This window comes from Xylophilus sp. ASV27, assembly GCF_016428875.1.
GTDB lineage: Bacteria > Pseudomonadota > Gammaproteobacteria > Burkholderiales > Burkholderiaceae_C > Xylophilus.
Genome location: NZ_JAELTO010000016.1, coordinates 1 through 54,715, shown reverse-complemented (window position 1 = coordinate 54,715; position 54,715 = coordinate 1). Strand labels below are relative to the sequence as shown.

Annotated in this window: 47 protein-coding genes, 1 tRNA gene and 1 pseudogene; 23 read left to right on the top strand and 26 right to left on the bottom strand. The window is 69.7% G+C overall.

The window, feature by feature from the left end; genetic code table 11:
- Positions 1-90: 90 nt before the first annotated feature.
- From folK to JHD63_RS05645, 10 genes and pseudogenes are all read left to right on the top strand, one after another.
- Positions 91-582: a 2-amino-4-hydroxy-6-hydroxymethyldihydropteridine diphosphokinase gene (gene folK / locus JHD63_RS05690; RefSeq protein ID WP_198969776.1), complete on the top strand. Its 492-nt coding sequence runs from the start codon at positions 91-93 to the stop codon at positions 580-582.
- A 215-nt stretch (positions 583-797) separates the two neighbouring features.
- Positions 798-2,759, top strand: a complete 1,962-nt coding sequence (gene glgB, locus JHD63_RS05685; protein WP_198969775.1) for a 1,4-alpha-glucan branching protein GlgB — start codon at positions 798-800, stop codon at positions 2,757-2,759.
- A pseudogene (locus tag JHD63_RS05680) lies at positions 2,746-3,984 on the top strand (glucose-1-phosphate adenylyltransferase); the annotation flags it as partial. The gene glgB and the pseudogene JHD63_RS05680, both read left to right, overlap by 14 nt.
- A 125-nt stretch (positions 3,985-4,109) precedes the next feature.
- Positions 4,110-6,305: a glycogen debranching protein GlgX gene (gene glgX, locus JHD63_RS05675; protein ID WP_198969773.1), complete on the top strand. Its 2,196-nt coding sequence runs from the start codon at positions 4,110-4,112 to the stop codon at positions 6,303-6,305.
- Positions 6,306-6,368: 63 nt separating this feature from the next.
- A complete protein-coding gene (gene malQ / locus JHD63_RS05670; protein WP_198969772.1) occupies positions 6,369-8,573 on the top strand; it encodes a 4-alpha-glucanotransferase in 2,205 nt (734 codons plus the stop codon).
- A complete protein-coding gene (gene glgA / locus JHD63_RS05665) occupies positions 8,570-10,018 on the top strand; it encodes a glycogen synthase GlgA (RefSeq protein ID WP_198969771.1) in 1,449 nt (482 codons plus the stop codon). Before malQ ends, glgA begins: the two co-directional genes overlap by 4 nt.
- A 98-nt stretch (positions 10,019-10,116) precedes the next feature.
- Entirely contained in the window at positions 10,117-11,172 is a 1,056-nt protein-coding gene (locus tag JHD63_RS05660) for an acyl-CoA dehydrogenase family protein (protein ID WP_198969770.1), read from the top strand.
- Positions 11,160-11,855, top strand: a complete 696-nt coding sequence (locus JHD63_RS05655; RefSeq protein ID WP_198969769.1) for a PIG-L deacetylase family protein — start codon at positions 11,160-11,162, stop codon at positions 11,853-11,855. Before JHD63_RS05660 ends, JHD63_RS05655 begins: the two co-directional genes overlap by 13 nt.
- Entirely contained in the window at positions 11,852-12,493 is a 642-nt protein-coding gene (locus JHD63_RS05650; RefSeq protein WP_198969768.1) for a methyltransferase, read from the top strand. Before JHD63_RS05655 ends, JHD63_RS05650 begins: the two co-directional genes overlap by 4 nt.
- Positions 12,490-13,143, top strand: a complete 654-nt coding sequence (locus tag JHD63_RS05645) for a glycosyltransferase (RefSeq protein WP_198969767.1) — start codon at positions 12,490-12,492, stop codon at positions 13,141-13,143. Before JHD63_RS05650 ends, JHD63_RS05645 begins: the two co-directional genes overlap by 4 nt.
- A 22-nt stretch (positions 13,144-13,165) precedes the next feature.
- Here JHD63_RS05645 and JHD63_RS05640 read toward each other — a convergent pair whose 3' ends face one another.
- Complete coding sequence (locus JHD63_RS05640; RefSeq protein WP_198969766.1) at positions 13,166-14,134, bottom strand: Bug family tripartite tricarboxylate transporter substrate binding protein; 969 nt, start codon at positions 14,132-14,134, stop codon at positions 13,166-13,168.
- A 143-nt stretch (positions 14,135-14,277) separates the two neighbouring features.
- Here JHD63_RS05640 and JHD63_RS05635 point away from each other — a divergent pair, with 143 nt between their 5' ends.
- Positions 14,278-14,490 carry a hypothetical protein gene (locus tag JHD63_RS05635; protein ID WP_198969765.1) on the top strand — a complete coding sequence of 71 codons (213 nt, stop codon included), beginning with the start codon at positions 14,278-14,280 and terminating at the stop codon, positions 14,488-14,490.
- A gap of 94 nt (positions 14,491-14,584) precedes the next feature.
- Here JHD63_RS05635 and JHD63_RS05630 read toward each other — a convergent pair whose 3' ends face one another.
- A complete protein-coding gene (locus tag JHD63_RS05630; RefSeq protein WP_198969764.1) occupies positions 14,585-15,625 on the bottom strand; it encodes a CDP-6-deoxy-delta-3,4-glucoseen reductase in 1,041 nt (346 codons plus the stop codon).
- Positions 15,626-15,671: 46 nt separating this feature from the next.
- On the opposite strand from JHD63_RS05630, the gene JHD63_RS05625 reads away from it, so the two are divergent.
- A complete protein-coding gene (locus JHD63_RS05625; RefSeq protein WP_198969763.1) occupies positions 15,672-16,616 on the top strand; it encodes an NAD-dependent epimerase/dehydratase family protein in 945 nt (314 codons plus the stop codon).
- A gap of 56 nt (positions 16,617-16,672) precedes the next feature.
- On the opposite strand, the gene JHD63_RS05620 is transcribed toward JHD63_RS05625, so the two are convergent.
- Positions 16,673-17,917 (bottom strand): CaiB/BaiF CoA transferase family protein, encoded by a 1,245-nt coding sequence (locus JHD63_RS05620; protein ID WP_198969762.1) that lies wholly within the window; start codon positions 17,915-17,917, stop codon positions 16,673-16,675.
- A gap of 111 nt (positions 17,918-18,028) precedes the next feature.
- A complete protein-coding gene (locus JHD63_RS05615) occupies positions 18,029-19,234 on the bottom strand; it encodes an acyl-CoA dehydrogenase (protein ID WP_198969761.1) in 1,206 nt (401 codons plus the stop codon).
- 167 nt (positions 19,235-19,401) lie between these two features.
- Between JHD63_RS05615 and JHD63_RS05610 the strand changes: the two genes are divergently transcribed.
- Entirely contained in the window at positions 19,402-20,307 is a 906-nt protein-coding gene (locus tag JHD63_RS05610; RefSeq protein ID WP_198969760.1) for a LysR substrate-binding domain-containing protein, read from the top strand.
- 46 nt (positions 20,308-20,353) lie between these two features.
- Positions 20,354-20,770: a DUF2177 family protein gene (locus JHD63_RS05605; protein WP_198969759.1), complete on the top strand. Its 417-nt coding sequence runs from the start codon at positions 20,354-20,356 to the stop codon at positions 20,768-20,770.
- Here JHD63_RS05605 and JHD63_RS05600 read toward each other — a convergent pair.
- From JHD63_RS05600 to JHD63_RS05585, 4 genes are all read right to left on the bottom strand, one after another.
- Entirely contained in the window at positions 20,767-21,813 is a 1,047-nt protein-coding gene (locus tag JHD63_RS05600) for a YihY/virulence factor BrkB family protein (RefSeq protein WP_198969758.1), read from the bottom strand. The two genes, JHD63_RS05605 and JHD63_RS05600, sit on opposite strands and share 4 nt — an antisense overlap.
- 72 nt (positions 21,814-21,885) lie before the next feature.
- A complete protein-coding gene (locus tag JHD63_RS05595) occupies positions 21,886-22,521 on the bottom strand; it encodes a hypothetical protein (RefSeq protein ID WP_198969757.1) in 636 nt (211 codons plus the stop codon).
- A 124-nt stretch (positions 22,522-22,645) separates the two neighbouring features.
- Positions 22,646-23,404, bottom strand: coding sequence for a 3-hydroxyacyl-CoA dehydrogenase (locus JHD63_RS05590; protein ID WP_198969756.1), 759 nt, complete (start codon positions 23,402-23,404; stop codon positions 22,646-22,648).
- Positions 23,405-23,685: 281 nt separating this feature from the next.
- A tRNA-Leu gene (locus JHD63_RS05585) sits at positions 23,686-23,770 on the bottom strand.
- A gap of 38 nt (positions 23,771-23,808) precedes the next feature.
- On the opposite strand from JHD63_RS05585, the gene cysM reads away from it, so the two are divergent.
- The 3 genes from cysM to JHD63_RS05570 all read left to right on the top strand — a co-directional run bounded on the left by cysM (position 23,809) and on the right by JHD63_RS05570 (position 25,565).
- Positions 23,809-24,711 (top strand): cysteine synthase CysM, encoded by a 903-nt coding sequence (cysM, locus tag JHD63_RS05580; protein ID WP_198969755.1) that lies wholly within the window; start codon positions 23,809-23,811, stop codon positions 24,709-24,711.
- Positions 24,712-24,775: 64 nt separating this feature from the next.
- Positions 24,776-25,324 carry an NUDIX hydrolase gene (locus JHD63_RS05575; protein WP_198969754.1) on the top strand — a complete coding sequence of 183 codons (549 nt, stop codon included), beginning with the start codon at positions 24,776-24,778 and terminating at the stop codon, positions 25,322-25,324.
- Positions 25,325-25,337: 13 nt separating this feature from the next.
- A complete protein-coding gene (locus tag JHD63_RS05570; RefSeq protein ID WP_198969753.1) occupies positions 25,338-25,565 on the top strand; it encodes a sulfurtransferase TusA family protein in 228 nt (75 codons plus the stop codon).
- Between the two features lie 33 nt (positions 25,566-25,598).
- Here JHD63_RS05570 and galU read toward each other — a convergent pair whose 3' ends face one another.
- The 7 genes from galU to hemC all read right to left on the bottom strand — a co-directional run bounded on the left by galU (position 25,599) and on the right by hemC (position 35,043).
- Positions 25,599-26,480, bottom strand: a complete 882-nt coding sequence (gene galU, locus JHD63_RS05565) for a UTP--glucose-1-phosphate uridylyltransferase GalU (RefSeq protein WP_198969752.1) — start codon at positions 26,478-26,480, stop codon at positions 25,599-25,601.
- Between the two features lie 488 nt (positions 26,481-26,968).
- Entirely contained in the window at positions 26,969-29,863 is a 2,895-nt protein-coding gene (locus JHD63_RS05560) for a valine--tRNA ligase (protein WP_198969751.1), read from the bottom strand.
- A 205-nt stretch (positions 29,864-30,068) separates the two neighbouring features.
- A complete protein-coding gene (locus JHD63_RS05555) occupies positions 30,069-30,713 on the bottom strand; it encodes a VOC family protein (RefSeq protein ID WP_198969750.1) in 645 nt (214 codons plus the stop codon).
- A gap of 161 nt (positions 30,714-30,874) precedes the next feature.
- Positions 30,875-32,152: a heme biosynthesis protein HemY gene (locus JHD63_RS05550; RefSeq protein WP_198969749.1), complete on the bottom strand. Its 1,278-nt coding sequence runs from the start codon at positions 32,150-32,152 to the stop codon at positions 30,875-30,877.
- 4 nt (positions 32,153-32,156) lie between these two features.
- The gene (locus JHD63_RS05545) at positions 32,157-33,260 is read right to left on the bottom strand and encodes a uroporphyrinogen-III C-methyltransferase (RefSeq protein ID WP_198969748.1); all 1,104 of its coding nucleotides are present in this window, start codon (positions 33,258-33,260) and stop codon (positions 32,157-32,159) included.
- A gap of 52 nt (positions 33,261-33,312) precedes the next feature.
- Positions 33,313-34,101, bottom strand: coding sequence for a uroporphyrinogen-III synthase (locus JHD63_RS05540; RefSeq protein ID WP_198969747.1), 789 nt, complete (start codon positions 34,099-34,101; stop codon positions 33,313-33,315).
- A 27-nt stretch (positions 34,102-34,128) separates the two neighbouring features.
- Positions 34,129-35,043 carry a hydroxymethylbilane synthase gene (hemC, locus tag JHD63_RS05535; protein ID WP_198969746.1) on the bottom strand — a complete coding sequence of 305 codons (915 nt, stop codon included), beginning with the start codon at positions 35,041-35,043 and terminating at the stop codon, positions 34,129-34,131.
- An 89-nt stretch (positions 35,044-35,132) separates the two neighbouring features.
- Here hemC and ppc point away from each other — a divergent pair, with 89 nt between their 5' ends.
- Entirely contained in the window at positions 35,133-37,979 is a 2,847-nt protein-coding gene (ppc, locus tag JHD63_RS05530; protein ID WP_198969745.1) for a phosphoenolpyruvate carboxylase, read from the top strand.
- A gap of 113 nt (positions 37,980-38,092) precedes the next feature.
- On the opposite strand, the gene fghA is transcribed toward ppc, so the two are convergent.
- The 10 genes from fghA to JHD63_RS05480 all read right to left on the bottom strand — a co-directional run bounded on the left by fghA (position 38,093) and on the right by JHD63_RS05480 (position 47,299).
- Positions 38,093-38,953, bottom strand: coding sequence for an S-formylglutathione hydrolase (gene fghA, locus JHD63_RS05525; RefSeq protein ID WP_198969744.1), 861 nt, complete (start codon positions 38,951-38,953; stop codon positions 38,093-38,095).
- Between the two features lie 7 nt (positions 38,954-38,960).
- Positions 38,961-39,875: an alpha/beta fold hydrolase gene (locus tag JHD63_RS05520; RefSeq protein ID WP_198969743.1), complete on the bottom strand. Its 915-nt coding sequence runs from the start codon at positions 39,873-39,875 to the stop codon at positions 38,961-38,963.
- 119 nt (positions 39,876-39,994) lie between these two features.
- On the bottom strand, positions 39,995-41,101 hold the full coding sequence (locus JHD63_RS05515) for an S-(hydroxymethyl)glutathione dehydrogenase/class III alcohol dehydrogenase (RefSeq protein ID WP_198969742.1): 1,107 nt from the start codon (positions 41,099-41,101) through the stop codon (positions 39,995-39,997).
- A 222-nt stretch (positions 41,102-41,323) separates the two neighbouring features.
- Positions 41,324-42,634: a citrate synthase gene (locus JHD63_RS05510; RefSeq protein WP_198969741.1), complete on the bottom strand. Its 1,311-nt coding sequence runs from the start codon at positions 42,632-42,634 to the stop codon at positions 41,324-41,326.
- A 78-nt stretch (positions 42,635-42,712) separates the two neighbouring features.
- The gene (locus JHD63_RS05505; protein ID WP_370590400.1) at positions 42,713-42,991 is read right to left on the bottom strand and encodes an FAD assembly factor SdhE; all 279 of its coding nucleotides are present in this window, start codon (positions 42,989-42,991) and stop codon (positions 42,713-42,715) included.
- Entirely contained in the window at positions 42,991-43,695 is a 705-nt protein-coding gene (locus JHD63_RS05500; RefSeq protein WP_198969739.1) for a succinate dehydrogenase iron-sulfur subunit, read from the bottom strand. Before JHD63_RS05500 ends, JHD63_RS05505 begins: the two co-directional genes overlap by 1 nt.
- Before the next feature lie 34 nt (positions 43,696-43,729).
- The gene (gene sdhA, locus JHD63_RS05495; protein WP_198969738.1) at positions 43,730-45,538 is read right to left on the bottom strand and encodes a succinate dehydrogenase flavoprotein subunit; all 1,809 of its coding nucleotides are present in this window, start codon (positions 45,536-45,538) and stop codon (positions 43,730-43,732) included.
- A 5-nt stretch (positions 45,539-45,543) separates the two neighbouring features.
- A complete protein-coding gene (gene sdhD / locus JHD63_RS05490) occupies positions 45,544-45,909 on the bottom strand; it encodes a succinate dehydrogenase, hydrophobic membrane anchor protein (RefSeq protein ID WP_198969737.1) in 366 nt (121 codons plus the stop codon).
- Between the two features lie 19 nt (positions 45,910-45,928).
- Complete coding sequence (sdhC, locus tag JHD63_RS05485) at positions 45,929-46,363, bottom strand: succinate dehydrogenase, cytochrome b556 subunit (protein WP_198969736.1); 435 nt, start codon at positions 46,361-46,363, stop codon at positions 45,929-45,931.
- Positions 46,364-46,510: 147 nt separating this feature from the next.
- Positions 46,511-47,299, bottom strand: coding sequence for a GntR family transcriptional regulator (locus JHD63_RS05480; protein ID WP_233167674.1), 789 nt, complete (start codon positions 47,297-47,299; stop codon positions 46,511-46,513).
- A gap of 232 nt (positions 47,300-47,531) precedes the next feature.
- Here JHD63_RS05480 and JHD63_RS05475 point away from each other — a divergent pair, with 232 nt between their 5' ends.
- The 5 genes from JHD63_RS05475 (at position 47,532) to acnB (ending at position 53,664) form a co-directional block, all read left to right on the top strand.
- Positions 47,532-48,518 carry a malate dehydrogenase gene (locus tag JHD63_RS05475; protein ID WP_198969734.1) on the top strand — a complete coding sequence of 329 codons (987 nt, stop codon included), beginning with the start codon at positions 47,532-47,534 and terminating at the stop codon, positions 48,516-48,518.
- Positions 48,519-48,531: 13 nt separating this feature from the next.
- Positions 48,532-49,308 (top strand): trans-aconitate 2-methyltransferase, encoded by a 777-nt coding sequence (tam, locus tag JHD63_RS05470; protein WP_198969733.1) that lies wholly within the window; start codon positions 48,532-48,534, stop codon positions 49,306-49,308.
- Positions 49,305-50,363, top strand: a complete 1,059-nt coding sequence (locus JHD63_RS05465) for an HpcH/HpaI aldolase/citrate lyase family protein (protein WP_198969732.1) — start codon at positions 49,305-49,307, stop codon at positions 50,361-50,363. Before tam ends, JHD63_RS05465 begins: the two co-directional genes overlap by 4 nt.
- Positions 50,360-50,980, top strand: a complete 621-nt coding sequence (locus JHD63_RS05460; protein ID WP_198969731.1) for a hypothetical protein — start codon at positions 50,360-50,362, stop codon at positions 50,978-50,980. The genes JHD63_RS05465 and JHD63_RS05460 overlap by 4 nt, the downstream gene beginning before the upstream one ends.
- A 98-nt stretch (positions 50,981-51,078) precedes the next feature.
- Positions 51,079-53,664, top strand: coding sequence for a bifunctional aconitate hydratase 2/2-methylisocitrate dehydratase (gene acnB, locus JHD63_RS05455; RefSeq protein ID WP_198969730.1), 2,586 nt, complete (start codon positions 51,079-51,081; stop codon positions 53,662-53,664).
- A gap of 193 nt (positions 53,665-53,857) precedes the next feature.
- On the opposite strand, the gene tolA is transcribed toward acnB, so the two are convergent.
- On the bottom strand, positions 53,858-54,658 hold the full coding sequence (tolA, locus tag JHD63_RS05450; RefSeq protein ID WP_198969729.1) for a cell envelope integrity protein TolA: 801 nt from the start codon (positions 54,656-54,658) through the stop codon (positions 53,858-53,860).
- Positions 54,659-54,715: the final 57 nt, after the last annotated feature.

Genomic DNA, 54,715 nt, shown 5'->3' with positions numbered 1-54,715 from the left:
CCCCCCCCCCCCCCCCCCCCCCCCCCCCCCCCCCCCCCCCCCCCCCCCCCCCTTTTAGATGTGTATAAGAGACAGGCACAAGACTAGGGCGTGACGGTCCCGGTCACCGCTTTCATCGCCCTGGGCGCCAACCTGGGCGACGCCGCCGCCACCGTGCGCGGGGCCTTCGCCGCGCTGGCCGCGCTGCCGCAGACCCGGCTGCTGCGGCATTCCTCGCTCTACCGCAGCGCGCCGGTCGACTCCAGCGGCCCGGACTACCTCAACGCCGTCGCCGCGATCGCCACCAGCCTGCCGCCGCTGGCCCTGCTGCAGGCGCTGCAATCCATCGAACAGGCCGCCGGCCGCGAGCGTCCCTACCGCAACGCGCCGCGCACGCTGGACCTGGATCTGCTGTTGTACGGCGAGAGCCGCATCGACCTGCCCGGACTCACCGTGCCGCACCCGCGCATGGAGCAGCGCGCCTTCGTGCTCGTGCCCCTGGCCGAGATCGCGCCCGAGCGCGTGCCGGCCTCCCTGCTGGCGGCCGTGGCCGGGCAGGCGATCGCGCGCCTGACGGACGGCGCGGCGCCCGATTCTCAGTAAAAAGTGCATGTAGCCCAGGTAGATGCTGGGATTTATGCTATCTTTTTGATAGTTTTTGGCGTGTGGAACGTCGGTTGGCACGCTAGTTGCGGAACTGTCGGCGCCCACCTACACCTGCTGGATATGACGTCCGTCGCCTTTTTGCCGCCGCGCCCGGGACACTGGGCCGCGGCCGATTCTCCGGCCGTTTCTTTCCTCAAGGTTTGGGAATGCCCATGACGTCCCGCTCCACCACGCCACAGCGCCTTGCCACCAGGGGCGCGTCCGGGCCGGCCTCCGCCCCGCAGCCGGCGCTCCATGCGGCACCCCATCATCTGGCCTTCGGTACCCTGGGCGCGCATGCCGACGCGCGCGGCACCCGCTTTGCGGTCTGGGCGCCGAATGCGCGCGGCGTGGCGGTGATCGGCGACTTCAACGGCTGGCACCCGCAGGCGCTGGAGCCCGCGGCCGACGGCAGCGGGCGCTGGCACGGCTTCGTCGAGGGCGCGGTGCCGGGCCAGTACTACAAATACCGCATCCAGCCCCAGGAGGGCCCGTCCTTCGACAAGGCCGACCCCTATGCCTTTCGCGCCGAGTGCCCGCCGCGCACCGCCTCGCAGATCGCCACGCTGGACTACGCCTGGGGCGACGGCGCCTGGATGGCGCAGCGCGGCACGCGCCAGGCGCTGGATGCGCCGATGTCGATCTACGAGGTGCACCTGGGCTCCTGGCAGCGCGCAGACGACGGCAGCTACCTCAACTACGCCGAACTCGGCCGCCGCCTGGCCGCGCACTGCGAGACCATGGGCTTCACCCACGTCGAACTGATGCCGGTGGCCGAACACCCGTTCTATGGCTCCTGGGGCTACCAGATCACCAGCTACTTCGCGCCCAGCGCGCGCTACGGCAGCCCGCAGGACCTGATGGCGCTGGTCGACACCCTGCACCAGCACGGCATCGGCGTGCTGCTGGACTGGGTGCCCTCGCACTTCCCGAGCGACGCCCACGGCCTGGGCCGCTTCGACGGCACCTGCCTGTACGAGCACGAAGACCCGCGGCGCGGCTTCCATCCGCAGTGGAACAGCCTGATCTTCAACTACGGCCGCTTCGAGGTGCGCGACTTCCTCATCGGCAATGCGCTGTTCTGGCTGCAGCACTACCACTTCGACGGACTGCGCGTGGATGCGGTGGCCTCGCTGCTGTACCTGGATTTCGGGCGCGAGCCGGGCCAGTCGGCCACCAACGAGGATGGCGGCAACCAGAACCTGCAGGCGGTGGAATTCCTGCGCCAGCTCAACATCGCCGTCTATGCCGCCTTCCCGGACGTGCACATGGTGGCCGAGGAATCCTCCAGTTGGTGCGGCGTGTCGCGGCCGGTGGAGCACGCCGGCCTGGGCTTCGGCATGAAGTGGAACATGGGCTGGATGAACGACACGCTGCGCTATGCCAAGCGGCCGCACTTCTACCGCGAGTACCACCGCGACGAACTGTGCTTCTCGTTCGTGTACGCCTTCAACGAGAACTTCGTGCTGCCGCTCTCGCACGACGAGGTGGTCTACGGCAAGGGCAGCCTGTGGGGACGCCAGCCGGGCGACGACTGGCAGCGCGCGGCCGGGCTGCGCGCGCTCTATGGCTTCATGTGGGGCCACCCGGGCAAGAAACTGCTGTTCATGGGCGGCGAGTTCGGCCAGACCGAGGAGTGGCACCACGAGCGCACGCTGGACTGGCACGAATGGGCCGTGCCGCGCCATGCCGGCGTGGCGCGCTGGGTGGCGGACCTGAACCGCCTGTACCGCGCCTGGCCTGCACTGCACCGGCGCGACTTCGACGCCGAAGGCTTCTCCTGGGCGCCGACCGAGGCCGAGCCCGCCACCGCGCTGGCCTTCTTCCGCCACGCCGGGCCGGGCGCGCAGGGCGACGTGCTGGTGCTCTGCAACTTCACGCCCGCGCCGGTGCCGGGCCTGCGCGTGGGCGTGCCGCGCGCGGGCCGTTGGCGCGAACTGCTCAACGGCGACGCACTGGTCTACGGCGGCAGCGGCTGCGGCAACCTGGGCGGCGTCCTGGCCGAGGCCCGGCCCTGCGGCCACCATGCGCACAGCCTGCAACTGGTGCTGCCGCCGCTGTCGGTGATGTTCTTCTCGGACGGCGCCGATGCGGCCGCGCCGTCCTCCTCAGGAGCCGGCCATGTCCATCCGTAACCGCAAGGTTCTGGCCTTCGTCATGGCCGGCGGAGAAGGCTCGCGCCTGCATCCGCTCACCAGCGACCGCTGCAAGCCGGCCGTGCCCTTCAACGGCAAGCACCGGGTGGTCGACTTCGTGCTGTCGAACCTGATCAACTCCGAGATCTTCTCGATCTACCTGCTGGTGCAGTACAAGTCGCAATCGCTGATCGAGCACGTGCGCACCGCCTGGACCATGCCGCGCTTCGGCCCCGACCATTTCGTGACCGTGGTGCCGCCGCAGATGCGCAACGGCCCGGAGTGGTTCCAGGGCACGGCCGATGCGGTCTACCAGAACATCCACCTGATCGAGAGCTTCCAGCCCGACATCGTGGCGGTGTTCGGCGCCGATCACATCTACCGCATGGACGTGCGCCAGATGATCGACTTCCACCGCCGCACCGGCGCCGACGTGAGCGTGGCCACGCTGCCGGTGCGGCTGGAGCACTGCGACCAGTTCGGCGTGGTGGAGGTGGACGCCGATCTGCGCGTCACCGACTTCAAGGAAAAGCCGCGCAGCACGCCCTCCATGCCCGGGCGCGAGGGTTTCGCGCTGGCCTCCATGGGCAACTACATCTTCAACGCCGAGGTGCTGCTGGAGGCGCTCAACCGCGCCCACGCCACCGGCGAGAGCGACTTCGGCAAGCACATCCTGCCGCAGATGGTGGGCAGCCACCGGCTGCTCGCCTACGACTTCGCCACCAACGTGATCCCCGGCATCGCGCCCTACGAGGAGCCCGGCTACTGGCGCGACGTCGGCACCATAGACGCCTATTTCGATGCCCACTTCGACACGCTGGGCACGACCCCGAAGTTCCGCATGACCAACCGCCAGTGGCCGATCTATGCGAGCCACGACCCCTCGGAGTCGGCACAGATCGAGAACGGCGTCATCCACCGCTCGGTCGTCGGCTCGGGCTGCATCGTCGATGGCGCGCGGCTCGACCATGCCATGCTGCGCCGCGCCGTCACGGTGCACCGCGACGTGCACCTGCAGCATTGCATCGTCATGGAGCGCTCGGTGCTCGGCCGCGGCGCCATGGTGCGCCGCGCCATCATCGACACCGACAACGACATTCCGCCAGGCGAGCGCATCGGCTTCGATCCGGAAACCGACCGCAGGCGCTTCCACGTCACGGCCAGCGGCATCGTGGTGGTGCCTAGCGGCTATTTCTCGCGCCAGCGCGCGCCGGCCTTCGCGCCACTGGGCAAGCAACCGGGCGGCGTGCTCGAAGGACTGGAGCTCGCGCCCGCCCTGCCTGCCGCGCCGCTGCGCACGCCGCCCGCGGCGCCGCCGGCCAAGACCTACCTGACGAAAGGCATGAGCACATGAGTGACCCGCAGCAGAGTCCGGCCGCCCCGGCGGCATCGCCCTTGTCCGTTCAGCGCGGCTCCCCGCTGCGCCTGGGGGCGCATTGGGATGGCGCCGGCACCCATTTCGCTCTGCATTCCGTGCCCGCGGAGCGCGTGGAGCTGTGCCTCTACGCGGAGGACGGCAGCACCGAGACCGCGCGCTTCGACATGGCCGACCGCACCGGCGACATCTGGCACATCTACCTGCGCGGCTGCGCGCCCGGAACGCGCTACGGCTACCGTGTGCACGGCCCGTATCAGCCCGAGGAGGGCCTGCGCTTCAACCCGAACAAGCTGCTGCTCGACCCCTATGCGCGCGCCATCGACCGGCGCGTGCTCGGCGCGTCCGAGCAGTGCGGCTACATCCCGGGCACGGAGGAGGAGGATTTCGCCTTCGACGACACCGACAATGCCGCGGCGGCGCCCAAGTCGCTCGTGGTGGACACCGCCTTCGACTGGGGCGCGGACGCACCGCCGGCGCGGCCCTGGAGCGAGACGGTGTTCTACGAGGTCCACGTCAAGGGCTTCACGCAGCAGCACCCGGACGTGCCGCAGGCGCTGCGCGGCAGCTACGCCGGACTGGGGTCGGAAGCGGCCATCGCCCACCTGCAGCGCCTGGGCGTGACCGCGGTCGAGCTGCTGCCGGTGCACGCCTTCATCGACGACGAGCGGCTGGTGCAGGCCGGGCTGGCCAACTACTGGGGCTACAACAGCCTGGGCTTCTTCGCGCCCGAGCCGCGCTACAGCGCCAGCGGCGATGCGGTGGCCGAATTCAAGCAGATGGTGCGCGCGCTGCATGCCGCCGGCATCGAGGTGATCCTGGACGTGGTCTACAACCATACGGCCGAGGGCAACCACCTGGGGCCCACGCTCAGCTTCAAGGGCATAGACCACGCCGGCTACTACCGCCTGCAGCCGGAGGACCGGCGCTTCTGCACCGACTTCACCGGCACCGGCAACACCCTGGACAGCAGCAGTCCGCTGGTGCTGCGCCTGGTGATGGACAGCCTGCGCTACTGGGTGCAGGAGATGCATGTGGACGGCTTCCGCTTCGATCTGGCCACCACGCTCGGGCGCTCGGCCGTCGACTTCGACCAGCGCTCGGCCTTCCTGTGCGCGGTGCAGCAGGACCCGGTGCTCGCCGGCGTCAAGCTGATCGCCGAGCCCTGGGACCTCGGGCCCGGCGGCTACCAGGTCGGCGGCTTTCCCGCGCCCTGGGCCGAGTGGAACGGCCGCTATCGCGATGCGGTGCGCGACTTCTGGCGCGGCGAGGATGGTGTGCTGCAGGAATTCGCGGCGCGCTTGTGCGGGTCGGCCGACATCTACGGCGGTTCGCGCCGCGGCCCGCAGGCCAGCGTCAACATCGTCACCGTGCACGATGGCTTCACGCTGCAGGATCTGGTGAGCTACGACGAGAAGCACAACGACGCCAACGGCGAGGACAACCGCGACGGCGAGAACCACAACCGCAGCTGGAACTGCGGCGCCGAAGGCCCGAGCGAGGACGCCGCCATCCTGGCGCTGCGCGAGCGGCAGAAGCGCAACCTGCTCACCACGCTGTTCATGTCGCAGGGCGTGCCGCTGCTGCTCGGCGGCGACGAAATGGGCCGCACCCAGGGCGGCAACAACAACGGCTACTGCCAGGACAACGCCATCAGCTGGTTCGACTGGTCGCCGCCGCGGCGCGACGATCCGCTGCAGGCCTGCGTGCGCCGCCTGGTGGCCCTGCGCAAGAGCCTGCCGGTGCTGCAGCGCACCCGCTTCTTCAGCGGCGAGGCCGACGCCGACGGCCGCAAGGACCTGGCCTGGTACAGCGTCTGGGGCCAGGAGATGACCCAGGCGGAATGGGCCCAGCCCGACGTGCGCTGTGTGGCCGCGCTGCTCGACGGCGCCCGCACCGCGCTGGTGGGCGAGGATGGCGGCAGGCTCGACGGCGACTCGCTGCTGCTGCTGATCAATGCCTCGTCCGAGGAAGCCAGCTTCACCGTGCCCGAGGCCGCCGCCGCGCCCGGAGGCTGGACGCCGCGCATCGACACCGCCACCCCCGACGGCCAGCCCCTGGCCGCCCCCGAGGCCGGCGGCGTGGCCGACATCACGCCCTGGCATGCGGGTGAGCAGCACCTGCTGCCGGCGCATTCGATGGTGGTGCTGACCCAGCCCTGCGTTGCCTGAGCTGGCTTGCGGCACGCGGCTTGCTGCGCCGTGGTGGATACTGCCCGCTTCAAGGATGCCGCCGTGACCGATACCGCCACCGACGCCGAAGGCGCACGCCCCAGCATGGACGACCGCGCCGCGCTGCAGAACCTCGCGCAGCAACTGGGCCTGGCCGTGCGCTGGCACGACTTCTACGGCCATGAGCGCGAGGTACCCGACGACGCCCTGCGCAGCGCCCTGCACGCCATGGGCGTGCCCGCGGCCGACGACGGCCAGGTGCATGCCGCGCTGGCCGCCCACGCGGCGGCGGGCTTCCAGCAGACCCTGCCGCCGGTCATCGTGCTGGGCGAAGGCCCCGATGCCTACGGCGTGGGGCTGGCGCCCGGTACCCAGGACGGCAGCCTGTGGCACCTGACGCTCGAAGGCGGCCTGCGCCAGCCGCTGTACAGCCACCAGGGCGGCAATGGCCGCCAGTACGTGGTGCTGCCGGGCGGCATGCCCACCGGCTACCACCGCCTGGACGGCGCCACCGAGCGCGACGGCTACACCACCGTCATCGTCACCCCGCGGCGCTGCTGGACCGCCCCTGCGTTGCAGGCGGGGGCGCGCTGGTGGGGGCCCTGCGTGCAGCTCTATGCCCTGCGTTCGGCACGCAACTGGGGCATGGGCGATTTCACCGATCTGCGCGGGCTCGCCGCAGGCATGGCCGGGCTCGGCGCGTCCTTCGTCGGGCTCAATCCGCTGCATGCGCTGTTCCCGGACCGGCCCGAGGCGGCCAGCCCCTACAGCCCGTCGAGCCGCAACATGCTCCACCCGCTCTACCTGGACGTGGAGGCGGTGCCCGAATTCCAGGAATGCGCCGAGGCGCAGCGCCTGGTCGCCGCTGACGACTTTCAGCGCCGCCTGGCTCAGCTGCGGGCGACCGAATTGGTGGACTACGCCGGGGTGGCACAGGCCAAGTACGCCGTGCTGGAGCTGCTGTGGGCGCATTTCCGCGAGCAGCACCTTGCTCCGGCCAGCGCGCATGCGGCGCGGTTCCAGGCGTTCCTGCACCGCGGCGGCGAGGCCCTGCGCGCCCATGCGCTGTTCGAGGCCCTGCAGGAGCACCTGTGCGCCGCCGATCCGTCCATCTGGGGCTGGCCGGCCTGGCCCGAGGCCTACCGTTCGCCGCGCGGCGAGGCGGTGACCGCCTTCGCCTGCGCTTACGAACCGCGCGTGGGCTTTCGCGCCTGGCTGCAGTGGCAGGCCGAACTGCAACTGCAGGCGGCGCAGTCGCAGGCCCGCGCCGCGGGCATGGCGCTGGGCCTGTACCGCGACCTCGCGGTCGGCGTCAACGAGGGCGGCTCCGAAACCTGGACCGAGCCCGACGTCTATGCGCTGGGCATGCACGTGGGCGCGCCCCCCGACCCGCTCAACGCCCTGGGCCAGAACTGGGGGCTGCCGCCGTTCAACCCGCGGCGGCTTCTGGCCGGACGCTACCAGCCGTTCATCGACACCCTGCGCGCCAACATGCGCCACGCCGGGGCGCTGCGGCTGGACCATGTGATGGGCCTGATGCGCCTGTTCTGGATCTCGCCCACCGGCGCCTCCTACGTCGCCTATCCGCTGGAGGACCTGCTCGGCATCCTGGCCCTGGAGAGCCACCGCCACCAGTGCATGGTGATAGGGGAAGACCTGGGCAACGTCGCGCCCCGCATGCGCGAGGCCATGCACGAGCATGCGCTGCTGTCCTACCGGCCGCTGTTCTTCGAGCGCACCCACGGCGGCGGCTTCCGCTCGCCACACGACTGGCCGGAGCAGGCGCTGGCCGTGGTCAGCACGCACGACCTGCCCACGCTCCAGGGCTTCTGGAGCGGCGAGGACCTGGAGCTGCAGGCGCGCCTGCAGCTCTACCCCGACGAGCACATGCGCCACCAGGCGGTGCTCGACCGCGTGCAGGATCGGGTGCAGTTGCTCATCGCGCTCGAGCGCGAGGGCCTGCTGCCGCCGGGCGCCACCGCCGACCCCAGCTCGCTGCCCGAGTGCACCACCGCCCTGGTGGACGCGGTGCACGTGTACCTGGCGCGCACGCCGGCGCTGCTGATGGGCGTGCAGTTGGAAGACGTGACCCAGCAGCGGCTGCAGGTCAACGTGCCGGGCACGAGCGAGGCCGTGTTCCCCAACTGGCGCCGCAAGCTCGCGGTGGCGGTGGAGGCGCTGGTGGAGGAGCCGCGCATGCTGTCCCTGGCGACCGCGCTGCGCGCGCAGCGCCGCGGTGCCGCAGCCCCGGAATTGGCGGCCGCATGAGGGTCCTGTTCGTCACGCCCGAATGCGCGCCCTGGGTCAAGACCGGCGGCTTGGGCGACGTCAGCGGCGCGCTGCCGCCAGCGCTGGCGGCCCTGGGCCATGACGTGCGGGTGCTGATCCCGGCCTACAGCGCCTTTGCCAGCCTGCCCGGGCGCCGCAGCGTCCTGCACTTGACCGCGCGCGAGGGCTGGCCGGCCGCGCGCATCGACAGCGTGGCCCAGTCCTCGGGCGTGACCCTGCTGCTGCTCGACTGCCCGGAACTGTTCGTGCACCCCGGCGGGCCCTATGCCGACGCGGGCGGCGCCGACCACGCGCAGAACGCGCGGCGCTTCGGCTTCCTGGCGCGCGTGGCGGCCTGGCTCGCCAGCGCCGACACTCCCTGGCCGGCGTGGCAGCCCGATGTGCTGCACGGCCACGACTGGACCTGCGGCCTCGCGCCCTTCTACCTGTACCTGGCGCGCCTGCGCGGCCAGGCCACGGCCGCCAGCGTCACGACGGTCCACAACCTGGCCTTCCAGGGGCGCTTCTGGATGGCCGACGCCGACATGCTGGGCATTGCGCCGGCCTGGCGCGGCATCGACGGCGTGGAGTTCTGGGGCGATCTCTCCATGCTCAAGGCCGGCCTGCAGTTCAGCGATGCCATCACCACCGTGAGCCCGACCTATGCGCGCGAGATCCAGACCGAGGCGCTCGGCGTGGGCCTGCACGGTGTGCTGCGGGCGCGCGCGGACCGGCTGGTGGGCATTCTCAATGGCGTAGACACCCGGGTCTGGAATCCGCGCACCGACGCCTACCTGGCGCAGCGCTACGACGCGCGGGACATGCGCGGCAAGGCCGCCTGCAAGGCCGCGCTGCAGCGCGAGTGCGGCTTGCGGGAAGACCCGGCCGCGCTGCTGTTCGGCCTGGTCGGCCGCCTCACCGAGCAGAAGGGTATCGACCTGGTGGTGCAGGCGCTGCCCTGGCTGCTGGCGCAGGGCGCGCAACTCGCGGTGCTGGGGCAGGGCGAGCCGGTACTGCAGGAAGCACTGCGCGCCGCCGCGGCCGCGCACCCCCGCCAGGTCAGCGCACTCATAGGCTTTGACGAGGCACGGGCGCACCGCACCGAGGCCGGCGCCGACGTGTTCCTGATGCCCTCGCGCTACGAGCCCTGCGGCCTGAACCAGATGTACAGCCAGCTCTACGGCACGCCGCCCCTGGTGCATGCCACCGGCGGGCTGGCGGATTCCGTGGTGGACCTGGACGCCGGCGCCGATGCCGCTACCGGCATCGTCATCCCGGAGGCCACGCCGGGCGCGCTGCTGCAAGGCCTGCGGCGGGCGCAGGACGCCTTCGCCGATCCGCCGCTGTGGCGCGCCGTGCAGCGCAACGGCATGCGCCAGCGCTTCGGCTGGGAGGACAGCGCGCGGCAGTACGACGCGCTGTACCGTCGCTTGCGCGCCGCCTGAAGAAGGGGATGCGGCTTTCCTCCGACAGGGGCCGGAGGCCGCGGCTGACATGGCGCCCAGGAAGGGCGCGGCAATCTGCGCCGATGCGACGCGACGAGATGCCCCGCTCCGCTCCTTCATCCGCCCCTCTGCCGCCGCAGATCGCGGGCTTGCCGCTGGAATTCTCCAGCGCGGGCGATGATGCGCCGCTGCGCTCCCTGGTGTCTGCCTTCGAGGCTGATGGCGCGGCGAACGGCTCCACCCTGCGGCGCTTTCGCTGGCTGGCCGCCGTCACCGGTCACGACGTCGTGTTGGGCAAGCTGTTCGAGCCGCACCTCGATGCGGAGTCGATCCTGGAGGAATTGCTGGGCCCCTCGCCTGCCCTGGCGCTGCGCCGCGCGCTTGCGCCCGATGGCATATGGGCGGTATGGGCAGCCGAAGGCCCGGGGCGGCTCGACGCTTGGCCCGATGACGCCGGCCGCTGGCGCCTTGCCGGCCGCAAGAGCTGGTGCTCGGGTGCGCAACGCGTGCGCGCCGCGCTGGTGACCGCGCGCGACCCGCAGGGAGGGCCCAGGCTTTTCGCGGTGTCCCTGCGGCAGGCGGGCATCACCGTGACCGACGAGGGCTGGCACGCCGTGGGCATGGCCGCCACCGCCAGCGTGGACCTGCTGTTCGACGCCGTGCCGGCGCAGCCTGTCGGCGCGCCGGGCGCCTATGTCGCGCGCGCGGGCTTCTGGCATGGCGCCGCCGGCATCGCGGCCTGCTGGCATGGGGCGGCGGCCGCGATCGCCGAACCCTTGCGTGCGCGGGTGGCGCGTGCGGGCGCTTCGGCGGACGGCCTGCTGGCGGCCCACCTGGGCGCGGTCGACTGCGCCTTGTCCGCATCGGCCACGGCCCTGAGCGCGGCGGCCGTCGCCATCGATGCCCACCGCGCCGGTGGACCGGCTTTCGGCCAGCGCGGCGCGCTGCAACTGCGCGGCACGGTGGAGGCCGCGGCGCAGCGCGTGATCGACGCCTGCGGCCGCGCCCTGGGCGCCGCGCCGCTGTGCCGCGACACAGCGCACGCGCGGCGCGTGGCCGATCTCGGCGTCTTCCTGCGGCAAAGCCACGCGGACTGGGACCTCGCCGCGCTGGGACGGCTCGCCGCTCCGGAGGAGGGCGCATGGCGGCTCTAACGCTCCTCGATGAGCCGGTGCAGGACCTGCACCCCGAAGCCCTGGTCCCCGGGGGCGGGCGCGTCGTGCTCGTGGCGCCCCATCCCGATGACGAAGTGCTGGCCCTGGGCGGCACGCTGGCGCAGCTCTCCGCCGCGGGGCGGGAGGTGGTGCTGTATGCGGTTACCGACGGCGATGCGAGCCACCCCGGCTCCGCCACCTGGACACCGGCGCTATTGCGCGCCCTCAGGCCCGTGGAAACCGCCCAGGCGCTGCGGCGGCTGGGCGTGAGCGCCAGGGTCGAACGCCTGCGCTTTCCCGATGGCGCCATCGTGCGCCACGAGGAGGCGCTCGCGCGTGCGCTGGATCTGCACGACGCGGACACCGTCTTCGTCCCCTGGCGCCACGACGGACACGCCGACCACGAGGCCTGTGCGCGGGCCGCGCTGGCGGCGGCGCGGCGCCAGGGCGCGCGCTGCATCGAATTCCCGGTCTGGGCGCTGGTGCCCGGGCATCCGGCCCATGCGGGACTGCCGCGCTGCCGCATGCGCCGTATACGGGTGGGCCCGCGCTTCCTCCGCGCCAAGGCATGGGCGATCGAATCCTTCCGCAGCCAGCTCATGCCCGACGGTGACGCCGCGCCGGTCCTGACGCCGCAGGCCTTGGAGGTCTGGCGCGGCGCTGGCGAATGGGTGATGGCATGAGCCGCCTTGCGTCAGCGCCGGTCCAGGGCCAGCGCGCGGATCCGGTCCACTTCGAAGCACTGCACAGTGCCAGCGCGGACCCGTGGGGCGTACACCGGCGCTGGTATGAGCGGCGCAAGCGCAGCCTGCTGCTGGCGGCATTGCCGCGCGAGCACTACGGCCTGGCGTTCGAGCCGGGCTGCTCGGTCGGCGGCAATACCCTGGCGCTGGCCGCGCGCTGCAGCCAACTGGTCTCCGCCGATGCCAGCGCCGCCGCCACTGCGCGGGCGCGCGCGGCGGTGGCCGGGCTGCCGCAGGTGCGGGTGGAGCATTGGCGTTTCCCGGACCGTTGGCCTTCCCGCAACTGCGACCTGGTCGTGGTGTCGGAGCTGGCCTATTACCTGAGCGAGCGCGACTTCGCCCGCTTCCTGCTGCGGGCGCCCGCGCATCTGACGCATGGAGGCCACCTGCTGCTGTGCCACTGGCGCGCACCCATTGCCGATGCCTTCCGTTCCGGCGACAGCGTGCATCAGGCTGCGCTGGCCGGCCTGCCGCTGGCACATGTGGGCGCATGGCGGGATCAGGACATGCGGGTGGATGTCTGGCAGAACGGGGCTGCGCCGTCGGTCGCCGCAGCCTTGCAGGACGGGGCGCCATGATCGGCGTCTGCATTCCCGCGCACGACGAAGAGGAATGGATCGGCGCCTGCCTGGCGTCGGTTCGCCGCGCGGCCGCGCAGGTCCATGCGGAGCCGGTCTGCATCGTCGTGGTGGCCGATGACTGCAGCGATGCGACCGAGGCGGTGGCCCGCAGCCATCGCTGCGATCTGCTGAAAGTGCAGGCCCGCTGCGTCGGTGCCGCGCGGGCCGCCGGCGCGCAGCACCTGCTGGCGCGCGGCGCGCGTTGGCTGTGCTGCACCGACGCCGATTCCGTGGTGCCGTCCGACTGGATCACGCGCCAGCTCCTGTGCGGCGGCGACGTTTTCTGCGGCACGATCGGCGTGGCCGACTGGCGCGAGCAACCGGCCCACGTCGCCGCGGCTTTCGCGCGGCACTATCAGGACCGCGATGGCCACCGCCACATCCACGGGGCCAACCTTGGCGTCTGCGCGCACGCCTACCGCCGCAGCGGTGGCTTTCCATCGGTGCCGGCGCACGAGGACGTGCAACTGGTCCGCACGCTGGAAGCACGCGGCGCGCGCATTGCCTGGATGCGGGACCCGCGCGTGCTGACCAGTGCCCGCAGCGTGGCGCGCGCCCCCCATGGCTTTGCCCACTGGTTGCGTGAGCGCAGGATGCAGTTGGGGTAGCGCTGAACAGAGGTCCGTCGCGTCAGTCGACCTTGGCGCCGGTGGCCTTGACCACCTGCTGGTACTTGGCCAGTTCCTGTTGCATGAAGCGGTCGAACTCCTCGGGCGAGGTGGGCACCGGTTCGGCCATGAGGCCGGCGAAGCGGGTCTTGGTCTCGGGCGCGTTGAGCGCGGCGACGAAGGCCTGGTTGAGCTTCTGGATGACGTCGTGCGGCGTGCGTGCCGGGGCCACCAGTCCCCACCAGGTGTCGATGGCGAAGCCCTTGAGCGTGTCGGACACCGGCGGCACCTCGGGCAGGGCCGGGCTGCGCTGGGCGGTTGTCACGGCAATGGCCTTGAGCTTGCCCGCGCGGATGTTGGGCGCGGCCGTGGCCAGGTTGTCGAAGTTGAAATCGACCTGGCCCGACAGCAGCGCCAGCTGCGCCGGGTTGCCGCCGTTGAACGGGATGTGCACCGCGAAGATGCCGGCCTGCTGCTTGAACATTTCGCCCGCCAGGTGGCCGGCGCTGCCGTTTCCGCCGCTGCCGTAGTTGAGCTTGCCGGGGTTCTTCCTGCCGTAAGCGATCAGGTCGGCCACGCTGTCGATGCGCAGGCGTTGCGCGGTCTCGGCGTTCATCACCAGCACGTTGGGCACGCGCAGCATCTGCGTGATGCCGGCGAAGTCCCTGGCCGCGTCATAGGGCATGCGGCTGTAGAGCCAGGGGTTGACCGCGTGCGTGGCGGTGCTGGAGATGCCGATGGTCAGGCCATCGGGCGCGGCCTTGGCGATCATGTCCGCGCCGATGTTGCCGCCGGCGCCCGGCTTGTTGTCGATGATGACCGTGCCCAGGCTGTCGCGCACGCGCTCGGCCAGGACACGGGCGGTGACGTCGATCGGGCCGCCTGCGGCGAACGGGACGATCAGGCGGATCGGCCGGCCGGCGGATGGTTGGGCGAAGGCGGGCGCGGCGATGCCGGCGACGGCGCTGAGGAGGAGATGACGACGTTTCATGGGCACGGATTGTGCCCCTCGCGCCGAGGCCGCCGACACAATCGCTTACCCTATTTCGTCAGCCGGATGTGATGCGGCCCGCAGCCCTGGCGCGTTGTAGGCGCATGGAAGATGTTTTCCATGTACCACCCGGAGGTCACACCATGAAGATCCAAGCCCTCGTCGCCGCTCTTGCCCTTTCCATCGGCGGTGCCGCTTTTGCCCAGGCGCCCGCTCCCGCGACGGCTGCTCCGGCTGCGACCGCCGCGCCCGCCGCCAAGGAAGCCGCTCCGGCTGCCAAGGTCACCAAGAAGAAGAGCCATGCCAAGCACGCCAAGGCCAAGAAGGCTGCGGCAGCCGAAGCCAAGTCGAGCTGACCCTTGGCTGCCGGCCCTGGTGCCGGCTGCCCCATGCAAAAGGCCCGCAGGCATCGCGCTGCGGGCCTTTTTGCTGGGGCCGTGAAGGCGCGGCTCAGCCGCCGTGCTTGTCCGCCTCGCTGGTGAAGGCGTCGGCAAAGAACTCTTCCGCCGGCAGGCCGCGCTCGGCCACGTAGGCCTTCTGCGCGGACTCGACCACGATGGGCGCGCCGCAGGCGTAGACCTGGTGGCCCGACAGGTCGGCGAAGTCGTCTAGCACCGCCTGGTGGACGAAGCCGGCGCGGCCGGTCCAGTTGTCTTCGGGCAGGGCGTTGGACACCACCGGCACGTAGCGCAACTGCGGCATCTCGGCGAGCTTCTGCACGATCCAGTCGTTCAGGTACAGGTCGCCCGGCCGGCGTCCGCCCCAGTAGAGCGTGGCCGGGCGCGTGCTGCCCTTGAACTGCAACTGCTCGATCAGCGCCTTGATCGGCGCGAAGCCGGTGCCCGAGGCCAGCAGCACGATCGGCTTGTCGGAATCCTCGCGCAGGAAGAAGCTGCCGAAGGGCGCCTCGCAGCGCAGGATGTCGCGCTCCTTCAGCGCGGTGAACACGTGGTCGGTGAACTTGCCGCCGGGCATGTGGCGCAGGTGCAGTTCCACGCTCGGGCCGGTCTCGGCCTGGGCGTGCGGCGCGGTGGCCATGGAGTAGGCGCGGCGGCTGCCGTCGCGCAGGATGAATTCCAGGTACTGGCCGGCGTGGTAGCGCAACTGCTCGGTGGCCGGCAGTTGCAGGCGCAGCCGCATGACGTCGTGCGAGAGCCTCTCCAGCAACTGCACGCGTACCGGCATCTTGCGCACGGGGAAGGCGCTTTCGTCGGTGACCTGGCGCGACTCCAGCACCACGTCGCCCTGCGGCACCGCGCGGCAGGTGAGCACCAGGCCCTGGGCTTCTTCCTCGGCCGACAGCGCCTTGCTCTGGTGCTCGGCCATGGTGATGCTGCCTTCGAGCTTGCGGCACTTGCAGGAGCCGCAGGCGCCGTCCTTGCAGCCGTAGGGCAGTCCGATGCCCTGGCGGATCGCGGCCGCCAGAATGGTCTCGCCGGCCTCGGTGGTGAAGGTGCGGCCGCTCGGCTGCACGGAAATGGTGAAACTCATCGCGTGGTTATCCTTGGAAGAGGCCTTGCTTTCGATCGGATCGATTTTGCCCTCAAACCAGACCCCTCTCGGCGCGCTGCCTGCGCGCTTCAAGCGCCAGCGCGTGCTGATCGTCGGCTGCGGCGATGTCGGCCTGCGCGCCGCGGGCCTGTTGGCGGGGCGTGTGCGGCTGCTCGCGCTCACGTCTACACCCGAGCGCGCACCGGCGCTGCGTGCGCGCGGCATCGTGCCGCTGGCGGGCAATCTGGACGACCCGGCCTCGCTGCGGCGGCTGGCCGGGCTGGCGCAGCGCGTGCTGCACCTGGCGCCGCCGCCCGCGCCGCGCGAGGAGGCCGGCGCGCCCTGGTGGCGCGACCCCCGCACGCTGGCGCTGGTGCGCGTGCTGGCGCGGCGCACGCGGCCGGCGGCGCTGGTGTATGGCTCGACCAGCGGCGTCTACGGCGACTGCCATGGCGAGCGGGTGGCCGAGTGGCGGCCGGTGTCGCCGCACACCGCGCGCGCGCACCGCCGGGTCGATGCCGAAGCGGCGGTGCGCCACTTCGGCCGGGGCGGCAGCCGCGCCAGCATCCTGCGCATTCCCGGCATCTACGCGCCCGACCGGTCCGGCGGCACGCCGCGCGAGCGCCTGCTGCGCGGCACGCCGGTGCTGCGGCCGGAGGACGACGTCTACACCAACCACATCCATGCCGACGACCTGGCGCGGGCCTGCTGCGCGGCGCTGTGGCGCGGCGCGGCGCAGCGCGTCTACCACGCGAGCGACGACACCGAGCTGAAGATGGGCGACTACTTCGATCTGGCGGCCGACCTGTACCGCCTGCCGCGGCCGCCGCGCGTGGCGCGCAGCGCCGCGGGCGAGCAGTTGTCGCTGATGCTGCTGAGCTTCATGAGCGAGTCGCGCCGGCTGGACAACCGCCGCCTGCGCCGGGAACTGCGGCTGGCGCTGCGCTACCCGACGGTGCGCGAAGGGCTGGCGCAGATGGCCGCACATTAGCTATAAAAATAATAGCATAAAGCCCAGATATTACCTGGGCTTCAGGGCTTTTTCCCTCACAAAACGCCGGCGGCGCGCAGTTCCGCGATCTGCGCAGGCGCCAGGCCGATCTCCTGCAGCACTTCGTCGGTGTGTTCGCCCAGCGCGGGCGGGGCGCGGCGCAGCACGGGCGGGTGCTCGGCCAGGCGCAGCGGGCTGGCCACGCCGGCGATCTGCGCGATGCCGTCGCCGGCCGCGCGCGGCAGCGTCACCGCCAGGCCGCGCGCCTGCACCTGCGGGTCGGCAAAGGCCTGGCCGATGTCGTTGATCGGGCCGCAGGGCACGGCCTTGTCCTCCAGCAGCGCGATCCATTCGGCGGTGCTGCGGGTGCGGGTGATCTCCTCCATCGCCGGGATCAGCGTGCCGCGGTTGCGCACCCGCGCGGTGTTGCTGGCGTAGCGCGCGTCGGCGCTCCACTCGGGCCGGCCCACGGCGGCGCAGAAGCGCGCGAACTGGCCGTCGTTGCCGATGGCCAGCAGCATGGCGCCGTCGGCGGTCGGGAAGTCCTGGTAGGGCGCCAGGCTCGGGTGGGTGTTGCCCTGGCGTTGCGGCACGCTGCCGGTGTTGAGGTAGCCGGTGGTCTGGTTGGCCAGGATGGCCATGCCCACGTCCAGCAGCGCCATGTCGATGTGCTGGCCGCGGCCGGTGTGCTGCCGCGCGTGCAGCGCGGCCAGGATGGCGGTGGCGGCGTACATGCCGGTGAAGGTGTCGGTGAGCGCCACGCCCACGCGCTGCGGGCCGCCGCCGGGCGTGCCGTCGGCGCGGCCGGTGATGCTCATCATGCCGCTCATGGCCTGCACCATGAGGTCATAGCCGGCGCGCCTGGCATAGGGGCCGTCCTGGCCGAAGCCGGTGACCGAGCAGTAGATAAGCCGCGGGTTCAGCGCCTGCAGGCTGGCGTAGTCCAGGCCGTAGGCGCTGAGGCCGCCGACCTTGAAGTTCTCCACCAGCACGTCGGCCCCGGCGGCCATGCGCCGCAGCAACTGCTGGCCCTGGGGCGTGGCCATGTCGATGGTGACCGAGCGCTTGTTGCGGTTGCAGCAGGCGAAGTAGGCGGCCTGCTCGGTGTCGCGGCCCTCGGCGTCCCGCAGGAAGGGCGGGCCCCAGTGGCGCGTGTCGTCGCCGCTGCCGGGGCGCTCGATCTTCACCACGTCCGCGCCCAGGTCGGCCAGGGTCTGGGTGCACCAGGGGCCGGCCAGCACGCGCGAGAGGTCGAGAACCTTGAGGCCGGCGAGGGCGCCTTCGTGGGTGGTGAGGGTCATCCGATGTGTCCTATGAACGGAGAGCGTATTTCTTCTTCATGCGCAGGCGCGCCGCGCCGGGCCGCCCCCTGGAAGGGGGTTGGCGAAGACACGCAGTGCGAAGCCTGGGGGTTAGCTGAAGGCCGGGATGCCGGTTTGCGCACGGCCAAGGATCAGGGCGTGCACGTCGTGCGTGCCTTCATAGGTGTTGACCACTTCCAGGTTCACCAGGTGCCGCGCCACGCCGAACTCGTCGCTGATGCCGTTGCCGCCCATCATGTCGCGCGCCAGGCGGGCGATGTCGAGCGACTTGCCGCAGCTGTTGCGCTTGATCAGCGAGGTGATCTCGACCACGTTCTGGCCCTCGTCCTTCATGCGGCCCACGCGCAGGCAGCTCTGCAGGCCCAGCGTGATCTCGGTCTGCATGTCGGCCAGCTTCTTCTGGATCAACTGGTTGGCCGCGAGTGGGCGGCCGAACTGCTTGCGGTCCAGCGTGTACTGGCGCGCGGTGTGCCAGCAGAATTCGGCCGCGCCCAGCGCGCCCCAGGCGATGCCGAAGCGTGCGCTGTTGAGGCAGGTGAACGGTCCTTTGAGTCCCTGTACTTCGGGGAAGGCGTTTTCTTCCGGCACGAAGACGTTGTCCATGACGATTTCGCCGGTGACCGAGGCGCGCAGGCCGACCTTGCCGTGGATGGCCGGGGCGCTCAGGCCATTCATGCCTTTGTCGAGCACGAAGCCGCGGATCGGGCCCACGGCGCCGCCTTTGGAGACTTCCTTGGCCCAGACCACGAACACGTCGGCCACCGGGCTGTTGGTGATCCACATCTTGCTGCCCTTGAGCCGGTAGCCGCCGTCGACCTTGTGGGCGCGCGTGGCCATGCTGCCGGGGTCGGAGCCGTGATCGGGCTCGGTCAGGCCGAAGCAGCCGATCCACTCGCCGCTGGCCAGCCTGGGCAGGTACTTCTGCTTCTGCGCCTCGGTGCCGAATTCGTGGATGGGCACCATCACCAGCGAGGACTGCACGCTGGCCATGGAGCGGTAGCCCGAATCCACGCGCTCGATCTCGCGCGCGATCAGGCCGTAGGAGACATAGTTCAGCCCCGGGCCGCCGTACTGCTCGGGGATGGTCGGGCCGAGCAGGCCCAGTTCGCCCATCTCGCGGAAGATGCTGGTGTCCATCTTCTCGTGGCGGAAGGCCTCGAGCACGCGCGGCGCCAGCTTGTCCTGGCAGTAGGCATGGGCCGCGTCGCGCACCATGCGCTCTTCGTCGCTCAGTTGCTGTTCGAGCAGGAACGGGTCGGCCCATTGGAAGGCGGCGCGGTGCGGGGCGCTGGACATGGAAGGTCTCCTGGGGAAGGGGGAAGCTGAGGAAGGCTGCATCCTAGTGCGCCGCCGGTTTTGCGGCAAACGAGTTTTGCACATCAAGCTATGCGGTATGGGAATTTCTGGAAGAATGAAGCACAGGCACCGTGCTGGCCTGGTCCAAAAGAAGATTCCATTTCATCATGCGGCGGCGTATACCCTCCACCCAGGCGCTGGCCTGCTTCGAAGCCGCCGCGCGGCACGAGAGCTATACCCGCGCGGCCGAAGAGCTTTCGCTCACGCAAAGCGCCGTGTCGCGCCAGGTGCAGGCCTTGGAGGACTTCCTGGGCGTGACCCTGTTCCGGCGCACCCGGCATGGCGTGGCGCTGACGCCCGGCGGCAAGCAGTACTGGCGGCAGATCGCGCGCGGGCTGGAAGGCCTGGAGCGCGACACGCTGGACCTGATGGCCGGCCAGGGCCGCGGCGGCGCCGTCGCGCTGGCGGCGGTGCCGACCTTCGCCACGCGCTGGCTGGTGCCGCGCCTGCCCCGGCTGGCGGCGCTGCACCCGGACATCACGGTGCACATCGAAACCCGCACCCGGCCCTTCCTGTTCGCCGACACCGGTTTTGACGCGGCGCTGTACGCCGGCACGCCCGAGCAGGTCGCGCACTGGCCCGGCACCCGCGCCGAACCGCTGCTGCACGAGGACGTGATCCCGGTCTGCAGCCCGGCGCTGCGCGGCGACGCGGAACTCACGCCGGCCCGCATCGCCGCGCTGCCGCTGCTGCAGCAAAGCACCCGGCCCTACGGCTGGCGCCAGTGGTTCGACGCCATGGGCGTGGCCGCGCCGGCCGCCCTGGCCGGGCCGCGCTATGAGCTGTTCTCCATGGTGGCCGTCGCCGCCGCGCATGGCCTGGGCGTGGCGCTGATTCCGCCGCTGCTGATCGAGGCCGAGCTGGCGCGCAGCGAACTGGTGGTGGCCTGCAACCGGCCGCTGCGCGGCGAGCGCTCGTACTACCTGGTCATGCCGGCCGTGGACGCGCCGCCGCCGGCCCTGGTCCTCTTCGAAAGCTGGGTGCGCGCCATGGCGGAGGAGGGCGGGGCCTGAGCACTGCCGTACATTGCGGGGTCACCCCTCGATTGGAGTCGTCCGCATGTACGCTTCTTATTCCGCCCGTAGCTGGAGCCTGGCCTATCTGGCCGCCCTGCTGACCCTGCTGGTGCTGGACGGGCTCTGGCTCGGCCTGGTGGCCCGCGATCTGTACCAGCGCGAGATGGGCAGCCTGCTGCGCGAAAGCCCGGACATGGTGCCCGCGGCGGCCTTCTATCTGCTCTACCCGGCCGGCCTGACCTACCTGGTGCTCTCGGGCCGGCCCGCGGGCTGGGGCACGGCGGTACTGCGGGCGGCGGTGGTCGGCTTCGTGGCCTATGGCACCTATGACGCCACCAACCTGTCGGTGCTAGAAGGCTTCCCGGCCGGGCTGGCAGTGATCGACGTGCTGTGGGGCGTGTTCCTCACGGCGGTTGCCGGTGCCGCGCTTTACCGCGCCGCGCTCGCCACTTCCCGCTAGCGCCGCAGCGCCTGCTTGCGGGCGGCACGGCGCTTCATGGCGAACCGGATCGCGACCTGCAGGGCGGCCAGCCCGACGGCGACGAGGATGCGCTGCTGCAGGGTGGGGCCGGCCTCTTGCGTGGTCGGCGCGATTTCCAGGTGAGTGCTGTCGTCGTGCCGGATGGGCGCTGGCGCAGTGTCGCGCAGCGCGGCCGGCTTGCGCGAGCCGTATTCGTTGGCATAGACCCAGGTGAACTCCGCGCCCAGCAGAAAGATCTGCGCCGAGTAATAGACCCAGACCAGCAGCACCACGATGGAGCCCGCCGCGGCGAAGGAGGACGAGATGGCGCTGCGGCCCACGTAGAGCCCGATCAGCATCTTGCCGACCTCGAACAGCACGGCGGTCACCGCCGCGCCGACCCAGACGTCGCGCCAGGCGATGCTGGCCTTGGGCATGAGCTTGTAGATCATGGCGAACAGCAGCGTGGTGATGGACAGCGACACCAGCAGGTTCAGCGCCATCAGCGCGAAGGTCCAGCCCGGTACCATCTGGCCGGCCCACTTGCCCATGGCCGCCACCGCCGCGCTCACCGTGAGCGACACCATCAGCAGGAAGGCCAGTCCCAGGATCAGGCCGAAGGACAGCAGCCGGGCCTGCAGCGTGGCGAACACGCCGCTCTTGTCGTCTTTGGCGGGCACGCGCCAGATGCGGTCCAGCGCGCTCTGCAGCTCCGCGAACACGGTGGTGGCGCCGACCACCAGCACCACCACGCTGATGCTGCTGGCGATAATGCCCTCGGTAGGGTGGCTGGCCCCGCGGATCAGGCCCTGCACCGCCATGGCGCCCTCCTGCCCGAGCAGGCCGGAGAGCTGGCCCACGATCTCGCCCTGCACCGCCTCGCGGCCGAAGACGAAGCCGGCCACCGCGATCACGATCAGCAGCAGCGGCGCGAGCGAAAAGACGGTGTAGTAGGCAATGGCCGCGCCCATGCTGGGCGCGTAGTCATCCGACCACGAGGCGATCGACTTGCGCGCCAGGGCGATGAAGGGGCTTATGTTCATGCTGCTCTTCTCCTGCGGGCCATTGTCCGGGAGGCCCGCCCGGAAGAAGTGCAGGAATGTTTCCGGCCAGCCCTACTGGCTGGTGCAGCTCACGTAGTCGACGTTGTAGCGGTTGCAGGTGGTGAACAGCGCGCGCACCGCCGGGGATACCGGCATGGTCTGCGGCGGCGGCGAGGCGGCCAGCCGGCGCTGGGGCTCGATCTCCTGCAGCCAGGCGCTGTACTGCTGCTGGAATTCCAGCAGCCGCGCGCGGTAGGCGTCGCCCAGCTCCTGGCGGCGCATGTTGAACTGGCCGTAGTTGATGTCGCCCGCGTACAGCCTGGTGGTGAGGAACACCAGCTCGCGCTGGTTGAGCTCGAACGCCGACGCCAGGGCCGGCGGAAACTTGCTCGCGCGGTAGTTCTGCCCCAGCGGCAGGCAGCGTTGCCGCTCGCTGCCCCAGATGTCCAGCGCGGTCTTCTCCTGGGGGCTGGGCATCTGCTTGCTGCCGAGCATGGGCAGCGACGCCTGGCCCGCGCTGCGCAGGCTGCCCACCTTGGATTCGAGCACGGTCAGGCGCGGGTCGCGGTTGGCCGCCGCCAGGCACTCGGCAGTCGGGTCGGCGTTGAGCAGGTCCGCCACGGTCTGCGGCGCGGACGGGGGCGGAGTCGTGACGCAGCCGGAGAGGAGAGCGGCTGCGGCCAGGGCGGAGAGTGCGAGGTGTTTCATGGATGGCTTCTGGTGCTGCTGGATTGGCGGACGGCCCAAGAGGCAACGTCCCTTGCAGCGTACTGTATCCAATTCACCGGCCTTGCCCGCAACCGATCGCTACCGCAAGCCGCGAGCGGGAGCCTTACTTCGGCGCCAGCCGGATGGCGCCGTCCAGGCGGATGACCTCGCCATTGAGCATCTCGTTCTCGACGATGTGGGCCACCAGCTTGGCGTAGTCCTGCGGCGTGCCCAGTCGCGAGGGGAAGGGCACGCCCGCGGCCAGCGCGTCCTGCACCTCCTTCGGCATGCCGAACAGCATCGGTGTGCCGAAGATGCCCGGGGCGATGGTCATGTTGCGGATGCCGTTGCGCGCCAGGTCGCGCGCGATCGGCAGCGTCATGCCGACGATGCCGCCCTTAGAGGCGCTGTAGGCCGCCTGCCCGATCTGCCCGTCATAGGCCGCCACCGACGCGGTGGAGATCAGCACGCCGCGCTCGCCGGTCGGCTCGGGCTCGTTGCGGGCCATGGCCTCGGCCGCCAGGCGGATCATGTTGAAGCTGCCCACCAAGTTCACCGTCACGGTCTTGGCAAAGAGCGCCAGCGAATGCGCGCCGGCCTTGCCCACCGTCTTCTCGGCCGGCGCGATGCCGGCACAGTTGACCAGCCCCATCAGCCGGCCCAGCTCGAGCGCCTTGGCCACCGCGGCCTGGCCGTCGGCCTCCTGCGTGACGTCGCAGCGCACGAAGGCGCCGCCGATCTCCTGCGCCACGGCCTGGCCCTTGGCGTCCTGCATGTCGGCCACCACCACCTTTGCGCCCTTGCCGGCCAGCAGCCGTGCCGCTCCCTCGCCCAGCCCCGAGGCCGCGCCCGTGATGATGAAAACCTTGCCTGCGATGTCCATGTTTGCTCCTGTGGTTGACGTTGACGTAACGTCAATTATGAGCGCAGTGGCAGGCGGCGTTGGCTCGCCCAGTCTCGGGCCCGCAGTTGCTGGCGGCCAATTGCCGGGGCCTGGAGGTCGTCGTGTGCTTTCAGGATCCGTGGTGCTGGTGCCGCAGCGGTAGTCGCGCAAGGTAGGCCGTAGTGCCCCTCGGATGAGGGACAGAAGCGCACCGGATGTGCAATTTCGCCATGGCCGTCGCCGACTCCCTGGGGTCCGGCGAATCAACGGCTTCTTGTATCTGGTGCCCGGGGCCGGAATCGAACCGGCACACCTTTCGGTGGGGGATTTTGAGTCCCCTGCGTCTACCAATTTCACCACCCGGGCGCTGGGAGCGAAGTCCGAAATTATGGCACAGTGCATGCATGCAATATCCCACCATCGAGGACACCATCGGACGCACGCCGCTCGTGGCGCTGCAGCGCATCGGGGCGGCCGAGGGCGCGGTTTCGGGCAACGTGGTGCTCGGCAAGCTCGAGGGCAACAACCCGGCCGGGTCGGTGAAAGACCGGCCGGCGCTGTCGATGATCCAGCGCGCGCAGGAGCGCGGCGACATCCAACCCGGCGACGTGCTGATCGAGGCCACGTCGGGCAACACCGGCATCGCGCTGGCGATGGCCGCGGCCATCAAGGGCTACCGCATGCTGCTGATCATGCCGGAGGACCTGTCCATCGAGCGTGCGCAGACCATGAAGGCCTTTGGCGCGGAACTGATCCTCACGCCCAAGAGCGGCGGCATGGAGTACGCGCGCGATCTGGCCGAGCAGATGCAGAAGGACGGCAAGGGCCGGGTGCTGGACCAGTTCGCCAACACCGACAACCCGCGCATCCACTACGAGACCACCGGCCCCGAGATCTGGGATGCCACGCACGGCCGCATCACCCACTTCGTGAGCGCGATGGGCACCACCGGCACCATCACCGGCGTCGGCCGCTACCTCAAGGAAAAGAAGCCCTCGGTGCGCATCGTCGGCGCGCAGCCGGCGGAAGGCTCGCGCATTCCGGGCATCCGCAAGTGGCCCGAGGCGTACATGCCGCAGATCTACGACGCCAGCGTGGTCGACGAGACGGTGCTGGTCAGCCAGTCCGATGCCGAGGAAATGTGCCGCCGCCTGGCGCGCGAGGAGGGCATCTTCGGCGGCATCTCGGCGGCGGGCGCCTGCTGGGTGGCGCAGCAGATCTCGCAGCGCGAGCAGAACGCGACCATCGTCTTCGTCGTCTGCGATCGTGGTGACCGTTATCTGTCCACGGGCGTGTTTCCCGCCTGAATTTCAATGAAAATGCCTTGAAGCCCAGGTATTTACTGGGCTTGTAGCTATTAAAAACATAGCAATGCAGCAGAGCTACCGATTCTGTCCGATGTGCGCGGGGGCGCTCGCGCCGATGGCGCAGATGGAAGACGGCGGTGAGAAGCTGCGCCTGCGCTGCGCGGCCTGCGGCTGGACCCACTGGAACAACCCCACGCCGGTGCTGGGCGCCGTCGTCGAGGTGGACGGCAAGGTCCTGCTGGCGCGCAACGCGGCCTGGACGCACCGCATGTTCGCCCTGATCACCGGCTTCATGGAAGCCGGCGAGACGCCGGAGGAAGGCATTGCGCGCGAGGTCAAGGAGGAAACCCGGCTCGATGCCCTGGCGGTGAGGCTGATCGGCGTCTACGACTTCCAGCGCATGAACCAGGTGCTGATCGTCTACCACGTGCAGGCGCGGGGCGAGGTCCGGCTGTCGCCGGAACTGGCGGAGTACCGCCTGTTCGAGCTGCAGGACCTGCGCTGCTGGCCTTCCGGCACCGGCCAGGCGCTGGCCGACTGGCTGCGCTCGCGCGGCCACGAGCCGGTCTTCGTCGACGGGCCGGCACGGCCGGCCGTGGAAGTTGCAGCCTAGAATCCCGCCCACCATGGACGTCCACAAAGAACTCGATACCCGCGGCCTGAACTGCCCGCTGCCGATCCTCAAGGCCAAGAAGGCGCTGTCGGAGCTGCACAGCGGCCAGTTGCTGCGCGTGGTGTCCACCGATGCCGGCTCTATACGCGATTTCCAGGCCTTCGCCCGCCAGACCGGCAATGAGCTGGTGGAGCAGCAGACCGTGGCCGAGGAGCACATCCACATCCTGCGCCGCCGCTGAACCGGGGTGGCGCTGGCGGCGCGCCGGCCGGCCTCAGATGTCGAGCTGGCGCAGGTATTCGCGGAAATGCACGCCCACCTCGGGGTGCTGCAGCGCCAGTTCCACGGTGGCCTCCAGGAAGCCTTCCTTGCTGCCGCAGTCGTAGCGCTTGCCTTCGTACTGCCAGGCGTAGACCCACTCGCTTTGCATGAGGCCGGAGATGCCGTCGGTGAGCTGGATCTCGCCGCCCACGCCCTGCTTCTGCTGGCGGATCTGCTCGAACACGGCGGGCGTGAGGATGTAGCGGCCGGCCACGCCCATGCGCGAGGGCGCCACGGCCGGATCGGGCTTCTCCACCATGTGATTGACTTTGAGCAGGCGGTCTTCGACCATGTCGCCGACCACGATGCCATAGCGCTTGGTCTGGTCCTGCGGCACTTCCTGCACCGCCAGCACCGAGCCGCCGGTGCGCTCGAACACCTGGGCCATCTGCGCCAGCACCGGCGGCTTGCCCACCATCAGGTCGTCGGCCAGCAGCACGGCGAAGGCTTCGTTGCCCACCAGGTGCTCGGCGCAGAGCACGGCATGGCCCAGCCCGAGCATGCGCGGCTGGCGCACGTAGGAGAGCACCATGTCGTCCGGCTGGATCGACTTGACCAGGGCCAGCAGCGCGTGCTTGTTGGCGGCCTCGAGCTCGTTCTCCAGCTCGTAGGCGGTGTCGAAATGGTCCTCGATGGCGCGCTTGTTGCGGCCGGTGACGAAGATCATGTGGCGGATGCCCGCGGCGTAGGCTTCCTCCACCGCGTACTGGATCAGCGGCTTGTCCACCACGGGCAGCATTTCCTTGGGCTGGGCCTTGGTGGCCGGGAGGAAGCGGGTGCCGAGGCCGGCGACGGGAAACACGGCTTTGTTGATGCGACGCGACGAAGAGGTCATTTGCGGGTGTCTTGAGAATGTCGTGCGGCGGCTGTGCCGCCTGCGCGCGAGCGCAGAGAGCTCGCGCCGTTGGCGCCCGTAGGCATGCCGGCAAGTATAGGACAGGGGTAGCACCGGCCCGGCCGCCGGAGCGCTGCCGCTGCCCCCTGGCCATTCTGGTTGCGGCGATCTACAACCTGTTCAACAAGAACTTCCTGGACTTCCAGCCGTACGCGGTGCCGGGCCAGCGGCCGCCGGTGAGCTACGGCAACCTGTATGCCAACAGCCAGGAAGGGCGGCGGCTCTGGGTGTCGGCCAACTACGAGTTCTGAAGCACCGCCGCCATGCCGAGGCTGCGCGCTTCACTCCTGCGAGGGCAGATCCTGCGGCCCGGCGGTGCCGGTTCCGCGGATGTCTGCGCATGGCCTGCTCCGCGGCCTTCGGCGTCGGCGGGGCTCATGTGCCGCGGGTGGCGCGCGGCGCCATGGACCACCGGGATGGCCGGGTGCCTATGCCAGCCGCGACAGCTGCGCGCGCAGGCGCTCCAGCGCGGCGCCGAAGTCGGCCAGGCGCTTGTGCTCCTGCTCGATCACGGCCGGCGGGGCCTTGGCGACGAAGGCCTGGTTGGCGAGCTTGCCGTGGGCCTTGGCGATCTCGCCCTCCAGGCGCGCCACTTCCTTGCCCAGGCGCTGCTTTTCCGCGGCGACGTCGATCTCCATGTGCAGGCAGATGCGCGCATCGCCCACCACGGCCACCGGTGCTGCCTGGGCCGCCTGCTGCCAGGCGGCCTCGTCGTCGAACACCTTGACCTCGCTGAGCTTGGCCAGCGCCTGCAGCGCGGGCATGGCCGCGCGCAGGAAGTCCGCGTCACCCACCGCGTACAGCGGCATCCGGGTGGCGGGCGAGACGTTCATTTCGCCGCGCAGCGTGCGGCAGGCGTCAACCACGGCCTTGAGCCGGGCGACCCAAGCTTCGGCCGCGGGGTCAATGCGCTCGGGCTGGCTTTCCGGGTAGGCGGCGATGCTGACCGAGGCCCCGGCACGGCCGGCCACGGGCGCCACCTTCTGCCACAGTGCCTCGGTGATGAAGGGGATCAGCGGGTGCGCCAGGCGCAGCAGGGTCTCCAGCGTGCGGATCAGGGTGCGGCGCGTGGCGCGCTGCTGCGCCTCGTCGCCGGTCTGGATCTGCACCTTGGCGATCTCCAGGTACCAGTCGCAGAACTCGTTCCAGACGAACTCGTAGACGGCGCTGGCGACGTTGTCCAGGCGGTAGTCGGCAAAGCCCCTGGCGACCTCGGCCTCCACGCGCTGCAGGGTCGAGGTGATCCAGCGGTCGGCCTGGCTGAAGCGCAGGTAGCCGTGGGCGCTGCCGCCGGGGGCGCAGTCGGCCTTGGTGTGCTCCTGCAGGCCGCAGTCCTGGCCTTCGCAGTTCATCAGCACGAAGCGGGTGGCGTTCCAGAGCTTGTTGCAGAAGTTGCGGTAGCCCTCGCAGCGCTTGGGGTCGAAGTTGACGCTGCGCCCGAGCGAGGCCATGGCGGCGAAGGTGAAGCGCAGCGCATCGGCGCCGTAGGCGGGAATGCCTTCGGGGAATTCCTTCTCGGTCTGCTTGCGCACCTTGGGCGCGGTTTCGGGCTTGCGCAGGCCCTGGGTTCGCTTTTCGAGCAGGGGTTGGAGCGCGATGCCGTCGATCAGGTCCACCGGGTCGAGCACGTTGCCCTCGGACTTGCTCATCTTCTTGCCCTGGGCATCGCGCACCACGCCATGCATGTAGACGTCCCTGAAGGGCACGCGGCCGGTGAAGTGGGTGGTCATCATGATCATCCGGGCGACCCAGAAGAAGATGATGTCGTAGCCGGTCACCAGCACCGAGGAGGGCAGGTAGAGGTTGTAGTCGCCGGTCGGGCCGTCGGTCTGCGCCGGCCAGCCCATGGTGCTGAAGGGCACCAGCGCCGAGGAGTACCAGGTGTCGAGCACGTCCTCGTCGCGGGTCAGGGTCTTGCCGGGGGCCTGGGCCTGCGCCTCGGCCTCGCTGCGGGCGACGTAGACCTGGCCGTCCTCGTCGTACCAGGCCGGGATCTGGTGGCCCCACCAGAGCTGGCGGCTGATGCACCAGTCCTGGATGTTGCGCATCCACTGGTGGTAGGTGGTGACCCAGTTCTCCGGCACGAATCGCACCGCGCCGCTGTCCACCGCGTCGATGGCTTTCTGCGCGATCGACTTGCCGGTGGCGTCGCCTGCGGCGACCTTGTTCATGGCCATGAACCACTGGTCGGTCAGCATCGGCTCGACCACCTGGCCGGTGCGCACGCAGCGCGGCACCATGAGCTTATGCTTCTTCACCTCGACCAGCAGGCCCAGGGCTTCGAGGTCGGCGACCACCTGCTTGCGCGCAACGAAGCGGTCCAGGCCGCGGTACTTCCCGGGCGCGTTGTCGTTGACGGCGGCGTCGAGCGTGAGGATGCCGATCAGCGGCAGGCCGTGGCGCTGGCCGACCGCGTAGTCGTTCACGTCATGCGCGGGCGTGACCTTGACCACGCCGGTGCCGAAGGCCTTGTCCACGTAGTCGTCGGCGATCACGGGAATGGTGCGGTCGCACAGCGGCAGAGTGACCTGCCTGCCGATGAGGTGGGTGTAGCGCTCGTCTTGCGGATGCACCATCACGGCCACGTCGCCCAGCATGGTCTCGGGGCGGGTGGTGGCGACCACCAGCGACTCGCCGCTGCCGTCGGCCAGCGGGTAGCGGATGTGCCAGAGCGAGCCGTCTTCCTCCTCGCTTTCCACCTCCAGGTCGGAGACGGCGGTCTTCAGCATCGGATCCCAGTTGACCAGGCGCTTGCCGCGGTAGATCAGGCCCTGCTGGTACAGGCGCACGAAGGTCTCGGTCACCACGGCCGAGAGCTTGTCGTCCATGGTGAAGTATTCGTGGTTCCAGTCCACGCTGTCGCCCATGCGGCGCATCTGCGTGGTGATGGTGTTGCCGGACTTTTCCTTCCACTCCCAGACGCGGGCGACGAAGTTCTTGCGGCCCAGGTCGTGGCGGCTGAGTTTGTGCTCCTGCAACTGGCGCTCGACCACGATCTGCGTGGCGATGCCCGCATGGTCGGTGCCCGGCACCCACAGCGTGTTGGCGCCCTTCATGCGGTGGTAGCGCGTGAGGCTGTCCATCACCGTGTGGTTGAAGGCATGGCCCATGTGCAGCGTACCGGTCACGTTGGGCGGCGGCAACTGGATGCAGAAGGACTCTGCGCCCGCCCGGGGCGCGCCGGTGCCGCGGTAGCCGGCGGCGGCGTAGCCGCGCTTCTCCCACTCGGGCCCCCAGTGCGCCTCGAGGGCGGCGGGCTCGAAGGACTTGGACAGGCTGTCGAGCCCGGGTTGGGCGGGCGTGGAGGCGGGGGTGTCGCTCATGGCGTAGGCGGTGCTCGGAAAAAGGCAACGGCACCCTGGGGTGCCGTTTGCGTGACGGGGGGAGCGGGGATTTTACCGGTGCCGCCTGGGCCGCTGCCCGCCAGACGCCTGAAGTGCCTGCCGTGCCCTGGCTGGGCGTCTTTTATGGTCCTTCATGGCTGTAGCCCAGGTGTTTCCTGGGCTTGTTGCTACAAAAAAAGAAGCGTCAGGCGCGGGCGCCGACTTCGGGGCGGTCGTTCTGCTGCGGCTTGAGCTGATCGACCGGTTTGCCGGCCGCGCGGTCGCGGCGCCACTGCTCCTTGCGCGCCGTCCACTCGGCCAGGCGGGCGTGGGCGGTGGTGCTTTCGCGCTCCATCTGCACCTCGTCGGCGAGCTGGGCGCTGAGTTCGAGCCGGATGCCGTTCGGGTCGAAGAAGTAGATGCTCTTGAAGATGTGGTGGTCGGTCACGCCCAGCACTTCGACGCCATGCGCCTGCAGCCGGGCCTTGGTGTTCTCCAGTTCCTCCACCGTGTCCACGCGGAAGGCGACATGGTTGATCCACAGCGGCGTGTTGGGCGAGGGCTCTGCCTTCACGTCGTCGCCGATGTCGAAGAAGGCGATGAAGGAGCCATCCTTCAGCCGGAAGAAGAAATGCGTATAGGGGCAGTATTCGCCCGTGCTGGGCACGTGGTCGCTCTGGATGATGTGGTAGAGCGGCAGGCCCAGGATGTCCTCATAGAAATGCCGGGTCTCCTCGGCATCCCGGGCCTTGTAGGCGAAGTGGTGCAACTGCTGGATGGCCGCCGGGGGCGGCAATGCGGCCAGGCTTTGCGGCGACAGGCGGGGAGGGGTGTTGAGTACGGCGGACATGGAGTCTCCTGGTCCTCGATGGAGGTGGGTTGTGATTCAACTATTCGTAATTCGTTTACTTTATCGTAATTCCTGGGACGTGCCAAGCAGGGTCATTCGGATGTGAAAACGCCCCGGGTGCCGAGGCGCTGCGGGGCGTGTGAGCAAAGGGACCGAGGGGCTCAGCGGATGGCCGCGGCCTTGCGCCAGGCCGCGGCGGCCGCCTCGGCATCGTCGCGCTGCTCGGCGAGTTCGGCCAGCGCGCGCCAGGCGCTGCTGCGCAGTTCGGGCTGCACCAGCTGCTGGCTGGCCTGGCTCAGCAGTTGCTGGGCCTTGCCCCAGAGCTGGCGGCGCAGGCAGGCCATGCCGGCCAGGTACTGCAGGTGCGGATCGCGCGGGTTGTGCTGCTGCGCGCCCTCGATGCGCGCCAGCCAGGCCGCGTCCACCGAATCCATGCCGGCTTCCAGCGTGCGCACCAGGCGCACCTGCAGCAGAGTGGGCAGGGCGTCGGCGTGGGCCGTCATGGTGTCCCAGGCCGGCAGCAGCCAGGTGCGCACCAGGGCCGGGTCGCCCTGCAACTGCTGCAGGCGGCTGGCGGCGTGGATGGCCAGCTCGGGCGTGGCGCGCTCGGCCGGCTCCAGCGACTGCCAGGTCCGGGTGAGCTGCGCGACGTCATGCGCGCCGTTGAGCAGTTCGGTCGCCAGGCCGCGCACGATGCTCTGCGCCGCCGCGGTGGAGAACGCTCGGTGCTTGGCCAGCAGGCGTGCAGTCTCCAGGGCGGACTGCGTGTGGCGCGCCAGCCGTGCCGCGCGCAGCCGCAGCCGCAGCGCCAGCGTGCGCCGCCCGGCGCCCTGGGGCAGGCCTTCCAGCCATTCGAGCGCCGCGTTGGCATCGCGGTCCTGCAGCGCCCACGCGGCCGCGCGCAGCTGGGTGCCCTCGCGCACCTCCTGGGCCGGGCCCGAGGGGTTGTCGGCGGTCTGCTCCAGCGCCTGGGCCAGATGCTGCTCGCGTGCCGCGCGGTCCTGCAGCGCGTGCGCGCTCTCGGCCGCCAGCAGGTGCGCCAGGGCCCGCACCTGCACCGCATGGGCCAGCGGTTCGCCCGAGCCGACCAGCGCCTGCTCCTGGGCGATGGCGGCCTCGGCCGCCTTGCGCGAACGGATGAAGCGCCCGGCCGCCAGGTGCGCCAGCGCGTCGAGCAGCGCCACGTGCATGGCGCGCTCCTTCTGCTGCGTGCGCCAGCGGCCGGCCTGCACCGGCAGGTCCAGCAGCGCGGCCAGCGTGCGCAGCGCCAGGTGCAGCAGCGTGAAGCCGCCGAACAGCAGCAGCAGCACCAGGTTGAGCGACAGGTCGACCCGGTAGGGCGGCCAGAACACGGTGACCGTGCCCTGGTTGTTGCCGGCGAACAGGGCCACGGCCACGGCCATGCCGAACAGGGCCAGGAACCAGAGGGCAGCGCGCATCGCCTTACCTCCCCGTGGCCGCCGTGGCCAGCGCCGACAGGGTGTCGTCCAGGCGCGGCAGCTCGGCGCTCTTCAACTGTTCGCGCGCCTGCTGCAGCAGGGCGCTGGCGTTCTGCACGCGGCGCGAAGAGGTGTCGAAATAGCGTTCCAGCGCGGCGGCGGCGGCGGCCACGTCGGCGCGGGCCGAGTCGGGCTGCCGCGCCAGCACTCCCAGGCGCGCGTTGAGCAGCTTGAGCTTCAGGTTCTCGCGCAGGAAGAAGGACTGCTCGGGCGCGAGCAGCACGGCCTCCGGATGCCCGATGCGGCTGACCCGCACCAGGCCGCGCGCCTCGTCGCGCACCGTGGCCCAGGCGTTGCGCAGGCTGCGGCGCCACCACGACGCATCGGCATCGGCCTGCGCGCCCGGCGCGGACTCGGCCGTGCCGATGCCCACGCGCACCGGCGCCAGGGTGCGGGCGTCGGACACCCGGGCCACGGCGTTCTGCAGCGGCAGGTCGTCCACCTGGCGCACCAGTTCGTCCAGGCGCGACAGCAGGCCCGGCGTGTCCAGCGTGCTGGCCCCCTTGACCCGGTCGATGTCGCGCGTGATGGCGCGCTGCACCGGCGCCAGACGCGGCTGCGCAGCGCGGCCGATGCGCTGGTCGGCGCTGCGCAGCGCGGCCAGCATAGGCTCGACGCTGCCGGTCAGCTCGGTCTGCTGCTGCGCCAGGCGCAGGGCCGATTCGATGTCCACCACCAGGTTCTCGTCCCGGGTGCGCGACAGGCTCTGCATCAGGTCCTCGAGCTGGGTGCGCTGCAGCGCGACTTCGGCCACGCGCGCCTCGACCACGCCCAGGCGCGTGGCGGCGTCCTGCGCGGTTTCCTGGGCCTGGCGCGCCATGGTGCGGGCCTCGATCGCCTGCGCGCCGGAGTCCGCGCTCTGGCGCGCCAACTGCTCCTGGATCGAGGACAGCCGCTGCCACAGCAGCACGCTGGCGGCCAGTGCACCGATGGCGATCAGCGCGGCCACGATGCCCAGCGGCCGTGCGACCCCGTCGCGCAGCGCCGCGGGCGGCAGCAGGGGCGGGGAGGGCGGCGCCGCAGGGGCGGAAATCGGCTCGGAACTCATGCGCGGATTCTATCGACGCGCCATGGGCTGCCCGTGCCGTGCAGCCGTGCGTTCAGCCGCCCGCGGCCTGGCGCAGCGCCTCGATCACATGCACCAGTTGCGGCCGCGCGGCGATGACCGGGGCAAAGCCCGCGCGGGCGGCGGCTTCGGCGATGCGCGGGTGCGTGGCGACGGCGCGCGCGCGGCTCCAATCGGCCTGCGGCAGCAGCGCGCGGAGGTGGGCGATGGCCTCCGAACTGCTGAACAGCCAGGCGTCGCCGGCCGCGGCCCGCGCCAGCGCCGCGTCGAAGCCGTCCGCCGTGGGCATGGCGCGCTCGTAGCTGACCACATGGTCGACGCTGCCGCCGGCCTGCGCGACCTGCTGCGCCAGCCACTCCCGGCCGCTGCCGCGCTCGGGCAGGGGGGAGGCCTGGGCGCCGGCGTCGGTGCCGCGCACCAGCAGCAGGCGCAGGCCGGGCCCGGCGCTGCCCCGCACCTGCTGCCACAAAGCTTCGGAGTCGAACTGCGCCGCATCGTGCGCCGGGGCGTCGATCTGCCCGGCGGCCAGGCCGCAGCGCCGCAGCGCCGCCGCCGTGCCCGGCCCGGGCGCCCAGGCGCGGGTGTCGCGCGGCCACGCGGCGCCCGCGGGCCGGGCCGCGAAGAAGGCCTCGGCCGCGTTGATGCTGACGAACATCAGCGCCTGGTAGCGCGCCAGCGCCTGCCAGGCGCGCTGCAAGGCCTCGGGCCGGGGCGGCGGGGCGATGCGTATGAGCGGCAGCGCGTGGGCATCGAAACCCTCGGCGCGCAGCGCCTGCACCCAGTCTGCCGCTTCGCGCGCCGGCCGTGTGACGATGACGCGCATGGGCCGCTCCGGCGCCATCGGCCGCGCTCAGCCAGCGCCCTGGGCCTGCAACTCGGCCGCCACGCGCCGGCCCAGCGCCTCGGCATCGGCGGGCGTGGCCACCGTGGCATGGCCGCTCGCGCGCACCAGCACGCCGGGGCGTTGCGGATCGCCCCAGGCCGCGTCCAGTTGCAGCCCGCCGGGCGTGGCCTGCGCGTAGGCCGCCAGCGGCATGGAGCAGCTGCCGCCCATGGCGCGGCTTACGGCGCGTTCGGCCGCGGCCGTCAGGGTGCTCGGCGCGTGCGCCAGCGGTGCCAGCAGGGCGGCCAGATCGTGCCGGTGGCTGCGGATCTCGATGCCGAGCGCGCCCTGGCCGGCCGAGGGCAGCATGGCCTGGGGCGAGAAGGTTTCGCGGATGCGCTCCTGCATGCCGAGCCGGATCAGCCCGGCCGCGGCCAGCACGATGGCGTCGTACCGGCCCTCGTCGAGCTTGCGCAGCCGGGTGTCGAGGTTGCCGCGCAGCGGCTCGATGCGCAGGTCTGGCCGCAGCGCCTGCAGCAGCACCGTGCGGCGCAGGCTGGAGGTGCCCACCACCGCGCCCTGAGGCAGGGCGGCGAACGAGGCGTGGCGGGGCGAGACGAAGGCGTCGCGCGGGTCTTCGCGCTCCAGCACGCAGGCCAGCATGAAGCCCTCGGGCAGATCCACCGGCATGTCCTTGATGCAATGCACGGCCAGATCGGCGCTGCCGTCTTCCAGCGCCGTTTCCAGCTCTTTCACGAACAGGCCCTTGCCGCCGACCTGGGACAGCGCGCGGTCCAGGATCTGGTCGCCGCGCGTGGTCATGCCCAGCAGCGTGACCGGCCGGCCGAGGGCCGCCAGCAGGGCCTTGACGTGTTCTGCCTGCCACAGCGCCAGGCGGCTCTCGCGCGTGGCGATGACGAGGGGGGCGGGGGGATGGCTCAAGGGCGTAACCTACTGGTAGTTCGGCGTAGCCGACGATGCTAGCATGCTGCACCGCATCAAACACAACGGCCAAGAGGGGACCCCAGGCGATGAACAGCACCGACCACGACCGCACGGCACCGCGCCGCCGCAAGGATATCGAGCAGCCGCTGGTGGACGACATCCGCCTGCTGGGCCGCATACTGGGCGACGTGATCCGCGAGCAGGACGGCATGGCCGCCTACGAACTTGTGGAGCAGGTGCGCAAGCTCTCGGTGGCGTTCCGCCGCGACGCCGACCAAGAAGCCGACCGCGCGCTGAAGAAGCTGCTCAAGTCGCTGTCGGGCGACCAGACGGTGAGCGTGATCCGCGCCTTCACCTACTTCAGCCACCTGGCCAACCTGGCCGAAGACCGCCACTACATCCGCCGCCGCGCGGTGCACGAGCGCGCCGGCGACACGCAGGAGGGCAGCGTCGAGGTGGCGATGGCGCGCCTGCGCTGGGCCGGCATCTCGCCGCGCGCGATCTCGCAGACGCTGGCGTCGAGCTATGTGTCGCCGGTGCTCACCGCGCACCCCACCGAAGTCCAGCGCAAGAGCATCCTGGACGCCGAGCGCGACATTGCGCAGCTGCTCACGGCGCGCGACGAGATCAAGGCGCGCGCCCAGTTCCACGGCGGCACCAAGGACGCGCTCACGCCGCGCGAGCTGGCCGCCAACGAGGCACAACTGCGCGCCCGCGTGATCCAGCTCTGGCACACCCGGCTGCTGCGCTTCTCGCGCCTGACCGTGGTGGACGAGATCGAGAACGCGCTGAGCTACTACGAAGCCACCTTCCTGCGCGAGATCCCCAAGCTCTACGCCGGCCTGGAGCGCGAGCTGGGCGCCTACCCGGTGGCCAGCTTCTTCCGCATGGGCCAGTGGATCGGCGGCGACCGCGACGGCAACCCGAACGTCAGCGCCGAGACGCTGGAATACGCGCTGCGCCGCCAGTCCGAGATGGCGCTGCGCCACTACCTGACCGAAGTGCACTACCTGGGCGGCGAGCTGTCGCTGTCGGCGCGGCTGGTGGAGGTGCCCGCGGCCATGCACGCGCTGGCCGAGAGCTCGCCCGACACCAGCGAGCACCGGCGCGACGAGCCCTACCGCCGCGCGCTCACCGGCATCTATGCGCGCCTGGCCGCCACGCTCAAGCAGCTCACCGGCGGCGACGCGGCGCGCCATGCGGTGGCGCCGCAGAACCCGTACCTGCGGGCCGAGGACTTCCTGGCCGACCTGCGCGTGATCGAGGCCTCGCTCAACACCCACCATGCCGAGGCCCTGGTCGGCCAGCGCCTGCGCCCGCTGCTGCGCGCGGTGGAGGTGTTCGGCTTTCACCTCGCCACGGTGGACTTGCGGCAAAGCTCGGACAAGCACGAGGCGGTCGTGGCCGAGCTGCTGGCGCAGGCCCGCGTCGAGCCCGACTACGCCGCGCTGGACGAGCCGGCGCGCCAGCAACTGCTGCTGCGCCTGCTCAACGAGACGCGCCCGCTGCGCGTGCTGGGCGCCGAATACTCGGCCCTGGCGCAGCACGAGCTGGCCATCTTCGAATCCGCCCGCCGCATGCGCGAGCGCTACGGCGCCCAGGCGCTCCGCCACTACATCATCAGCCACACCGAAACCGTGAGCGACCTGCTCGAAGTGCTGCTGCTGCAGAAGGAAGTCGGCCTGCTGCGCGGCACGCTGGACGCCGCGGCCACCGCCGATTTGATCGTGGTGCCGCTGTTCGAGACCATCGAGGACCTGCGCAACGCCGCCCCGATCATGGGCGACTTCTACGCGCTGCCCGGCATTGCCGCGCTGGTGCAGCGCAGCGGCGCGGAGCAGGACATCATGCTCGGCTACTCCGACAGCAACAAGGACGGCGGCATCTTCACCAGCAACTGGGAGCTGTACCGCGCCGAGATCGCGCTGGTGGAGCTGTTCGACCGGCTCTCGGCCAGCCACCCGATCCAGCTGCGCATGTTCCACGGCCGCGGCGGCACCGTCGGCCGCGGCGGCGGCCCGAGCTACCAGGCCATCCTGGCGCAGCCGCCGGGCACCGTGCGCGGCCAGATCCGCCTGACCGAGCAGGGCGAGGTCATCGGCTCCAAGTACGCCAACCCCGAGATCGGCCGGCGCAACCTGGAGACGCTCGTGGCCGCCACGCTGGAGGCCACGCTGCTGCAGCCGACCAAGCCCGCCACCAAGGCCTTCCTGCAGGCCGCCGCGCAACTGTCGGAGGCCAGCATGGCCGCCTACCGCGCGCTGGTCTACGAAACCCAGGGCTTCACCGACTACTTCTTCGGCTCCACGCCGATCCGCGAGATCGCCGAGCTCAACATCGGCTCGCGCCCGGCCTCGCGCAAGGCGAGCCAGCGCATCGAGGACCTGCGCGCCATCCCCTGGGGCTTCAGCTGGGGCCAGTGCCGCCTCACGCTGCCGGGCTGGTACGGCTTCGGCTCGGCCGTCGCCGCCTTCCTCGCACCTACCGAAGGCATCGCCGCCACGGCCGCCAAGACCGAGCGCAGCGCGCGCCTGGCGCTGCTGCAGAAGATGTACCGCCAGTGGCCCTTCTTCCGCACTCTGCTGTCCAACATGGACATGGTGCTGGCCAAGAGCGACATGGCGCTGGCCTCGCGCTATGCCGAACTCGTGGGCGACGCGCGGCTGCGCAAGAAGGTGTTCGCGCTGATCGAGGCCGAATGGCAGCGCACCACCGACGCGCTGACCCAGATCACCGGCGACCGCCAGCGCCTGGCGCACAACCCCGCGCTGGCGCGCTCGATCCGGCACCGCTTCCCCTACATCGACCCGCTGCACCACCTGCAGGTCGAGCTGCTGCGCCGCTACCGCGAAGGGCAGGGCGACGAGCGGGTGCAGACCGGCATCCACATCTCGATCAACGGGATCGCGGCCGGGCTGCGCAACACCGGGTAGGGCGTGTCCATCGCCATGGCGGCAGTGGATTTGGGGTGAAAAGTGCCTGTAGCCCAGGCGTTATCTAGGCTTGTAGCTATATATTTTGTAGCAAATATCCGCCGGCGCGGGCTTCAGATCAAGGTCTTGGCATGGTGCGCCAGATGGTCCGCCATGAAGCTCGACACGAAGTAGTAGCCATGGTCGTAGCCCGCATGCCGGCGCAGCGTCAGCGGCTGGCCGGACTGGGCGCAGGCGGCTTCCAGCAGTTCGGGGCGCAGTTGCCGCGCATGCAGGAATTTGTCGTCCAGCCCCTGGTCCACCAGGATGCCGTGCGGGAAGGGCGCGGCCGTCTGCTGCTGCAGCAGGGCGCTGGCGTCGTGCGCGGCCCAGGTGCTGCGCCCGGTGCCCAGGTAGCCGTTGAAGGCCTTTTCGCCCCACGGGCACTGGCTGGGCGCGCAGATCGGCGCAAAGGCGGAGACCGAGCGGAACACGCCCGGGTGCCGCAGCGCCAGCGTGAGGGCGCCGTGGCCGCCCATGGAGTGGCCGAAGATGCCCAGCCGCGTGCCGTCCACCGGCAGGTGGGCCGACAGCAGCGGCAGCAGTTCCTTGAGCAGGTAGCTCTCCATGCGCCAGTGCGTGGCCCATGGCGCCTGCGTGGCGTCGAGGTAGAAGCCCGCGCCGACGCCGAAGTCCCAATGCTCGGCCTCGCCCAGCACGTTCGCGCCGCGCGGGCTGGTGTCGGGCGCGACCAGGGCCAGGCCCAGTTCGGCGGCCCGGCGCTGGGCGCCGGCCTTGGCGGGGAAGGTTTCCTCGTTGCAGGTCAGGCCGGCCAGGTAGAGCAGGGCCGGCACCGGGCCGTGCGCGGCCGCGGGCGGCAGGTAGACCGAGAATTTCATGGGCAGCCCGATCTCGCGCGCGTCGTGCTGGTAGAAGCGCTGCCGGCCGCCGAAGCTGCCGTGTTCGGATAGAAGCTGGAGAGGGGTGTCTGGCATGTCGTTGTCAGTGTGGTGAAGAGGCGTGGACCAGTTCCATCACCGCGTCGGCGAAGACCTGGGGCGCCTCTTGCGGCATGTTGTGGCCCACGCCCGGCACGATGCGGTGCGAGCGTTTGCCGGTGAAATGGCGAGCGTGCGCGGCGGGCTTGGCCACCGGGCGCACACCGTCGTCGGCGCCGTCGAAGGTGATGGCGGGCACGCTGATCGGCGGCTGGGCCGACAACCGCAGTTCGATGTCGGCATAGGCCGGGTCGCCCGCCACCAGGCCGAAGCGGTGGCGGTAGGAGTGGATCACCACGTCGACGAAGTCCGGGTTGTCGAAGGCGGCGGCGCTGCGCTTGAAGGTGGCTTCGTCGAAGGCCCAGGTCGGCGACCAGAGCTGCCACAGCAGCCGGCAGACGGCGCGCCGGTCGGCGGCCAGGCCGTTGCGGCCGCGCGCGCTGTGGAAGTAGTACTGGTACCAGAGCCGGTGCTCGTTCTCCGGCGCTTCTGGCTTCATGGCCTGGGCGATGTTCTGGAGGTTGTAGCTGTTGAAGGACAGCAGGCCGGCGCAGCGCTCGGGCCACAGCGCGGCCACCACGCAGGCCGCGCGCCCGCCCCAGTCGTAGCCGGCGAGCACGGCGCGCGGGATCGCCAGGGCGTCGAGCAGCGCCAGCAGGTCTGCGCCCAGCGCGGCCTGTTCGCCCGAGCGCGGCGTGGCGCCGCTCAGGAAGCGCGTGGCGCCGTAGCCGCGCAGGTAGGGCACGATCACGCGGCAGCCCTGGCCGGCGAGCAGGGGCGCGACGTCCGCATAGGCATGGATGTCGTAGGGAAAGCCGTGCATCAGCAGCACCGGCGGCCCGCTGGCGGGGCCGGCCTCGAAATAGGCGACGTCGAGCACGCCGGCCTGTATCGATCGCAAAGGTTGCATGGATTTCATCGCAGACTTTCAATAGTGCATGACCATCCAAGGACACCGCGGATCTGGCTCTGCCAGGCCGCTGGTGTCGCCCCCTTGCAAAGGGGGTTGGCGAAGACACGCAGTGCGAAGCCTGGGGGTTAGTACATGACCACGCCCCGGATCGACTCGCCCCGCTTCATCAGGTCGAAACCCTTGTTGATGTCTTCCAGCGGCATGGTGTGGGTGATCAGCGGGTCGATGCTGATCTTGCCCTCCATGTACCAGTCGACGATCTTCGGCACGTCGGTGCGGCCGCGCGCGCCACCGAAGGCCGAACCTTCCCACTTGCGGCCGGTGACCAGTTGGAACGGCCGCGTGCTGATCTCGGCGCCGGCCTCGGCCACGCCGATGATGATGCTGCGGCCCCAGCCCTTGTGGGTGCACTCCAGCGCCTGGCGCATGACCTTGGTGTTGCCGATGCACTCGAAGCTGTAGTCGGCGCCGCCGTCGGTCAGTTGCACGATGGCGTCGACCACGTTCTCGACCTCGTTCGGGTTGATGAAGTGGGTCATGCCGAACTGCCGCGCCATGGCCTGGCGCGCGGGGTTGATGTCCACGCCGATGATCTTGTCCGCGCCCACCATCCTGGCGCCCTGGATCACGTTCAGGCCGATGCCGCCCAGGCCGAACACCACCACGTTGGCGCCGGCCTCGACCTTGGCCGTGAACAGCACGGCGCCGATGCCGGTGGTCACGCCGCAGCCGATGTAGCAGACCTTGTCGAAGGGCGCGTCCTCGCGGATTCTTGCCAGCGAGATTTCGGGCGCGACCGTGTAGTTGCTGAAGGTGCTGGTGCCCATGTAGTGGAAGATCGGCTTGCCGCCGAGGCTGAAACGGCTGGTGGCGTCGGGCATCAGGCCCTTGCCCTGCGTGCCGCGGATCAACTGGCACAGGTTGGTCTTGCGCGAGAGGCAGAACTTGCACTGGCGGCATTCGGGCGTGTAGAGCGGAATGACGTGGTCGCCCTTCTTCAGCGTGGTGACGCCCGGGCCCACGTCGACCACGACACCCGCGCCTTCATGGCCGAGGATGGCCGGGAAGATGCCTTCGGGGTCGGCGCCCGAGAGCGTGTAGTAGTCGGTGTGGCAGATGCCGGTGGCCTTGATCTCGACCAGGACTTCGCCGAACTTCGGCCCCTCCAGGTCCACGGTTTCGATGCTCAGGGGCTGGCCGGATTGCCAGGCGACGGCGGCTTTGGTTTTCATGTGCGGGAAGGGCTGAAGTTGGGGGTCAGGGGCGAGGATCGGTGCGCGAGCGTCAACTGTAAAAGCGAAGCCGCGCTACGGCAAATATGAGGAGAATAGGCATGAAGCCAAGATAATTCCTGGGTTTTTTGCTATCGTTTAAGTAGCATCGTGCCAAGTCGCAAGGCATGAAAAAGCCCGCACGCTGGCGGGCCGTCATGGGGATCCGGGCCTGGCGCGGGATCAGCGCTGGGCGATATCCTTCACGTCGCGGCGATCGGAGCCGACGAACAACTGGCGCGGACGGCCGATCTTGTATTCCGGGTCGCCGATCATCTCGTTGAGCTGGGCGATCCAGCCGACGGTGCGGGCCAGCGCGAAGATGGCGGTGAACAGGCTCACCGGGATGCCGATGGCGCGCTGCACGATGCCGGAGTAGAAGTCCACGTTCGGGTAGAGCTTGCGCTGCACGAAGTAGTCGTCTTCCAGCGCGATCTTCTCCAGGGCCATGGCCAGCTTGAACAGCGGGTCGTTGTGCAGGCCGAGTTCGCCCAGCACTTCCTTGCAGGTCTCCTGCATGAGCTTGGCGCGCGGGTCGTAGTTCTTGTACACGCGGTGGCCGAAGCCCATCAGCTTGACGTTGGAGTTCTTGTCCTTCACCTGCTTGATGAACTCGCCGATCTTCTCCACGCCGCCGGCCTTCTGGATGTCGTAGAGCATGTTGAGCGCCGCCTCGTTGGCGCCGCCGTGGGCCGGACCCCACAGGCAGGCCACGCCGGCTGCGATGGCGGCGAACGGGTTGGTGCCCGAGGAGCCGCACAGGCGCACGGTGGAGGTCGAGGCGTTCTGCTCGTGGTCGGCGTGCAGGATGAAGATGCGGTCCAGCGCCTTCTCCAGGATCGGGCTGACCTTGTACTCCTCGCACGGCGTGGCAAACATCATGTGCAGGAAGTTGCCGGCGTAGCTCAGCTCGTTGCGCGGGTACATGTAGGGCTGGCCGATGCCGTACTTGTAGGCCATGGCGACCAGCGTGGGCATCTTGGCGATCAGGCGGATGGCCGAGATCTCGCGGTGCTCCGGGTTGTTGATGTCGGTGCTGTCATGGTAGAAGGCCGACAGGCCGCCCACCAGGCCGGTCATGACGGCCATCGGGTGCGCGTCGCGGCGGAAGCCGCGCAGGAAGAACTGCATCTGCTCGTTGACCATGGTGTGGTTGGTCACGAGCTTGCTGAAGTCGGCCTTCTGCGTTGCGTTGGGCAGCTCGCCGTGCAGCAGCAGGTGGCAGGTTTCCAGGAAGTCGCACTTGGTGGCGAGCTGCTCGATCGGGTAGCCGCGGTACAGCAGTTCGCCCTTGTCGCCGTCGATGTAGGTGATGGCCGACTGGCACGCCGCCGTGGAGAGAAAGCCCGGGTCGTAGGTGAACATGCCGGTCTGCGCGTACAGCTTGCGGATGTCGATGACATCCGGGCCGATGCTGCCGTGGTAGACCGGAAGGTCCACGCTCGGGCTGCCGTTACTGAACGACAGGGTGGCTTTGTTGTCAGCTAGCTTCATGTGCTTTCCTTGGGGTTGGTGCCGGCTAGGGCGTTCTCTCTTGAAATCGGCGGGGCCTTGTCCGGTGGGGGCATGCGCTCAGCGCCTGAGCATGTCCAGGACCTCGCATGCGGGCGCGGAGGCGGCGACGTCGCCTTCGGGCTCCTTGCGGCGCAGCATCAGGTCCATCAGGTCGTGGTCCGACAGGTCCATCAGCACTTCCATGCCTTCTGCCTGCCGCACCGTCAGGCCTTGCTCATGGCGGGCGAAGAAGCGCTCGATGAAAAGGTCGTTCTCCAGCAGCCCGCGCCGGCAGCGCCAGCGCAGCTTGCTCAGCGCTCTTTCGTCGAGCAGTGCAGCGTCGTCCGCCATGGCCATTACACCGCGCGGCGCACCATCAGTTCCTTGATCTTGCCAATGGCCTTGGTGGGGTTGAGGCCCTTGGGGCACACGTCCACGCAGTTCATGATGGTGTGGCAGCGGAACAGGCGGTACGGGTCTTCCAGGTTGTCCAGGCGCGCGGCGGTGGCTTCGTCGCGGCTGTCGGCGATGAAGCGGTAGGCCTGCAGCAGGCCGGCCGGGCCGACGAACTTGTCCGGGTTCCACCAGAAGCTCGGGCAGCTCGTGGAGCAGCTCGCGCACAGGATGCACTCGTACAGGCCGTCGAGCTCCTCGCGCTCCTCGGGCGACTGCAGGCGCTCCTTCTCCGGCGGCGGCGTATCGTTGACCAAGTAGGGCTTGATCGAGTGGTACTGGTTGAAGAAGTGCGTCATGTCCACGATCACGTCGCGGATCACGGGCAGGCCGGGCAGCGGCTTGATGACGATCGGGTCCTTCAGCGTGCGCAGGTTGGTGAGGCAGGCCAGGCCGTTCTTGCCGTTGATGTTCATCGCGTCGGAGCCGCACACGCCTTCGCGGCAGGAGCGGCGGAAGGCGATGCTCGGGTCGATGGCCTTGAGCTTGATCAGGGCGTCCAGCAGCATGCGTTCGTTGCCTTCGAGCTCGATCTCGATGGTCTGCATGTAGGGCTTGGCGTCCTTGTCCGGGTCGTAGCGGTAGATGTGGAACGTGCGCTTTTGCATGGTGCTTCTCGCTGGGGTGTTCTTCGGGGGCGGATCAGAACGTGCGGACCTTGGGCGGCACGGTATCGACGGTGAGCGGCTTCATGCGCACCGGCTTGTAGGCCAGGCTGTTGGTCGCGCTGTGCCAGAGGGTGTGCTTCATCCATTCCTTGTCGTTGCGGCCCAGCGGGAATTCCGCATCGTCCGCCGGACGCTCGTAGTCGTCCACCGTGTGTGCGCCGCGGCATTCCTTGCGCGCGGCGGCCGAGACCATGGTGGCCTGCGCCACTTCGATCAGGTTGTCGACTTCCAGCGCCTCGATGCGCGCGGTGTTGAACACCTTGGACTTGTCCTTGAGCGCGACGTTGGCCACGCGCTTGCGCAGTTCGGCGATCTTGACCACGCCCTGGTCCATGCTGGCCTGCTGGCGGAACACGCCGGCGTGCTGCTGCATGCAGGCGCGGATGTCGCCCGCCACGTCCTGCGCGTACTCGCCGGAGGCCGAGGTATCGAGCTGGTTCAGGCGCGCGAGCGTGCGATCGGCGGCATCGGCGGGTAGCGGCTTGTGCTCCTTGAGCTTGTCGTTGAACTCCACGATGTGGTTGCCCGCGGCGCGGCCGAACACCAGCAGGTCGAGCAGCGAGTTGGTGCCCAGGCGGTTGGCGCCGTGCACGCTGACGCAGGAGCATTCGCCCACGGCGTAGAGGCCGTGGACCACCACGCTCTCGTTGGCCTCGTTCTGCGTCACCACCTGGCCGTGGATGTTGGTCGGGATGCCGCCCATCTGGTAGTGGATGGTCGGCACCACGGGAATCGGCTCGCGGGTGATGTCGACGTTGGCGAAGTTGTGGCCGATCTCCTCCACCGAGGGCAGGCGCTTGCGGATGGTGTCCGCGCCCAGGTGGTCGAGCTTGAGCAGGATGTAGTCCTTGTTCGGGCCGCAGCCACGGCCTTCCTTGATTTCCTGGTCCATGCAGCGCGAGACGAAGTCGCGCGGCGCCAGGTCCTTCAGGGTCGGCGCGTAGCGCTCCATGAAGCGCTCGCCGTTGCTGTTGAGCAGGATCGCGCCTTCGCCGCGGCAGCCTTCGGTCAGCAGCACGCCGGCGCCGGCCACGCCGGTCGGGTGAAACTGCCAGAACTCCATGTCCTGTAGCGGGATGCCGGCGCGCGCGGCCATGCCCAGGCCGTCGCCGGTGTTGATGAAGGCGTTGGTCGAGGCCTGGAAGATGCGGCCCGCGCCGCCGGTGGCCAGCAGCACGGTCTTGGCCTGGAGGATGTGCAGGTCGCCGGTTTCCATTTCCAGCGCGGTCACGCCGACCACGTCGCCCTCGGCGTCGCGGATCAGGTCCAGCGCCATCCACTCGACGAAGAAATGGGTATGGGCTGACACGTTCTGCTGGTAGAGCGTGTGCAGCATGGCGTGGCCGGTGCGGTCGGCCGCGGCGCAGGCGCGCTGCACCGGCTTCTCGCCGTAGTTGGCGGTGTGGCCGCCGAACGGGCGCTGGTAGATGGTGCCGTCGGCATTGCGGTCGAACGGCATGCCGAAGTGCTCGAGCTCATACACCACCTTGGGCGCTTCGCGGCACATGAACTCGATCGCATCCTGGTCGCCGAGCCAGTCGGAGCCCTTGATGGTGTCGTAGAAGTGGTAGTGCCAGTTGTCCTCGCTCATGTTGCCGAGCGAGGCGCCGACCCCGCCCTGCGCGGCCACGGTGTGCGAACGGGTCGGGAACACCTTGGACAGCACGGCCACGTTCAGGCCGGCGCGGGCCAGCTGCAGCGAGGCGCGCATGCCGGAGCCGCCGGCACCGACGATGACGACGTCGAACTTGCGCTTGGTGAGGTTTTTCGTGGAATAGGTCATTTTGATCAGAGCCTCCAGAGCACCTGGATGGCCCAGCCGGCGCAGCCGACGAGCCAGGCGATGGAGAAAACTTGCAGGACGAGGCGGGCGGCGACAGACTTGACGTAGTCCATCCAGACGTCGCGTATGCCGATCCACACGTGGTAGAGCAGGGCGATGATGACGACCATGGTCAGCACCTTCATCCACTGCGCGGCAAAGATGCCGGCCCACAGGTCATAGCCGATCGGGCCCTTGGAGAAGATCAGGCTGGCGAGCAGGACGATGGTGAAGATCGCCATCAGGACCGCGGTGGCGCGCTGTGCGATCCAGTCGCGCAGGCCGTAGTGCGCGCCGACGACGAGGCGCTTGGAGCCGTAATTGACAGTCATGGTGCTTGCTCCCTGCGTTTCAATAGAGGCCGAACAGCTTGGCGCCGAGCACCAGCGCAAGGCCGATGCTCAACACCAGCGTGGCGGTGGCGGTGGTGGCGCCGGCCTTCTTCTCGACGGCGTGGTGGTTCACGTCCATCCAGAGGTGGCGCAGGCCGGCGATGAAGTGGTGCAGATAGGCCCAGATCAGCGCCAGCGCCACGATCTTGATGAACCAGCCCGGCACGAAGCCGATGCCCGCGTTGAAGGCAGCCTTGAAGCGTGAGAAGGAGATTTCGGAGGAGACCGAGGTGTCGAACATCCAGATGATGAACGGCATCAGCACGAACATGATCACCCCGCTGATGCGGTGAAGGATGGACACCAAGGCGGCGACCGGAAGCCGATACGTTCTCAGATCGGTTAAGGCGTTGATGTTGCGGAATTCAGGCCGCTTCTTGGCTAGCTCAGGCATGGGAGGGGCTTTCGTGGAGGTAACTGCGCTGTAATCTGGCGGTGCAGACAGCCCAAAATTCTATTGCAATGCACAAACGTCTTGAGAGGAAGCTTGCCGTATCTGACAGTTGAGCTCAGGTAGGGCCTTGCGCCGGCTCCTCGGCGCTCAGTTGAGTTCGTTGCGGTAGTGGTAACCCTCGGTCAGGTACAGGCCGCGGCGCAGCTCCATCGGCGTGTCCTTGTAGGTGTAGGCCAGGCGCTCGACGCTCAGCAGCGGCGTACCGGGCGCCACCTGCAGCAGGGCGGCCACTTCGTCGGCGGCGGCCACGGCGCGCAGCTTCTCCGTGGCGCGCACCATGCGCACGCCGAATTCGAGTTCGAACATCGCATAGGTGGGGCCCTGGTAGTCGGCCATGCGGGCGGCGGTCAGTCCCTTGAAGGGCTGGCCCGGCAGCCACAGGTCCTCCAGGATGGTCGGCTTGCCGCCAAAGGCCAGCACGCGGCGCGCCTGCAGCACGGGTTCGCCCGAGCGCAGGCCCAGCAGCCGGGCCACGTCGGCCGAGGCGCGCATGCGCCGGCAGTCCAGCACGCGCCGCTCGGCGGGCGCGGGCTCGCCGGTGTCGGGCAGCAGGCTCAGGAAGCGAAACTGCACCTGCCGCTCCGTGTGGGTGGCGACGAAGGTGCCCTTGCCCTGGCGCCGCAGCAGCAGGTTTTCGGCCGCGAGTTCGTCGATCGCCTTGCGCACCGTGCCCTGGCTGACGCGAAAGCGCGCCGCCAGGTCCATCTCGCTGGGGATGGCCTCGCCCGGCTTCCAGTCGCCGGCCTGCAGCCGCTGCAGGATCAGGCCTTTGATCTGCTGGTACAGCGGGCTGAATGCCGGCGCGCCGCGCTCCGTGGTGCTGTCGCTCACGAGTGCGTCGGACGGGGCTTCGGCGGCGGAAGGGAGGATGTGCATCGTGGCTGGACGGGGGAGGGGTGTGGCCACCCCTTTCGGCGCGGCTGCCCGGTCGGTTCCGGGCAACCGATCGATCATATCTTATATAAGATACAAGACAAATTGACCGCGCTTCGGAATCGGCAGTAAACTCCGCGGCTGTCCCGACCGGCCGTTTTTTCGCATCCGCAGACCGGTGCCCGGCGCAGGCGCATGGCCGGGCCGCTTTCATCCCTATCCTGGAGCTTTTCCCATGAGCAAGACCCCTGTCCGCGTTGCCGTCACCGGCGCCGCTGGCCAAATCGGCTACGCCCTGCTGTTTCGCATCGCCTCCGGCGAAATGCTGGGCAAGGACCAGCCCGTCATTCTGCAACTCCTGGAAATCCCGGACGAAAAGGCCCAGAAGGCGCTCAAGGGCGTGATCATGGAGCTGGAAGACTGCGCCTTCCCGCTGCTGGCCGGCGTGATCCCCACGGGCGACCCGCTGGTCGCGTTCAAGGACGCCGACTACGCGCTGCTGGTCGGCGCCCGTCCGCGCGGCCCCGGCATGGAGCGCGCCGACCTGCTGGCCGCCAACGCGCAGATTTTCACGGCCCAGGGCAAGGCGCTGGACCAGGTCGCCAGCCGCAACGTCAAGGTGCTGGTGGTCGGCAACCCGGCCAACACCAATGCCTACATCGCCATGAAGAGCGCGCCCAGCCTGCCGCGCGAGAACTTCACCGCCATGCTGCGCCTGGACCACAACCGCGCCGCCAGCCAGATCGCGGCCAAGACCGGCACCAAGGTCGGCGACATCGAGAAGCTCACCGTCTGGGGCAACCATTCGCCCACCATGTACGCCGACTACCGCTTCGCCACCGTCGGCGGCAAGAACGTCAAGGACCTGATCAACGACCAGGTCTGGAACGCCGAGGTGTTCCTGCCCACCGTCGGCAAGCGCGGCGCGGCGATCATCGAGGCGCGCGGCCTGTCCTCCGCCGCCTCCGCCGCCAATGCCGCCATCGACCACATGCGCGACTGGGCGCTTGGCTCGCAAGGCAAGTGGGTCACCATGGGCGTGCCCTCGAACGGCGAATACGGCATCCCGAAGGACGTGATCTTCGGCTTCCCGGTCACCACCGAGGGCGGCAGGTACAAGATCGTCGAGGGCCTGGCCATCGACGCGTTCAGCCAGGAGCGCATCGACAAGACCCTGGCGGAACTGCAGGGCGAACAGGACGGCGTGAAGCACCTGCTCTGATCCGCCGAAGCCCATGCTCGACTGGAATCCCGCGCTCTACCGCCGCTACGAGGACGAGCGCACCCGGCCCGCGCGGGATCTGCTGGCCCGGGTGCCGCTGGCCGAGGCGGCCCTGGTGGTCGACCTGGGCTGCGGGCCGGGCAACTCCACCGAGCTGCTGGTCGAGCGCTTCCCCGGGGCGCAGGTCACGGGAACCGACAACTCCGAGGCCATGCTGGCCAGCGCGCGCGAGCGTCTGCCGCAGGCCCGCTTCGAGCTCGGCGACATCGCGGCCTGGGCGCCGCGAGATGCGCCCACTCTCATCTTTGCCAATGCGTCGCTGCAATGGGTGCCGGATCACGAGACGCTGATCCCGCGCCTGTTCGACGCGCTGGCCCCGGGCGGCGTGTTGGCCGTCCAGATGCCGGACAACCGCCAGGAGCCCACGCACCGCCTGATGCGCGCCGTGGCGGCGCAGGCGCCCTGGGCCGCGCCCATCGGCGACGCCGAACGGCTGCGCACCCCCTTGCTCGGCCTGGGCCGGTACTACGACCTGCTGGCGCCCGAGGCGGCCGACGTCGACATCTGGCACACCATCTACCAGCACCGCATGGCCGACGCCGCGGCCATCGTCGAATGGGTGCGCGGCACGGGCCTGAAGCCCTTCGTGGACCGGCTGCCGGCCGATCTGAAGGCGAGCTACCTGGACGAATACCAGCGCCGCGTGGACGCGGCCTACCCGGCGCACGCCGACGGCCGGCGGCTGCTGGCCTTCCCGCGCATGTTCATCGTGGCGCAGAAGAAGGCATGACGAGCGCCGCCGTCCATCCCGCCGAGGTGTTGCTGGGGGCGCAGGCCGGAGCGGTGACGCTGCCGGTGTGCGACCACTACAGCGGCGTCGAGTCCCGCATGAAGAAGAGCCTGCAACTGCAGGCCGAGATGACGGCCGAGTTCGGCGTCTGCCCTTTCGACGTCACGCTCGACTGCGAGGACGGCGCCCCGGTCGGCGGCGAGGCCGAGCATGCGGCCCTGGTGACCGAACTGGCGCTGGCCGCCGCGGCCGGCGCCCGCGTGGCGGTGCGCGTGCACCCGGTGGACCACCCCGCCTTCGAGGCCGACGTGGCCGCGATCGTCGGGCGCGCCGGTGCGCGGCTGGCGCATGTGATGCTGCCCAAGGTCGAGTCCGTGGCCGACGTCGAGCGCGCCGCGCGGGCGCTGGACGCGGCCGGCGCGCCGCAACTGGCGCTGCAGGCCCTGATCGAATCCCCCGGCGCGGTGCACCGTGCCTTCGGCATCGCGGCGCATCCGCGCATCCAGTCGCTGAGCTTCGGGCTGATGGATTTCGTCTCCGCCCACGCCGGCGCCATTCCTGCGGACGGCATGGCCGCTGCGGGCCAGTTCACCCATCCGCTGGTGGTGCGGGCCAAGCTGGAGATCGCCTCCGCTGCGCACGCCAGCGGCAAGGTCCCCTCGCATTGCGTGGTGACCGAATTCGGCAACGCCGAGGCGATCCGCAGCGCGGCCCGCCGCGCGGCGCGCGAGTTCGGATACACCCGCATGTGGAGCATCCACCCGGCGCAGATCCGGCCCATCCTCGAGGCATTCGCCCCCGATCCACGCGAAGTGGACACGGCCGCGCAGATCCTCCTGGCGGCCGAACGCGCCGACTGGGCGCCCGTCAGTTTCGACGGGCACCTGCACGACCGCGCCAGCTACCGCCATTTCTGGCAGGTGCTGGAGCGGGCCCGGCGCACCGGCCGGCCACTGCCACACGAGGCGCGGCGCTGGATGGCGCCCTCGGCCTGGGACACCATGCGGCAGCACGCAACCCCGTCATACCCTGCGACCTTCAAGGAGCACCCATGAAGAAAACTCTCCTCGCCATTGCTTTCGGCGCCCTGGCCATTCCCGGCCTGGTGCTGGCCCAGGCCGCCGACGGCGCGCCCGCCAAGAAGGCAGTCGACGCCACCAAGCCCGCGGCCAAACCCGCCCCCAAGCACGCCTCTGCCGCGGCTGCCAAGCCCAAGCACAAGCCGGCGATCACGCGCCGCGCCGCCAAGGCGGTCGAGGAAGTCACGCCGATCAGCGACGACACCAACGTCACCCTGAGCGAAGCCGACCTGGCCGTGGCGCAGCGCGTCTTTGCCGGCCCGATCAAGTGCGAACTGGGCGCCAACGTGCTGATCACGCCCGACGAGAAGAAGCCGGGCTTCTTCACCGTGCAGACCGCCAAGGTGCGCTACCGCATGCATCCGGTGGAAAGCCGCACCGGGGCGATCCGCCTGGAAGACCCCAGGGCCGGCGCCATGTGGCTGCAGTTGGGCAACAAGTCCATGCTCATGAACCAGAAGATCGGCGAGCGCCTGGCGGACGAATGCCAGAGCCCGCAACAGGTGGCGGTGGCCGAGGAACTCAGGAAGAACCCGCCGCGCAGCCTGCTGGAGCCGCTCGATCCGAAGCCCGCCACCGACGCCCAGAAATAACGGCGACGCTGAACAGGTCCCCGCGCACCCGAGGGACTTGGCAGCGCTGCCCAAGGCCGTCTGCGCCGTCCCGCATCACTACGACCCCCGGAGAAAAAATGTTGCAAGCCTACCGTGACCATGTCGCCGAACGCGCGGCGCTCGGCATTCCGCCGCTACCGCTGTCGGCCCGGCAGACCGCCGAGCTGATCGAGCTGATCAAGACCGCCAGCGCCGCCGACCCGGACGGCCTGCTGGACTTGCTGACGCACCGCGTGCCGGCCGGCGTGGACGATGCGGCCAAGGTCAAGGCGAGCTACCTGGCCGCCGTGGCGCACGGCACCGAGAAGACGGCCCTGATCAGTCGCGCCAAGGCGACCGAACTGCTGGGCACAATGCTCGGCGGCTACAACATCAGCCCGCTGATCGACCTGCTGGACGACGCCGAAGTCGGCGGCGTCGCGGCCGAAGGGCTGAAGAAGACGCTGCTGATGTTCGACCAGTTCCACGACGTCAAGGAAAAGGCCGATCAGGGCAACGCCAACGCCCGCGCCGTGCTGCAGAGCTGGGCCGATGCCGAATGGTTCACCAGCCGCCCCGAGGTGCCGCAGAGCATCCGGCTCACGGTGTTCAAGGTCGCGGGCGAAACCAACACCGACGACCTGTCGCCCGCGCCCGATGCCTGGAGCCGCCCGGACATCCCGCTGCACGCGCTGGCCATGCTCAAGAACAAGCGCGAGGGCATCACGCCCGAGGAGGACGGCAAGCGCGGTCCGGTCAAGTTCATCGAGGACCTGCGTGCGCGCGGCAACCTGGTCGCCTACGTGGGCGACGTGGTGGGCACCGGCTCCAGCCGCAAGTCGGCCACCAACTCGGTGCTGTGGTTCACCGGCGAGGACATCCCCTTCGTGCCGAACAAGCGCTTCGGCGGCGTCTGCCTGGGCGCCAAGATCGCCCCGATCTTCTACAACACCATGGAAGACGCCGGCGCGCTGCCGATCGAGCTGGACGTCAGCCAGATGAACATGGGCGACGTGGTCGAGCTGCGCCCCTACGAGGGCAAGGCGCTCAAGGACGGCAAGGTGATCGCCGAGTTCACCGTCAAGAGCGACGTCCTGTTCGACGAGGTGCGCGCCGGCGGCCGCATTCCGCTGATCATCGGCCGCGGCCTGACGGCCAAGGCGCGCGAGGCCCTGGGCCTGCCGGTGTCCACGCTGTTCCGCCTGCCGCAGAATCCCAAGGCCACGGGCAAGGGCTTCACGCTGGCGCAGAAGATGGTCGGCCGCGCCTGCGGCCTGCCGGAAGGCCAGGGCATGCTGCCCGGCACCTACTGCGAACCGAAGATGACCTCGGTCGGCTCGCAGGACACCACCGGCCCGATGACCCGCGACGAGTTGAAGGACCTGGCCTGCCTGGGCTTCAGCGCCGACCTGGTGATGCAGTCCTTCTGCCACACCGCGGCCTACCCGAAGCCGGTGGACGTCAAGACCCACCACGAGCTGCCCGAATTCATCAGCAACCGCGGCGGCATCTCGCTCAAGCCGGGCGACGGCATCATCCACAGCTGGCTCAACCGCATGCTGCTGCCCGACACCGTGGGCACCGGCGGCGACAGCCACACGCGCTTCCCGATCGGCATCAGCTTCCCCGCGGGCTCGGGCCTGGTGGCCTTTGCCGCGGCCACCGGCGTCATGCCGCTGGACATGCCCGAGTCGGTGCTGGTGCGCTTCAAGGGCACGATGCAGCCCGGCGTCACGCTGCGCGACCTGGTGCACGCGATCCCGCTGTATGCGATCAAGGCCGGCCTGCTGACGGTCGAGAAGAAGGGCAAGAAGAACATCTTCTCCGGCCGCATCCTGGAGATCGAAGGCCTGCCCGACCTCAAGGCCGAACAGGCGTTCGAGCTGGCCGACGCCTCGGCCGAGCGCTCGGCCGCAGGCTGCACCATCAAGCTCAACAAGGAACCGATCATCGAGTACATCAACAGCAACATCGTGCTGCTGAAGAACATGATCGCCCAGGGCTACCAGGACAAGCGCACCATTGCGCGCCGCATCAAGGCCATGGAAGCCTGGCTGGCCAACCCGCAGCTGCTCGAAGCCGACGCCGACGCCGAATACGCCGCCGTGATCGAGATCGACCTGAACGAGATCACCGAGCCCATCGTCTGCTGCCCCAACGACCCTGACGACGCCAAGACGCTGAGCGACGTGGCCGGCGGCAAGATCGACGAAGTCTTCATCGGCTCGTGCATGACCAACATCGGCCACTTCCGCGCCGCCTCCAAGCTGCTCGAAGGCAGGAAGGACATCCCGGTCAAGCTGTGGATGGCCCCGCCCACCAAGATGGACGCGCAGCAGCTCACCGAAGAGGGCCACTACGGCGTGTTCGGCGCCGCCGGCGCGCGCATGGAAATGCCGGGCTGCTCGCTGTGCATGGGCAACCAGGCGCAGGTCAAGGAAGGCGCCACGGTCATGTCCACCAGCACCCGCAACTTCCCCAACCGCCTGGGCAAGAACACCAACGTGTACCTGGGCTCGGCCGAACTGGCCGCGATCTGCTCCAAGCTCGGCCGCATCCCGACGCGCGAGGAGTACCTGAGCGACATCGGCGTGATCAACGCCAACGGCGACAAGATCTACCAGTACCTGAACTTCGACCAGATCCAGGAGTTCAAGGACGTGGCGGAAACCGTCGCCGCCTGAGCCCGCGGCAGGGCGTCGGCCCTGCGCGGCGCCTGCTGAGAAAAAGCCCGCACGGCAAGCGCGTGCGGGCTTTTTTCGTTTTGTTTTGCTATGCAATCCATAGCTATATGCCTTAGAAGAATCTAGGCTTCAGATAGAAAAGTATCTGAAACGAAGACGGCTCCAAGGCTTCATGCTATGAATACTGAATGGCTCAGTCCCTCGGCCGGAAACCGATCACCAGCGAGGAGGGCACCCGGCCGTCGATGTCGCGCGGCAGCGTCTCGGTCTTGTCGATGGCCTTGAGCACCGCGTCGTCCCAGGCCGGGTTGCCGCTGGACTTGGTCAGGCGGCGGCCGACGATGGTGCCGTCCGGCGCGGCGCGCACCTCGACCTCGGCGCGCGGGTTGCCCGGCGCGTCGTCGGAGAACACGATGTTGGGCCGCACCTTGGCCGCCACCTTGCCGCCGTAGGAGCCGGAAGGTCCCGAGGAGCGCAGATCGCTGCCGGTGGCCGTGGCTCCGCCGGTGGCGCCGGCCAGGCCCTGCAGGCGTTTGATGTTGGCCAGCCGCTCGGCCTCCAGCCGCTTGGCTTCCTGCTGCGCCTTGGCCTGCTCCTGCTTCTTCTTCTCTTCGGCGGCCTGCTGCTGCTTCTGCTTGTCGAGCTGGGCCTGCTTCTCGCGCGCTTCCTTCTCTCGCGCTTCCTTTTCGCGGGCCGCCTTCTCGGCCTTTTCCCTTTCGGCCCGCTCTTTCTCCGCCTTGGCCGCCTTCTCGGCTTTTTCGGCCTTCTCGCGTTCCTCTTTCTGCTTCTGCAGCCGGGCCTGTTCGAGCTGCTGCTGGCGCAGTTTCTCGCGCTGCTGCTGTTCCTTCTGGCGCTGCAGGGCGATGTCGGCGTCGCGCGTGTCGGGTACAGGCGCGGGTGCGGGCGGCGGAGGGGGCGGCGCCGGTGCCGGGACGGGGGCCGGCGCGGGCGGCTGCGGTGGGGGCGGCGGCGTCGGCCTGTCTCTTATACACATCTAAAAAGGGGGGGGGGGGGGGGGGGGGGGGGGGGGGGGGGGGGGGGGGGGGGGGGG

Coding starts and splice junctions, on each gene's coding strand:
- ppc (WP_198969745.1), top strand. CDS start 35,133: ATGAACAGCACCGACCACGACCGCACGGCACCGCGCCGCCGCAAGGAT.
- JHD63_RS05500 (WP_198969739.1), bottom strand. CDS start 43,695: ATGCAAAAGCGCACGTTCCACATCTACCGCTACGACCCGGACAAGGAC.
- tolA (WP_198969729.1), bottom strand. CDS start 54,658: ATGTGTATAAGAGACAGGCCGACGCCGCCGCCCCCACCGCAGCCGCCC.
- JHD63_RS05505 (WP_370590400.1), bottom strand. CDS start 42,991: ATGGCCATGGCGGACGACGCTGCACTGCTCGACGAAAGAGCGCTGAGC.
- JHD63_RS05655 (WP_198969769.1), top strand. CDS start 11,160: ATGGCGGCTCTAACGCTCCTCGATGAGCCGGTGCAGGACCTGCACCCC.
- JHD63_RS05555 (WP_198969750.1), bottom strand. CDS start 30,713: ATGTCCGCCGTACTCAACACCCCTCCCCGCCTGTCGCCGCAAAGCCTG.
- JHD63_RS05510 (WP_198969741.1), bottom strand. CDS start 42,634: ATGAAGCTAGCTGACAACAAAGCCACCCTGTCGTTCAGTAACGGCAGC.
- acnB (WP_198969730.1), top strand. CDS start 51,079: ATGTTGCAAGCCTACCGTGACCATGTCGCCGAACGCGCGGCGCTCGGC.
- JHD63_RS05575 (WP_198969754.1), top strand. CDS start 24,776: ATGCAGCAGAGCTACCGATTCTGTCCGATGTGCGCGGGGGCGCTCGCG.
- JHD63_RS05475 (WP_198969734.1), top strand. CDS start 47,532: ATGAGCAAGACCCCTGTCCGCGTTGCCGTCACCGGCGCCGCTGGCCAA.
- sdhD (WP_198969737.1), bottom strand. CDS start 45,909: ATGACTGTCAATTACGGCTCCAAGCGCCTCGTCGTCGGCGCGCACTAC.
- JHD63_RS05545 (WP_198969748.1), bottom strand. CDS start 33,260: ATGAGTTCCGAGCCGATTTCCGCCCCTGCGGCGCCGCCCTCCCCGCCC.
- JHD63_RS05615 (WP_198969761.1), bottom strand. CDS start 19,234: ATGTCCAGCGCCCCGCACCGCGCCGCCTTCCAATGGGCCGACCCGTTC.
- JHD63_RS05480 (WP_233167674.1), bottom strand. CDS start 47,299: ATGCACATCCTCCCTTCCGCCGCCGAAGCCCCGTCCGACGCACTCGTG.
- JHD63_RS05620 (WP_198969762.1), bottom strand. CDS start 17,917: ATGACCCTCACCACCCACGAAGGCGCCCTCGCCGGCCTCAAGGTTCTC.
- JHD63_RS05560 (WP_198969751.1), bottom strand. CDS start 29,863: ATGAGCGACACCCCCGCCTCCACGCCCGCCCAACCCGGGCTCGACAGC.
- glgA (WP_198969771.1), top strand. CDS start 8,570: ATGAGGGTCCTGTTCGTCACGCCCGAATGCGCGCCCTGGGTCAAGACC.
- JHD63_RS05610 (WP_198969760.1), top strand. CDS start 19,402: ATGCGGCGGCGTATACCCTCCACCCAGGCGCTGGCCTGCTTCGAAGCC.
- JHD63_RS05540 (WP_198969747.1), bottom strand. CDS start 34,101: ATGCGCGTCATCGTCACACGGCCGGCGCGCGAAGCGGCAGACTGGGTG.
- JHD63_RS05645 (WP_198969767.1), top strand. CDS start 12,490: ATGATCGGCGTCTGCATTCCCGCGCACGACGAAGAGGAATGGATCGGC.
- JHD63_RS05640 (WP_198969766.1), bottom strand. CDS start 14,134: ATGAAACGTCGTCATCTCCTCCTCAGCGCCGTCGCCGGCATCGCCGCG.
- JHD63_RS05520 (WP_198969743.1), bottom strand. CDS start 39,875: ATGAAATCCATGCAACCTTTGCGATCGATACAGGCCGGCGTGCTCGAC.
- galU (WP_198969752.1), bottom strand. CDS start 26,480: ATGACCTCTTCGTCGCGTCGCATCAACAAAGCCGTGTTTCCCGTCGCC.
- cysM (WP_198969755.1), top strand. CDS start 23,809: ATGCAATATCCCACCATCGAGGACACCATCGGACGCACGCCGCTCGTG.
- JHD63_RS05465 (WP_198969732.1), top strand. CDS start 49,305: ATGACGAGCGCCGCCGTCCATCCCGCCGAGGTGTTGCTGGGGGCGCAG.
- JHD63_RS05515 (WP_198969742.1), bottom strand. CDS start 41,101: ATGAAAACCAAAGCCGCCGTCGCCTGGCAATCCGGCCAGCCCCTGAGC.
- JHD63_RS05600 (WP_198969758.1), bottom strand. CDS start 21,813: ATGAACATAAGCCCCTTCATCGCCCTGGCGCGCAAGTCGATCGCCTCG.
- JHD63_RS05635 (WP_198969765.1), top strand. CDS start 14,278: ATGAAGATCCAAGCCCTCGTCGCCGCTCTTGCCCTTTCCATCGGCGGT.
- JHD63_RS05460 (WP_198969731.1), top strand. CDS start 50,360: ATGAAGAAAACTCTCCTCGCCATTGCTTTCGGCGCCCTGGCCATTCCC.
- tam (WP_198969733.1), top strand. CDS start 48,532: ATGCTCGACTGGAATCCCGCGCTCTACCGCCGCTACGAGGACGAGCGC.
- fghA (WP_198969744.1), bottom strand. CDS start 38,953: ATGCCAGACACCCCTCTCCAGCTTCTATCCGAACACGGCAGCTTCGGC.
- sdhC (WP_198969736.1), bottom strand. CDS start 46,363: ATGCCTGAGCTAGCCAAGAAGCGGCCTGAATTCCGCAACATCAACGCC.
- JHD63_RS05660 (WP_198969770.1), top strand. CDS start 10,117: ATGCCCCGCTCCGCTCCTTCATCCGCCCCTCTGCCGCCGCAGATCGCG.
- JHD63_RS05630 (WP_198969764.1), bottom strand. CDS start 15,625: ATGAGTTTCACCATTTCCGTGCAGCCGAGCGGCCGCACCTTCACCACC.
- JHD63_RS05595 (WP_198969757.1), bottom strand. CDS start 22,521: ATGAAACACCTCGCACTCTCCGCCCTGGCCGCAGCCGCTCTCCTCTCC.
- JHD63_RS05605 (WP_198969759.1), top strand. CDS start 20,354: ATGTACGCTTCTTATTCCGCCCGTAGCTGGAGCCTGGCCTATCTGGCC.
- JHD63_RS05550 (WP_198969749.1), bottom strand. CDS start 32,152: ATGCGCGCTGCCCTCTGGTTCCTGGCCCTGTTCGGCATGGCCGTGGCC.
- JHD63_RS05650 (WP_198969768.1), top strand. CDS start 11,852: ATGAGCCGCCTTGCGTCAGCGCCGGTCCAGGGCCAGCGCGCGGATCCG.
- JHD63_RS05590 (WP_198969756.1), bottom strand. CDS start 23,404: ATGGACATCGCAGGCAAGGTTTTCATCATCACGGGCGCGGCCTCGGGG.
- glgX (WP_198969773.1), top strand. CDS start 4,110: ATGAGTGACCCGCAGCAGAGTCCGGCCGCCCCGGCGGCATCGCCCTTG.
- sdhA (WP_198969738.1), bottom strand. CDS start 45,538: ATGACCTATTCCACGAAAAACCTCACCAAGCGCAAGTTCGACGTCGTC.
- glgB (WP_198969775.1), top strand. CDS start 798: ATGACGTCCCGCTCCACCACGCCACAGCGCCTTGCCACCAGGGGCGCG.
- JHD63_RS05570 (WP_198969753.1), top strand. CDS start 25,338: ATGGACGTCCACAAAGAACTCGATACCCGCGGCCTGAACTGCCCGCTG.